This is a genomic window from Bradyrhizobium sp. 134 (assembly GCF_023074155.1).
GTDB lineage: Bacteria > Pseudomonadota > Alphaproteobacteria > Rhizobiales > Xanthobacteraceae > Bradyrhizobium.
This window is the reverse complement of the sequence record NZ_JADPKX010000001.1, coordinates 57,672-99,373: the sequence shown is the minus strand read 5'-3', so window position 1 is coordinate 99,373 and position 41,702 is coordinate 57,672. Positions and strand designations below refer to the sequence as shown.

Sequence of the window (41,702 nt, the reverse complement as noted above, 5' to 3'; positions counted from 1 at the left end):
CCGCTTTCGGCCAATTCGGTCGAGATAAGCGGACACAACCTGATCGACTACCGAATGACGGAGGCGCGGAAGATTAGTCCGGGCCATCACCTGAGCGGCATCTCCGCTTCGCACCGCCGAAACTAGGCCCAGGACCGAAACGAAGGCTGATCCGGCGTAGATGAAGAGGCAGATCAGGAACGCCGCCAGGATGCCAATGAGCCACCTCATGGAGCGGCAATCATGGTTCAAGGGGATTGTTCCAAGATGCGATCAGCAAGGGCCTCTGACGCCTCTTACGCGGCTGTTAGCCGAGAAGTTTAATCATGTTATCGTTGGAGGTCGGCAATGCATAAAATGATCGCTGTGGCCGCAATGAGCGCTGGCTTCTCACTTGCAGCGTGTGGGAGAGACCCAGGGCCTAAAGGAGATCCAGGCGCGCAAGGTCCAGCCGGCCCGCAGGGAGCCCAAGGCATAAGGAGTGCCTGGACCACAAGGCCCCGCCGGCGCGCAGGGGCCTCAAGGCCCGCAGGGTCCGGCGAAAAGGGAGACAAGGGTGATCCGGCGACGGTCAACATCCGAGCGGTTCAGGCCGACGGCGCAGTCAATTGCGATAGCAGCGAAGCACTAGTTTCCGTGTTCTGCCCGAGTGGCGGTGCCGCGGACGGGGCGAAGTGCGTGACCTCTCCAACGCTTGGGCTTTGCATGAAAAAGTGAGTAGCCGTTCCCGGACATGGGCCTTTTGCTGCGAAGCGCGAGGAGCGCTGCACAAAGACGCAGACGTATCGGCCGCCTCTAGAATCGCACTATGCTGACTCAGCCAAACCTTACGGGGAAAGCAGGGAATGGTTAGGCCCGGCGCATTTCCGGGCTAGGACGCGTCGGGCCGCGACTCCGCAATCGCGCACAACTACGGAAGGCACGTGGCAATAGCGAGAACGATGTCGGCGCCGAAATCTCCCGAATACACCGAAATCAGAAATCCCGCGGCCAGAGCAGCTACAATCACTTTGAGTGTCAGCATTTGACATCTCCACTTAAGTCGCGAGAACCAATGTGGGCTCGGTCTGTTTCCGGGCTGCTTCGCGGGGTTCAGCAGACAGTTTCATTCACTGAGTTGTTATCCCGGGCGTGCCGCGGTCCAGCCTAGCGGCCCTCAAGCCAACAAGCCCCTGCCGGTGCACTCGACCAGGGCTGCGCAGGTGGATTGCGCGAGGCTCAGATGTGAGGTGTCGCCCCAAGACCCTGCGAAAGCTAATTCACATACTGAAATGCAGCGGCCTGAAAAATGCGGCACCGTCCACACTCTAACGTTGGCAGTCTACGGAAGCCCCCTTCCCACGGAGCCAGCCAGCGTGCGAGTCGCGGCCCTCCAACAGGACCGCGCCCGCGTGCCAACTCGCGGCCCGCGCAGGTGTGGCTTGGCACTGAGTTGTTCGCGCTGATCAAAAGTCCATGCGCTGTCATGTCTTCACGCTCGACGACTGGGGCACAACACTGGAAGTGCAAGAGATTGAGTGCGTTGGCCCGGGAGATGCTCTTCAGCTAGGCTCAGTTGCCGCGTTAAAAGATCGGGTCGAAGTTTGGTGCGGTTCCCGGCGGCTCGCTTGTTATGAGCCGGATCGCAGTCGAGTGAGGCCGCTGCTGCGTCTGAGCGAACTCTTGACGGTGGCCGAGGGCCGCGTTCTCAAAGGCGAGCAACACATCGCCCACCAGGAAAAGCTGATCGCTCGGCTCAAGCGCGAGGGACGCGAGCTCACACTTGCGTTTTCCATTTTGGACACATTGATCGAAGTCCAAAAAGGCTTACTCACAGGGAGCTGGCAAAACGGTCGAGCCAGAGATCTCGACCTGTTGCCGCCAGCGACGATCACCGTCGGACGCCCCGTCTACCTTCTAAGCCCATGCGTGACTCGTCAATCGCAGTGGCACGAACCGCCCGGACTAGCGGCCGACTTCCCGCTGTTGGAGGTGATTGTTCGTCCACAGGGATGCGTGCCGCTTCAGTTTTCGTTGCGCCAAGATCACCCCAATGCGGTGCTCGCTCGGCTGGACACTTCCCCGGCGCATGTCCCGGCGGCTGGCGGCACCTGCGAGACGTTAGCGCCCCTGTGCTATCTCACGTGCATTTTCTCGACGATCGCATAGAGCAGCATGAAAATCGGCAAGAAGACGAAGAACCAAACGGCCTCCGGTTCGTGCCGGGAAAATTCGCGGTTGGGATCTGTTTCAGTGCCGAACGGGACAGGTGGCACAGGCGGCTTTGGACGCCTGCGTTTTACCGCTCGGCTTAGCAGCCGTCGAATCGCTGGTTCGTCCGACGGCGGATCGCTTGCGCGTCGGCTCTGGTTCGTCACGACTTTAGACCGCGAACATCAGCGGGTATTTGCGGACCAGTTCGAGGTCAACATAGCCGGCGGCATTGATCCACTCGTGGGGACAGTAAACGAGCGAGCCGGGGTCGAGCTCCAGGCCATCCCGTTTTATTGCCTCGCCCGTCCCCAGTCGGCCGGCCCATTGTCTCCGTCCGTTTGGATCAGGGCGCATCGCGTCGAACACGGCGGTGTCGTTCTTCGTCATGGCAATTCCAGAGGTGTTGAAACCAATCTTTACGAAATGACCTTACTAGACGCGGGTGTTCTCGCCGACAAGTGACATTCGCTTTTGCAGTTGCTCACCTCAAGCCCGCATAGGTCGTGCTGAGCGTCTTCCCTGACTTCGCGCGGTCCCTCAGTTCGGCTGTTGCTCTTCTTCGTTCTCTCGATGCTGAACTCCTGAGCATCGTTGCCCTTCGCTACGCGTTAGCTTAGCGGCGAGCATGGTCGCGCTCCTGATCGACACGCCCGCTCAATTAATAAATCGAACAGCAAGCATGAGCCGGTCGCGCTGGATTGGCGGCGTGGCTCGGTGGTAACATGACGTGTCCTGGACGAAGCCGGTGCCTGCTTCGCCTTCAATCATGATTTCGTTCTCTACGCCAAATTGCTTATGCACGCTCGCTTCGCTTGCAGACGCCGAGCCGAAGAGCATACGAAGGGGCTTGCGCTTGTGTGAGCGCTTCATCATGACATGCGCGCCAGAGTTACGGTCGGTATCGGTTATATAGAAGTTTGCGTACACGAAATTGTATCCATCGACGTCATAATGGTAGTCGAGAACGTTTTGATGCCTCAGCCGTCGGCGCTCCTCCTCGGAAAAATCGGACGCGAAGCTCCAGCCGAGAATCGTCAATACTTTATGCGGTTCGTGCCCCAGATAAGTTCCCACGATGGCTCGGAGGACGGGGTCATCGACGATGGCCTGCACAGCAGGACAGCGGGTCGGGTTGCTAATGCCAGCGATTGGCGCGGATCTCCCGTCGGGAGCTTTGCCTCGGATGACGTCCGAATATCGAAACGTCGGGCCATCCGGATCGTAATTGGTGTGGAGCGGCTCCTTGCGTGCAAAGGTGTCAATTTCATTTACTATATGCGCGGGGAGGTTCAAACCTATGAACACCGCCTCTTCGGAGATGGTCGAAGCAATCTGATCGACATTCTGGTCGGGAAACAATGTAGAGCTTCCGTTCTGTTGCACGGAAACCCGACGATCCATCAGTCGTCTTGCGCCACCATAGACCGAACGGACCGTCCAGAATCGGCCCAGGGCGTATTGAATGTCACCTTTGACAATTCTCGCTGCTATCCCACGGAGATTCACGTCGGCCTCCCTGTCTTTAATTATCGCTCTAATTGATAGCACCACCGACTATCAGTGCTTTGCCCGGTGGAAGGGGGAACGCTCACAATGAACTGGCGAGCGGTGCAAAGGAGCGGCTAAGAGGCTGCAGTTTCCGTTAGTTCAGGATCATTTACCTTCAGGCGCGTGGCAGGCCCCGAGTAAGGAGCTGCGGGCGAGCCTTCTTCAGATCGGTCGCCACTTTTATCCTCTCTCTCAAAACGAGGATTTCGGAATATTCCTTTTTGGATCTCTGGCGGGGTGCGAACTGCTTCAAGTTGCTGGCGGTCAGTTTCAATATCGCGGCAATATGCCTACTCTGGATGTGCTGCATGGCAACTAAATCCGCTGTTGAAAGTGCGGCGTCGCTGGAAATAAACAGCCAACAATGCTGTCTTTTTTTTGCAGCGCATCACTGCCAGGCTGGGCGGGTCGCCGCGTTTGGCGATCTAGGTGCCGCAGCATCTCGCTCGAGTTCTCCAGGACAACAAGGCTCCGCGGCAGCATCTCTTTGTCCTAAGATCTTCCACCTGCATCCGCATGAGTTGGCGGCGTATCAATAGAATGCGACGGCGATACGTTTTTCTTTACGCCAGACGACTGAACAGCGACGTGGGTCACCGTCCGGAATGACAGTCAGCGCGAATTCGTCGGGAATCTTTTCATTTCCTGCAATATCAAGGGCGGCACCGTATACAGAGATGCTGCGGATCAAGCAGTTTGCTTTTGAACGGCCGAAGCTGATCGAGCCGGACTTTGGGATGCGTGTCGAATGAGAACTGTTCTGCTCCATTGTTTTTCTCCGAGAAAAGGGTTCGCTCCGCAGAGCGCAAAGTCGATTGTCGTCGCACCTACTGTCTCTAAACGTGTTCGTCAGAATCTCGCGAGCCGATCCAGCCGGCGTGGCTTAAATAAATACCATATTAAATGGACCGCTGCATTAAATAAGTTTGGTAAATAGAATTAAATGAGTAAATTCAATTGAAATTAGGGGCCTTGGGTCGTGGGAATTAGCCCATAGGGAGAATTGGAGGGCTGATAAATAATTGTACGCCAGACCGAAAGTCGTCCGATGATACGGAAGTAGAGTTCAGATTTCAGACGATTGCCCAGATAGAGCAGGACATCGCTGCGATATGCACGGGGCTGGGAGGCGCTTTCGGGGTCTGAGGCCAGTTAGGCTAACGGGCCAACCGGTGGCGGCGAGCGCGCAGGGAGGGCAAGTGGTGCGATCTTTCGTCAGGCTCGCCCCGTTCACGGCGTCGAACGCGGCGCGACGGAGGATGTGTCAAGCGTAATGGAGGCACACCGCGGGCGCTTCGCTCAGCTTCTTCGACCAGATCTCGAAGATCTGCCAACTCTGAGAGCTGAGAAGTGAGTTCGCTAAGTCGTTCGGCGTAACGGATTGCGCGAGAGCCTCGCATAAATGTCCTCCCCAGCACAAAAAAAGCACTATCAGGTGGCCTCAGAGCAAATAGCGCGAGTAGTAAAAGTAGAAGACTACATCGGCAAATAGCGGATTTCAACACCTCAGGCTTAATGGCCTCAGGACTGCGTCCACTCCCTGGCCAGCCCGTCAATGATCTTGACCTATTTGTCGAAAGCTTGGTTGGGCGTTCGGAGTCAAAAAGGGGCATGGGTGTATAAGCCAGCGTAGAAGTTGCACCAACCTTTCAAGTTGCACTAAGCTCATCCGATTAGATCCGAATTGTTTTTGTGGAGTAGCGTCATGTCGAGTGCGATTGAGTTGATTGTGGACGGCTATGCGAGACTGAAAGACCGCCAGTCGCTTGAGGAGCTGAGGGTGCACCGCCGGCGCCTTGCCGGAGACCTGAAAGCCTGGGCGGGCTTTGACTGCAGGTTGTCGATTGCGCAGATCGAGCAGGACATCGAGGCCATCGAGGCGGGCCTGGAGACGTTGTCGGGGCCGGTCGGCGGTTAAGCTAAGGCGCCAATCCGATGGCGGCGAGTGCGCAAGGAGCCAAGTGCTGCGATCTTTCATCATGGCTGCCCTCGCACTGGTCTGGGGATCCTCGTCCGCGCTCAGCCTGACGTCGGAGGAGATCATCGCTAAGCTTCGCGCCGCCGGCTATTCGCACATCCAGGAACTACCAGCCGGAAAGATAAAGACCTACAAGGCCGTCAAGGAAGGCACCGCGCGCTCGCTAATCGTCGACAGCACCGGCCACATCGCAGAGGTGGCGAGATAGCTAAACGGGCAGACGAAGCCAGACGTCTTTACTGGACAGTGTGCCGGTTGGCGTCGCAATCTCCATATCGACGACGCGAAACGAGCCATGACTTTCGTAAACGTAGCGAAGATGCCAGACCGGGCCGGGTTCCGGCGAGATGGCGAGATCGTCCAAGGCAGACGCGACGTATCGAACGGCATCGCGTCGCTCAACCGAGGCGGAGAACATCGCCTCTATCAGCGCGGCCAGGCTCATGCCGCCGACCAGCATGGCTCGTGCCGTTTCGTCGCCGTAAGTAAGCCGGAGCGCGGTCACGACTGCCGCAATAGCGTCGGGGTTCTTCAGAGCCACGGTAGATCCGCTTCGCCCAGCAAAACCATAATGCGGATTCCGCCCTTTTCGTGCAACCGGCATCGATTCGCGGTCAACTATCTCAATGGCTAAATGCCCAGAGCGAGCCGCTCCTGCGAAGCTCGATCAGCGGATCAGACGGGAAAGCTGCGGCTGGAGACGCTTGAGCCGTTCTCACGGTCCTCCGACTCTGAGGCGCCAACGACAGGGCGTACCTTGAGGGGCGCTCGCGAAGGACGCAGCGGGAGGTTAAATCGCTGCGGCCCACGCGTCGTCAAATGACGCCGGGTAAAAACACCAAGTGAAATATGCAGCCAGCCCCGGTAACAAAAATTCTGCCGCACTTTGTCTGTTTTGCAAACACAATTCGGTGGAACCGAAATACATCTAGCGGGCATTCTGTTCCGGGGGCGGAACAATTCTGGTTTTCTACCGCTGCGAAGGGAGGGGGCGCTGCACAGAGACCCAGTCAATCTAGCCGGTGGGGACCCGGCTACTGGAATTACGCCGATAGGACCACTGCGGACGCAAGAGTTGCCTTGAGTCCTCAGCCCCTCGCTGAAATTAAGCTTTCCGGCGGGTTCTTTTTGACTGTGCGGGATTGAGCGCGTTCACATCCATAATGTTGATGGAGACGAGCGTGATCAGTTGGCTGTTAGTCATCATAATCGCGGCCAGCGTTGCGGTCCTGATAGCTCACGCGATTGACGCCATCCGCTCCTGAAGACGAGCGCACCGGCGGAAAGTGGCACCCAATCTGATGACAATTTGAAGAACGGAGCATCAGTCAGCTTGCTTGTAACGATCCGAAGTGGAGATACGGTTCTAGACTGATAAGGATTGTCGCCAAACATTACCAGTCGTGCACGGCGGTTCACTTGGACCCATCTCGCGCGACTGCCGCGGAATGCCCGGCCGCTTCGACGCCCCCGCCGGGATTGTCCGGTCCGGGCCAACCCGGCACAGCAGCAACTCGGACGTCGGGGGGAGTTGTTCGTCTTCAATGCGAGCCAACGGTCAACCTTTCGGCCCTTCCGGCAACTTAGGGCGCATCAGGAAGCATGCGCTCGCGCACGTTCGCGGGCTTCGCGCCGGCGCTGGCGACATTCGCGTAGGCGCTTCGCTCGCTCCAAGGGCTGCGGCAACCCTAGCACCGGCGCGGCAGCCGCTTCTATTGCGACCTTCTCAACCATAGGGTCTTCGCTTCGGCGCGCCTCCATGGACTCGAGCACGGCTCGCCCTTTGACCGTGATCATCCAGCCGCCATTTTGACGCTCAACGAGGCCGTCCGAAAAGATGTCCAGTCCGGGCACGCGCGCGGCCAGTCGCTTGGTGCGCTCGGCCCACTCCGGGCCGCTAGTGGCGAGGATCGCCACATGGCGGTTCAGGTCCGCCACCAAAGCGAACCTGTCCGGGTAGCTCACCAAGATCTTCAACACCGTCACCTGCAAGTTCAACCCGCACCTCGCCCGATCAAGGCTACGTCGTCGGCGCTTGTGTCAGGGCTTTTCGGCCGGTCTGCCGCAGCTTGTCCGGTGTCGTTCGCCGGTCTTTGCGGCTTCGAGGATCTTGCAGACCAAACTGGGTGCCGCAGGTGGATCCACAATCCCTGAAACGGAAGTCTGCGCGACCGCAAAGAGCCGTGCACGTGCCTGCGGCCATCATAACGCGCGGCTATCGACTTCATGGCGCGAGGTCATTTCCCATTCGCCGCGGGCAATCCCATGCTGACGAGCGTGAGCGGCAACTTTCGCCGCCACACACCCGAAGACAAGGGTCCACAATTAGGAGGGTACAAATGTCAGTGAAGCAGCCGGTTCTCACGCCGCCCCAAGGCGGTGAGACGGTGACCTCGACTGGGGCTCAAGCGTCGAGACGAAAGTGGAGAGCAGCCAGACCGGAGGCGAATATGGCACTGTCCTTCGGACAGTGCGCGCGGGGGAGGAGCCGCCGCTGCACACCCACTCGCGCGAGAACGAGCTGCTCTACGTTGTGCAGGGGCAGCTAATCGCGCGCGTCGGCGATGCCCGCGTCGACGTGGGGCCCGGCGCCTACGCGGCTCTTCCCCGCGGTGTGCCGCATACAATCGAGGTGGTCGGCGGTCAAGCGACCCTGCTGCTCAGCTTCGTGCTGGGTGGGCTGGAGCGCTTCTTGGTCCCCCGCAAAGGCGAGCAGCTCGATCCGGCCGCTTTCGGCCTAACGTTCCCGTAGGGCGGGGACCGGGTGCGCGGCGCTGGCGGCCGTGCGCCCGCTCGGGCCTGACTACAGACTGCGCGCGACTCTCGTACGACGCTTTTAATGGTCGTACGTCGCACGCCGTGCGACGAGGCGGATAATTAGGACCGAAGCCCATCCACTACTTTAACACGAGCCCTACCGGTCTGCGTTCACTCTTCATGCCTTCCTTCCGCACCTGCAATTCAAGCCTGTCGATGCCGGAATCGGCGCGAGCCGCATTGCGGGCGCGGTAGTGCTTCACGATGGTCTGCGCACTTCGGTTTGAATGCCCAGTGATGTCGCAGATCGTCAGCAAGTCGCAGCCTGCCCGATCGAGCAGCATGACGCAGCTATCACGTAAGTCCTGGTCCTTCTTTTGGTCGAGTTCGCCGGCTCCGTGACGAACATCAGCGTGGGCAAGGCTTCAGACGCCATGCTGCCTCATCGCTATTGCTGTCGCGTGCGGCCTGTGCACCCAGCTAGTCCGCTAATGCACGCTTGCGCCCATCGACCGCTCGAGCATGCTGCGCCTTATTCCCCTTCATCGAGAAGAAAAGGGGCAAACAGCCTATCGATATTTTCAATCAGTTCGGCGTTTAGTCGCTCTGCGCGGATAACTGACTGGCGCCCGTTGTCGCGCGCGAGAAAGCCGAAGATAGCAACGGCCCGGGCGGTAGACACCTAAATGCGAAATGCGCAGCCCCTTGCTCAAGCCTCACCACGCGAGGATGGTGAAGTTCACTCCCTTCAGGGCAGTCGAGCTGCACAGCCTCTACGCTCGTTCGCTAACGCAGGTTAAATCGGGTTCCAGTCACTCCTCGGGGGTTCGCTCCCCCGCGGCTCGCCGTCGCTGCGATTGAGTGCTCGGAGGCGACTGCAATGCAGGTACAGCCGAGGCGCGTCGCTCCGCCTCTTGGACTTTAAGCCGCAGATCTTCCAGATCTGACAGTTGACAAACGAGGTCGTTCAACCGTTGGACAAGAAGGATCGAGCTATAACCCTGCATCAACGCCCTCCTGAGTCTGCAGCTATCCAGACAGCAAAAGGACCCCAGCCTCAGGGCGGTGAAGCTGGGGCTATCGATCTGCCTTGGTGAAGGCAGCCGCCCCTTGGGAGGGCACGGGAAAACTCGGCAATCAGTAAGTCGTTCCAAGCCGAACAAAAATGAGCCTAGCCTTGGGACAATGGGGAAAGCTGGGGCCCGACTGCATCGCCCACTTGGGGAGAGCAATCGGGAAAACGCGGTAATTGGCGAGCCCGTACCAACCGCGGTGCCTCCGAAAACGTTAGCGGCCTCTGTCGTCCTTGCCGTTGGGGCTGCCATCGCCGCCGCCGTTACCCCACGGCTCGCTTTTTGCTCGCCTCCATAAGCGCGTGCGCCGGCGAGTGGGTCGCTCAATAGGCAGTGTCGACCGATCGAAAGCGCAGCCGGACGGCTGTAAATTAGATTGAAAGTCCGTATTTAATATAGTTTAATATCGAAATTAAATTGCGACGATTTTCAGGGTTTTGGGATCATGCCTCATTCTCCGTCCATCGTGCCTCATCCATATCCACGTGACGTCTATCTTGTGCTCGAGGATTATGGAGGTGGGCTCGGACGTGCCTGGAGCGAAACCTCCGAAGACGACACTGGTCGAGCGACGCTGATGCGCCAAATAATGGAAGGTCAATACAAGCACCCTGCTCGGATCGTAGTCTTCAACACGGTTGAGGGATGGTCGCGTGATGTAACCGTAGAGATCGCAGATGAACTGCGCCGCTGCTTTGTCGAGTTCGATGACATTGCGTCAGCCGCGTTGGAATTCATCGAGAGAGTTGGAAGGAGTTGATTGTGGTGCCCGCCCGTACCTTAGTTTGCGCTAATCTCACCAGCTTATCAGACATGAGGATGCTGCGGCAGCACGAACGAACAAGCTACCTCGGCGAGGCGTGAGACGAGCCTGGTGGGGTATACGGCCAGCCCGTTTATTATGTTTGATTGTGTTTGGAGCTGCCATGTCGGTGGGTTGGGATCGCGCTGTTGAATGGGACGGAAAGGTCCTCACGGGTTGGGTGGTCGTAAATGGCGTGGCCACCAAAGTGACTGCGGACCGAGCGACGATCCATGCCCGAGCTGCAGGGTTTAGCGATGCGCTTAGCTGGGAGATTAAGCGCTTTCGGACGGAAATCTTTGAAAAGCTGATGCCATTCTTCGTTCGTCAGAATACCTGATGGTAAGCTATGACCTTGCGTGTTCGGGATTTTTCCGCAGTGATGGACAACGTCGGACGCTTTCCTCATCTGCGAGATGACGAGCGTGGTACAGCGCAGCCGGGAAAGAGTTCGTTTTTCGGTGCCCGAAGTGAACACGGGGACACGCCCCTCCAATCCGTCGTTCGCAAAATCGCTGAAGAAATCGGCATAACGATCCACTCGGAGAATATCGCAGTGTCTGAAAAGGCGTGTATTTCCTTTGCGCGCGGCATAAACGGATCCGCGCCGGATACCGCGGAAAGTGAGCCGTTGATCGTTGAGGCCGAGGAGGTGGGCGGCATTCGAGACAACTCACGTCTCTTGCGGCCTTCGTGCTCCACCGTTTCCTGGCCTCCCGAATGACTGATGGCTGCAAGCGGGTTCTTTTTCTTTGTACAGGCAACTATTACCGCAGCCGGTTTGCGGAGGAACTATTCAATCACCTTGCTGAACAAGAGGAATTGCCTTGGCGAGCATTCTCCAGGGGTGCTGCCGAAAGGGGGGCGCCGGAGAACACGGGATCCATCTCCCGCTTTGCGCTCGAGGCGTTGCAAGCACTGGGAATTAGCCCGAGCAGGGCTGATGAACTTCCGCAGCCGTGCACCTTAGCTGACTGTCGGCAAGCAGATATCGTCATAGGATTGAAAGAGGCGGAGCATCGATCGATGGTCGAACGCCGCTTTCCGGCCCTCGCGGATCGGGTCCTATATTGGCAAGTGGACGATCTCGACGTCGCCGAGCCCGGCGATGCCCTGCCACACCTCGAGCTAATGGTCGCGAACCTGATCGCTATGTTGCGAACGGACGACCTGCGGTCCTAAAGGCCCGTTGGCGAGCCGGAGGTAGGAACGGTAGGAGACGCGGGGCAGCCTCCGCTCGATGGCGAGTCGTCAAGGTCCACGTTGATAGTCGTCAGGATGTAGCCGAAGGGTGAGCGCAAGGCATTCAGTTCCTCGACCTCGACCTCCATCCGTATTCCCCATGCGGAATCGTTGCGGTGATCTCGACGTCATTGCCGGCCGACACGCGCCACGCTGCCACCCCGAAGCACAAGGTCAGCGTCAGGGCGAGGGCAAGCAGAAGCATAGAGACGAAATGGCTCACGCGCGTGTACCCGCAAATCCGAAACCCCTTGAGAGCGTGCACAGAGGCCCGATTCGTAAAATGCAGACGATCTGACCCATCGGCTGTTTTCCCCATCCTTACACGGGGCCAAAAGCGCTCACGATCCCGATCGTGATCGACACGAGCGCGACCACCACCCACAGAGCGGGCGAGCTGGAGGACAGGCCAACGACCAGTATCAAAACACCGATACCCACGAGGGCCGCTGAGATTGCGTAGGCGACTGCCTTTTCCATCTGTCGATCCACGACAACAAGGGATCGGTCGCACAAGCAGGACTCGAGGCAAATCGAAACGTTCCTTTCTCGATTTAATTCGGTTTCAAATTCCATTTAATTATGTTTTTGCGACTTAATTTCGCCAAATTAAAAGGCGCTTTCTGCGCACTGGGGCAGGGCTATTAACCCGGAGTCCTGCATGTTCAATCGAGTAGTCGTAGCTTTAGTGCTCGTTTTTACGACATCCATTTCTTCTGAAGCGCGCCCCTTGCGCGCCGCTTCGCCACCAGAATGCAACGTGATTATGCCGTGCGACTTTTCATCTTCGCTGGTGCAGGCGCAGAGATACACGAGACCGGCACCGCGCCTGCAGCGAAGTGCCGTTGCTAGCCTACGGATGTCTGTGGCCAGCTCAGGGGCCTTAACTAGTGAGATCGTCAGCGGTCGTCCGGCCGGTTGCCCTCGCTCGTTCTGCGGATGTGGTGCGGCGATACGAGTGTTTGGTCGGGTAGTACCGGAACTGAACCTCGCAGCCAATTGGCTGCGCTTTCCCCGCACCTCGCCAGCACCGGGAATGGTTGCCGCGCGACGTGGACACGTCTTCGTCCTTGAACAGCACATCGCCGGTGACATCTGGAAGGCGTACGATGCCAACTCAGGTGGGCACGCAACGCGAATTCACCCGCGCTCCCTGCGAGGGTACACCATCGTCAACCCTCATGCGGCCTAGGGCCATCGCGCAGCGTTCCCACTAGATTTTTCTCGCCACGTTCCGGAGCATTCGGCTCGCGGCTTCCGCCCAAAAACAGGGCCGCAGCGGTTTTCGCCGCGGCCCTGAAGTGGCAACTTGATTCTGCGCCGGCTTGTTCTCGCAGTTTGTCCCGAACACCGAGGTTGATAGGTCCGCCATCATGGAAAGCTTCAATGCAGCCAAGGCGTTCGATGACGATCATTGGTGTTCACTTCAGAACGATAGAATTCGACGATGCGGTGCTTCATTGAGACCCGGACACGATAACCAGCGGATATCCACGCTCTCGCTTGAGGACCTGCTCTCTTCAGTGTGCTCCACCACGCAGTGAAGGTGTAGGCCGATCTCGGCAGAGGCTTCCCCAAGATCGCTTCAATTTCTGAAAAGGTCAGGCGGAGACTTTGACCGTTCTCCGTTCGGAGCCTTTCATGCAATGGCTGGTAAATCGACCTCGGCATGCGAGCACTATGTCGACAAAATGGGCCGGCTGCCCGGCATTAGAATAGCAGTCTGGTGCATATAGAGCGCGGAGGCAAAAGGCATTATCATTCTGGTCTGCAAGACCTCGCGGAGCCTGACGCAGCGATGTCTCTTCAGTGTTCCCTTAGCTCTAGGTCTCTCAGCAGCACGTGGAGAAAGTCGCTGGCGTGGTCATAGCGTTTACGACCATTCACGATCTTGCGGGTGCGCGGCTCCAGTGTGTTGGCGATGGCTTCCGCGCCGGGTAGATCAGCCTGGTGCGACCACTGCTGTAGCAGCCGATCCGGAATGTCTTGAGCGGATCCAAACAGCTTCAACACACAATATTTGCCATCGTGCTTGCGATCAGCTTTCACAGAAAAAGCGAATAACCCTCGAAAGGTATTACGGGAAACGGCAGGTTTTGCCATTAACATCCCCCAACGTAAAATCGACTCGCTTTAAGTCTAGAAATCTGACGCGTTAACAAAATAAAATCCAGCGGAATTTAATCGCTTGCCTTCGAAAAAGAGGTCATCAGAACTGACGTAAATCGAAGCACCGTCTGTCACAGCTCGCGCCGTCCTGCGTCTCCGATACCCTATGCTGCTACGGGACAGTCGACCTTAGCAGGCGGCCGGGTAGGACGGGCGGGCCAAGGGCTGCCCCGCAAAATTGCTACCAGACCTCGCAAGTGACTGAGACGACCGATGTTCGCTCAACCCTCTCCCGAAGTCGCTCTCGTGCGCATGATCAGATAGTCGGTCTGGCGCTGCCCGGTGAATAGCGCGCGATAGATCTGTCCCCGATCAAGGCCAGTTCAATTTGCATCGGCTGCGGCGACCCACTCGATCGGAATGGAGCGACCGCAGGCCGGCACCTAGCCGCTCGGTAGGCATTGTCTGGTCGCCATTTTATGGTTTGACGTAGGTCCATCCCTGCTCCTGCAACTGCATCACCCTAACGACGCCCGACCTCACCACTTGGGCTTGGGCAACGATCGGAATGTCTTTGTTTTCGGCCTTTTGCATTTTCTCTTGCGTGTTTCCACAGGCTTTGAATGATACTTCCGGCGTGCTCAGAGCCATTTCCTCAATTCGCGCTTTCACCGGCGACGTGTCATCGCGGAGCATATGGAGGCCGGGGCCGAAGGTAATCACCTCAACTTTCACCCCTTCACCAACCTCCTTGTAGTATTGCGCGACGTTGAGTGCATTGTTCAATGCAAGATTCATTGACGCGGAGTCGCTTGTGTTGACCTGAAGGATTAAGCGGTGCTCTTTCTTGGCAGCAGACGATGGCGCGATGCGCGCCAGCTCAAATTGTTTTGGCGTCGCGGCCCGCGCCGATGAATTCGCGTGCGTTCTGGCCGCGCCATATGTTGAGGCTGCAGGCAAACTAGGCTGTGCCGGGAGCAGGCGAGTCTCCTGTGCCGCGGAACTAGACAGCCCGACCAGGAGCGAGATGATTGTCGCGATCATCGCTGTGATAATCTTCGGAAATTTGGGCATTATGTTGTTTCTCCAAGCAAGCTGAGGTTCATGATCAATTGTTGGGCTTCGCGATCGCGCGTGGCCATTTGCATGTTGCCGCCAATTTTGCACGCACGCTCTCGATACCATCGAGAGCGAACACTGCACCGGCGCCGGTCCCCGTTCGGCGTGACACATGCACGGAAAGTGCGCTGTGGCCGGGGATCGATTGCAACAGGCGAACGACATCGCTTTCAAGCGCGACACCGCGCGCTGACGTGATTGTCGAGACCTGAAAAGGTAGATCATCATTGATGCGCAGGGAAAGGGTGTAATCCTCGCGGCGGCCCGAAAGGCCGGCTCCATCAAGCAACACTTCGGTCAGGCCGCCGCGACAGCGTATCGACAGGCTCATTGCTGCGTCGGAACTGCCCCCTTGAGATGGCAGTGTAGCCTTGATGATCGATGAATAATCAACTGGCGAGGTGGTCTCGCTGACGATCCACGCCCCGGCTCCATTTGCGGACCGATCAGAGACGCGAACCGGCGCCATAGGGTCTTCGGCGCCTCGGGGCCGAGCGAGGTCATTTGCGATCGCGAGCGTCACGACGAGAGCGATCAGGGTGAACGTCATTGTGTCGCCTGGCTCGAACGCGGCAGACGATCGAGCCAGGCCTGCGCCGCGGGAAAACGCGTCAGGCCAGGGACCGTCGCCGCCAAGTTGATGGACTTCCATTTCGGATCGAAACCGGGCTCCTGCAGCTTGTTGATCCGCGAGAACAGGCGGTCGACAAAGCGCGCCACACGATGAAAGCGATTGGATTTGGTCGGCCAATTGAAAGCGACCAGCACGGTCGGAACGGCAATAGTTGTCACGCGTTCCCCCTGCCTGATCAAGTTCGGGTAATCAGCTGCGTCCAGCCAAGATGGCAGATAATAATCTTCAAACTTGCTCTCGTAGGGGACCGGCAAGAACTTGAAGCCGGCATCCCAGCGACCACGTATGAATGCATCCACCGGCTTTGATGTTATGAAAACGACGGCGGCCAGCTCACCCCTGCGCATTTGTTCCATCGCAACCTGATGTGGGATGAATGCCTTATCGACCTCGATCCCCAGCCGGCTGAAGATCAGCGGGCCCGAATAAGCTGCGGCGGTACCTTGGGTGTTGAAATTGACCTTCTTTCCGACCAGATCACTCAAGCTCTGAATTTCGGGCCTGACGAATACGTGCAGTTCAGATGGAAACAGGTTGAGCACATAGGTGATCCGTCGCTGGATGTCCGGCACTTGGCTCTTGTACTCGTCAAGTGCGTCGGAATTGATGATTGCTGCATCAATGCCCCGCAAATACAGCAGCGAATTGACGTTTTCGGTTGCGCCACGGGTCACGATGGGCAGCACGTGGAGGTCCGTTCCATCATCGGCCACCCGCGCCATTTCCGCGGCAAGCCGAATGGGAGCTCCTTCCAGCAGACCTCCGGCAATTCCAACAGTCCAATCGTTCATGGCCGCAATTTCCGCCCTTGCATGATCCGCACGTGCCCGCGGAGTCTGCTGGGCAATTGCTGGGCAACAGCCCATGATCAGAAGCGGAGCGGCTATCACGATGAGGAGAAACCAAGAGCGTATTCCAATCAGCTGCTTCATCGATCCGGCTCCCCTGGGAACGTCTATTCTGTTTTGTCCGCTGCGCTCTTCACTCCGACACGTAAGTTTAAGTTCGATCTGACTAGTCGATACAGCGCACGACCATTTGTCTGCACCGATGGTGCTAACGACCAAGTGCGTCGAATCGCTCCCTTGCCTCCTTGACCCCTCCGGCTGCTGCTCTGGCGTAAAGCTCTCGCGCCTTGGACGTGTCGCCGCGCGTTCCGCTCGAGCCCCATTTTGCAAGCAGGCTCGGATCATACGTTTCGGCGAGGGCGAAACTCGCCGGTGCGCTCCCTAATTCAGCAGCACGCTCCAGGACAACTCGTGCCGCGCCAATGTCGCCTTGTCGAAGCAATCCGGTTGCGCGAGCGATCAATCGCACGAGCTCGGCGGCGTTTTCGTTCCCGAGAACCGGGGATGGCGCCTTAGGCTCAGCTGCTGTGACCACGAGCTCTCGCGCGATCTGCGCGGGCGGAGCCTGCGGCGATCCCAGCAGCAGTGTTCGGAGCAGCTCCCTTGTTGGTGAATTGCCGGCTCCGCCTTCACCCGATACCCCGGCGGGTAGCCACGGTCCGACATTCGGGCGTGCTGCGGCAAGTTCTTGCTCATGTCGGCCGGATTGGTTGCATTCTCGCCGGAGCTGCTTTTTCAACTGTTCGGCTCGATCATCGTTTGCCGCGGCTTGCGCTTCATACGCGAACAGCTTGGAACGCGCCAACGAGAGCTCTTGCGCCAGCGCATCTGCTCTTTCGTGCTCTTCCCTCAATGAGAGCTTCAGTTTGGCCGAGGTATTCTCCGCCGTTCGGTTCGCCTGCGCCGTCTCTTCGATTGCCTTCGCGATCTGCTGGGATCGGTTGTCGAGCTCGATTCGCGTCGTCGCGAGCGTCTCATCCAGCTGTTTGGTACGATCGTGCTCCTGTCGGAGGCTTGCCTGTAGCTGAGCCTCCGCTGCCTCTTTTGCACTGATCTCTGCGGCTTGTCTGGTTACCTCTGCCGACTGGGTCTCCAGGTCGTGATGAGCGGCTGTCAGATTCTGCTCCAGCCGGTTTGCCCGATCTTTCTCCCGCTCGACAGCTTGTTGCAGGTCTCTCGGATCACTCTGTGCCCGGCGTTCGGGTTCGCGACCCTCGGGGCCGATTTCGCGGCTTAGCCGTGCCTGCACTTCGAAATCGTTGCGCGCCTTGACAAGTTCCTGTTCCAGACGCTGCGTATGCAAGCGCTCCTCCCGGAGCGATTTCTGCAGCTTATCGGTTTCATTCTCGGTGGCCTCCGCAATGCTGGTCCATTGCTCGCGTGCATGCTGCAACAGCCCCAGCACGGTATCCTGCTCCCGTCGGCATGTTCGAAGGTCAGCAGCAAGGGCCTGTATCCTCTCCTGTTCTGCGGCGAGCACTTGCCGCGATCGCTCGGTATTGCTGATTGTGGCTTGTGCGAGCTTCAGGGGGGGCGTATCGGCAGATGGTTTCAGCCGCGCCGCGCGCCACCCTCCCGAGCCGGTCGCGCCGCGCAGGTGCGTCGCCATGACATGGGCGTCGCTCGCCGGCCGATTTGGCTGCTGCGCGAGAACGGGTATGGTCAATGCCGATATTACCGTCAGGACAGTCGGTGCAACCCACGCCGACCTTGTTGCGCAGGTGAGCGCACAGCTACGAACACAATCCGAGGCAATCCACACGTCTGCGCGAACGGGCGATCCAAGGCCCGGCGCTGCCTGCATCGGCGCTTGTGCCCACATCCGCGACATTAATGCGTCAATCCGTTTCCCAATTGCAATTATCGATAGGCAAAATAAACTATATTATAATTTATTCAATGATTTATATCGCAATTTAATTTCGGCCGATGCGGCCGGTCGCTTGAGAAGGAGATCGTCCAATGCTCCACCGAATCCCTTCGCTGATCGTTGCGATTATCACGAGCGTATCTGTGCTGGCCCTGGCCCAAGCAGGCGGCGCAGTGGCGGGCTCCGCGGGTGCCGGCACTGGGACGGGCACGGGCAGCGCCAACACTGGCGGGTCAGCTCCGTCCGGCATGGGTACAAATGCGAGCAGCGCCAACCCTGGTCCATCGGCGCCTCCAGGAATGGGGACACGAGACGTTGGTACCGGTGCAAACCTGAACCGCACCAGTCAAACCAACAGCCCGGACGTTCAACCCGCCACATCGAAGTCGCGGGCGGCGGCGCAGGCCAAAAGAAATGCCGGCGCTGGCCACGCTCAAAATGGTCTGCCGATCGGAGCTATTGGCACCGGCACGAGCAACGAGGAGCAGATGATCGTTGGGCCGTCACCTAACCGAAAAATACCGGCAGCGAAGGTCGACGGAAATATCGCTGGAGCAGTTGGTAGGGGCTCCGGCCTTTCGGACCAGGTGAGCCGGCCGCGCGCCGCACGAGCTGGGGAAAAAGTGCTGGACGCCAAAGTGCTAGTCCAACGGCGAACGACAGTTTCGCATAAGCGTATTCCCGACCCAGAAAACAGAACTCGGTAGTCTGAGCGGACCGAGCCGGGCAGCTGAGCGCGCTTTGTCGGCCCTGCTCAGGTCTGCGCGCCGCCAGACGAAGGCAGGGCTTGCTTCTCCATGGGGCGCCTTGAAGAGGACTGACGCCCGGCACACGGCCGAGCGGGATTTGGGCTAGGCGAGAGCATTCACGCGGTTATGCGAGCGCTCGATTCCGCGGCCTTCGGATCATGTCCGATCGGTCGGAGCGAGGAGCCAGCCGTGCATCGTTCGAAATGCTCGCGAAGCATGTCATTAGCCAAGTGCTCCCAGAACTCAGCTTCGGCGAGAAGCTTCCAGCTTCGATCAGGATGATGCGCAGAAGTCTGTCGGCACAGCGACGCCATCGCGCGCAAGCGGCGTACGGTCTCCATCCACTCCTCCCATTTAGTTTTCCCTCACCTTATTTTCTGTTTTAGGTCATATTAATTATGATTATACCAGATAACCAAATTTGCCTTCCATGGTGCGCCTACCGAGACGATTGACGCGAACGACTTTCGCTTTGCTTTCAAATTGTCTTTCGGATGAAGCGCTGCTTCATAAAACTAAAAACAGACAAAAAGTCAGGCTTAAACCAACTCAGGTGCGGACATGATCCGCAGCATGCCGCTCGTGGATGATCTCGGTCAAAGCCGGAAAGGGATCCAAGTGCAGCACTTTTCCTAGCACAGAGCCTTCACTCGCATCGGCCTGCCTTGAAACTCCGCTGCGCGCACGCCTCATTGGAGAGCGATCGGGCGGCTTGGAGCTTTGTATCGGAGGCTTCAGGGTCGATCCGTGGAACGATCGTCTTCGAGTTCGCTGAAATTGCGCGCGCCGCTCGCCATCATTGAATCCGCGTGCGGCAACTCGTCCCAAACCGGGGCCTACGCATCCGTGGCGCCGGCCTTAATCTCGCTCTTTCTCCGAGGCTTCGCCCTTCCGCCCTTCGCACTTGCTCTCGTAGCCTCTGCAATTGGGCAAGCAGGCTAACGAGCTCCATCGCCGTTTGACGCAGAACAGCCAAGCGGCTGCAAGCCCCACTACTCACTACAATACCCCCCAACAGGCCCTTGCAGGATCAGCGATCGGAAGCGTTAGTTTGCGCCGACCTGCCGGTGTGACGCTTAACTTACGGTTCATGCGGGCGTCAGTTCGCTTTACGACGATAGACCAAAATATTTCGCATCCCTCCCGTAAGCCCTGGCAGAAGCCGCCAAGACAGGAATCTGGATGAACGCTGCGCCATGATTGAGCGCATCCAGTCCGTACCAAGACTAGTTCCCAGCCGGTGCGGCAGCCATGCCGCAACAGGTCAACTCCGCACGCGCGGCGTCAAATGAGGCGGTTGGCCCAAATTCGTGTAATGCTAGTTAGTTCGGCTCCGCGTCTGTACCGAAGCCCGCTACGCATCAGAACAGCGGCGCTTCCTCGAATATCTCCCTGGGCCGCACGACCGGCTCATCGACCCAGGCCTCGCGAGCGAACCAGTTGTGATTGGCGCGACAGACCGGGCAACGAGTATTGCCATAAAACACAACGCTCCGCAGGAAAGCCTCACGGTCCGACCTAATACCAGTAGGAATCGCGCGACCGGTTTGCGGACATTTGACCATGATCATTCCCATGCGAGCCTCCCTAGGAAATTATTCGTTGTCGAAACAAAAGGGAACCGGCCGGCTGGAGTGCGTCGTCATCTCGGTGTGGGTTACTTGGGGGGGCATCGCACACTGGGAGTGCTTGTTCGAGCAGGGCGGATTGCTCGTGACGACGTTTTTCCAACCGGCCGGATCGCTGCTTGAGCGATTCCTTTGACGCCGCCGCTCTTTGGCTCGGCAGCGCGGGCGTTAATTATTCGTCTCTCGAAAGCTCCTGGGGCGCCACTGAAAATGGGCCAATCTGAGCGGGTGGGAGTTTTGCGCGCGCTATGCCGCTCGCGACGAAGACGAAGACGATCATGTCGCCCGTGATGGGCAAATTGGCTAATTCGATCACCGGTTTCACTCCACTCTCGTCAGCGAAATATTCTTCGTTAGGATTTAATCCTGCAAATTAAGCCTTGCGCTGTCGGTCTGGTTTGCGACGCTCGTAAGGTTTTATTTTTGCTGTCCTGCACGCAGGAGGCCAAGATCATCGCGGCGTTTTCTGCGACGCTGTTCTCGGTCGGCTGTTATTTCCACGCAGGGCCCGCTTCTTGGTATTTGAATGGTTGCATCCGGTTCAAACATGAAATAAATATTGATTATATTGAGATCATATAAATCTCGTTGTTAATTGTTGTCAATGACGTAAGCTGTTTTCGTCATTTTTTTGGTCGGAGGAGACGATGCGGGAATCAGTCAAGAAGAAGCGCAACTCCACCTCGGCTGCGAAGCAGTTGGCTCAAATGCGCGAGAAACTAGCGAGCATCAGCGAGAGGGAGCGCGTTCTACGAGAGCGGAGTGCTGCTCGCGAACTTTACCGCTATCTGCTGGACTCTCACCGGTTGACCGCGCCGGCGACCTTTCTCGGAGGACAAGTGTTGAATATTTCTCCATCTGGGGTGAACGAGGGTGGTCAGCTGGCGGCGTGACCCGAGGCCGTAGGGTCATTCGAAACGAATCCCAGTCAGGCGATGTGCATCCGCACTGAAGGTGAATTTGCGCCGCTGTAGCACGGCGATCAAGCCGAGTTTCCTCGGCAACTGCAGCTCGTTTGAACGCGCCGCGGACAGGACATTGCAGGATCAGGATGTTGTCGCCGTCGCGTCGACACGACGGAGAAACAGATATCGTCGCTATCGGGCATAGCCATGCTGGAAAAAACATCGGCAGAGGTGGTGTTGAGACCCGCCGCGGGTGCCGTCTTCGCGCTGCTGGACGGTCGACCAGTGCTTTTCAGCGAGACAGGGCAGAAGATCTATGAGTTGGACCAGGTAGGGGCGTTCATTTGGTGCAAGTTGGCACAAGGCGCTTTTTTGGAAGAGGTCCATCAGGAACTTGGGCAGCTAGGCATTGGCGCGCGCGCAGCGCGCGAGTTCACATGGCAGGCAATGAACGTCTGGATCGATCGAGGGTTGCTCGATCTCGACTGGCGAATGTCGGCCGATTGCGCCTTCTCAACAGTTCTTGCTCAGCGCAGGATCAGCGTCCGGGCTGCAAATCGGGGCCTCTTACAACGGTTGATTTCGCTGTTTTGTATTACGAACGACAGCGGCGAGGAGGAGGATATTGCGATCGAGACAATGATGCTCGGCGATCGGGTATTTTTCCGCGGGAATGACGCGAGCATCCATAGATGTGAGGCCGCAGCTCTGGCCCCTACAATCAAAGCTCACATCACCGAGCGACTTATCCGAAGCAATCAATGGGCTTTCGCGCTCCACGCCGCTTCTCTTGTCAAGTGCGGCAAGGGCTTGCTGCTGTGCGGCCAACCGGGAGCCGGCAAGTCGACTCTGGCGCTAGAACTGGTAGACGCTGGATTTCAGTATGCCGGCGATGACGTTGCGCTGATTGGGGCTGACGGAACGATCTGCGGCATCCCATTTGCCCTCACCCTCAAGCAGGGATCGTGGCGGCTGCTATCCCGACTGTATGGCGACTGGAACGACGTGACGCACCGCCGGTCCGATGGCGCCGAAGTGCGGTATCTGCCGATTCCCGATGCGCACAATGGGAGCCTCTCTGCCAACTGGATCATCTTTCTGAACCGGGTTGCAAGCGGCCCCGTCGAACTGACCCCCCTGGATCAGCTTGATTCGATCAAGCGGCTCATTGAGGGCGCTTTTGCCGCAGACGGGAAGCTGTCGCAGTCCGGCTTTTTCGCTTTGAAGCGGATTGTTGCGGGCGCACGATCGTTCCAACTTATCTATTCGGAATCGGCGCAGGCTCGACAGCTGCTGATGGACTTGTGCAATGACAAGGCATAGTGCGGCACTGACAAGCCTATGCAACTGCTTGCGAGGCTTGCCGCCCGTCGAAGTGAAGTGGACCTCCGTCATCGGGCTCGCAAACCAGACGTTGACGACGCCTGCGCTCATTGACTTCGTCGATCAATTTGCATCGGTGTTGCCAGAGGACGTGTGCACCTATATTCGCCAGATCCATCGCCGAAACGTGCTGCGCAACGATCGGTTGGCCGGTCAATTGGAAGAGGCCGTCATTGCGATGAACGGCCAGGGAGTTACGCCGGTGTTGCTCAAGGGTGCGGCAACGCTAGCCACAGCACCTGTCGAGCGGCGAGGAGTTCGGCTGATGTGTGATCTGGATATTATGGTCATGCCGGACGAAGCTGAAAGTGCAGTCACCGCTCTGCGCGCGATTGGCTATCAAATTCATGAGCGGACCCTTCCCAACAGCAAGAGATGGTATGTCGAGTTGAACCGGCCCCGGGATGTCGGAACCATTGATCTGCAGCAGGGCGCTTTAGACCCGGCGTACCTTGACCGTGGCCCGGGAAATGCTCTGAACCATTGCGTCCCTGCGCGCTTTGGGCGGGGAAGCGCGTATGTTCCCACGCCCACCTACCGAGCGCTTATGTTGATCATCCACGATCAGTTTCAAGACTTTGGCTATTGGCTCGGTGACCTCGATCTGCGACATCTTCTTGAATTGCGAGATCTGAACAGTTCCGTCGGGGGCATCGATTGGAGTGAGCTTACCTCTCATGTCTCGAGCGGATTGATGAAGAACGCAGTCGAAACCCAGCTACTTGCTCTCGCTGCGCTGCTTGGAGTCGAGGTCCCGCACTCGATGCGGTGCCGACTGATTCCTCGTCTGCAGTTCAAGCGACAATTGATCCAAGCACGCTTTCCGGCCACACGTGTGCCATTCCTCGCAATGACGGTCTTGGACCTCAGAAATTACCGGAGGAGGATGACCTCTGGCTACGCGCAAGCCGGCTTGCGCGGGCGTGGATTGTGGTCTGTGCCAAGAGGGTCCACTTTACAGTTTCTGTTGAGCGCGACCACGACGGTTCGTGCCGGAAAAGTCTAAGGCCAGTAACGGTCACACGAGCGCCTTCGGGGGGATTGGAGATTCCTCAACGGAAGGGAGTTTTCCATCAGCCGCCTCCAGAGCGCGCATCAGGTGGCAGATTTTCGGAATCCTCAGGGCCCAACATTTGTGCAGTTGCGCAGTGCTAGGAATGCCCTTGACCACCCGCATTCCGATCAGACGACTCGTCGTTCTCGCGAATCCTGAACTCTTCGAGCGTGTGCCCCGATTGGAGCGCGGCAACTAGCCAGCGAGGCTGTTTACCACGTCCCGACCAAGTCTCTGTCGGGCGGAGTGGATTGAAGTATTTTGGCACGACTTTCGGGTATTTGCGGCGCGGCGGCTCGCTCGTTCCGGCGTTGGCGGCCCGTCTTTCAGCTTCACCGAATTGATCCGGCTGGTTGAGTTGCGCAAGACGTTTTTCGAGCTCTCGCTTCTCGACTGTGATCTTTTCGGCAAGTATCTTTGTCAGCTCTTCGTGAAGGAGCCAGAGTTCCTCAAAGTCCATGGCTTCGAGATCTTGCCGACGCATAGCATTCTCGTCACCGTTCGACTGGCGCCTGATCCATCTGTCATCCTCGGCTTACGAGCACATCATTGCCCGAACGCCCAAAACAAACGATGGACCAAAGCCAGTGCTTCAAATCGACGCTACAATAAATAAAATGATATATTATTTAATAATTATTTACTAGGGTTATTTTATTAAATGGGGGCTTGGCAGCCCAATGACTTGCTGCAAAGCAAGAAAGGGGAGTATCTCAATCGAGTTCCTCCCGGCGTCTTCAACTCGGGGCATCCTTCCCCGGCTGCACCCGGATATTCGGGACCTGAAGCTCAAATCGCGGTCAGGCAGCTAGCGCTGAGGGACATTGAGTTCGTTGGCGCTGGCGCATATTCGAAGGCCGCAATATCGAGATTGCCCAGAACAAAGGACAGCGTACGGCAACCTATTCATCGAGAACATTGCGTCGCGATGACGCGTAGGGCGCTTGATGTGATCCCGTCATATCAGTTCGCTTGAATGGTTCCACGGTTGCCCGCAGGACGTGTGAAATTCACCCCTCCGAGATTAAATTATGAGGATAGCCTATTGTTTTGGCTTGATTGACTGTTGCGGCGCAGTTATCTGGAATGCGGATTTAAGTACGGTTCCATACATTTTGTTGGGTAAATCGAGTTCACCATCTTGATTAATGTCCATCTGGGACATATCAAGTTTGGCGCAACTACAGGATGCGCGCATGCCAGCTAAGAAACTCGAATTAGACTCAATGTCCCTTGACGATCTCTGGTCGCTTCATGAGGAAATTAGCGGGATCCTATCGGATCGGATTAAGGCAGAAAAGCACGAATTGGAGAAGCGCCTGGCGGTTCTCGGGGGCGGGACGGCCGTTTTGGCGGATTCAAGCGGGTCCGGCGTGTCTCCTGCCGCCAAAGCGAGACGCAAATATCCGCGGGTGCTGCCGAAATACCGGAACCCCCAGACGTCAGAGACCTGGTCGGGGCGTGGCAAGCGGCCCCGGTGGTTGGTTGCTGCTATGAAGTCTGGCCGGAGAATTGAGGACTTTCGCATAGGGGATGCAAGTCCGAAGCTTCGTCAGCGCGCATAACCTAATCTGCATTGATCGACGGGATGGTTGCGGTCAAGTGGCCGGCGCGGCGCCGTGATCCTGTGCGCCTAGTAGGCGTTGCGTCCCCGCAGCACTTCGATGGGAGTTTGCAGCAGGATTACGAGATCAAGCCGAAGGCTCCAGTTGTCGATGTACCACAGATCGTATTGTACGCGTGTTTCGACCGTGATGGATGTGGGGGTTGGACCACGGCAGCCATGGACTTGGGCCCATCCGGTCAATCCTGGCCTGACCCTGCGGCGCAAGGCGTAGTTCCGCACGAGCTTGTCGAATTCTCCGTCGTGAGCCAAGGCATGAGGACGGGGACCGACCAGCGACATGCTGCCGTCGAGAACATTTAGCAGCTGTGGCAGTTCGTCGAAGCTTGTCCGACGCAGCCATTTGCCGACGCGGGTGACGCGTCGGTCTAGGCGATGGGCCTGAAGGATCGCGGGCCCGTCCTCGAGCACATGCATCGTCCGGAATTTGCTGATCAGGAAGATCCGGCCATTAAAACCACAGCGTTGCTGTCGAAAGAATATGGGGCCGGGCGAGTCCAGCTTGATTGCAAGTGCGGCCAGCACAAGCAGCGGGGCAAGTATCGTCAAGGCGAGCGCGGCGCCGAAAAGGTCAATGATTCGTTTGGTCGCACAGTCCAGCTGCGTAAGCGGACCACGCTGGAGTTCAACACAAACCGCACTTCCAAGGCTTCGCGTGGGATGTCGAAGCAATTCGGATGTCGTACCGACCGGCACGAACACAACGGGTAGCGGCAAGACCCGCAAATCGGCAACGAAGGCCCGGAGTTCGGGCCATCGTTCCGGGTTCGCTTCCACAACCACCTCGTCGAGCTCGGAGCTGCGAATGTAGTCAATCACGCGAGCCGTGAGCCGCCTTCGACAGGCAGGACTGAAGCCGATTGGGGGCAAGCTGAACCGGCCTCGGACGCAATAACCATGCATCGCGAGCGTTTCAGACAGTCCGGCGTTTTTCGATTGCGGCTGGTCGCTAACCAGAATAATGTTTGTGCTGGCGAATTTTCTGCCGCTCAGGCCCCTCCCGAGAAGCGCTCTCACTCCCCACCGCTCGGCCATCAGCAAGCCGAGGCCCAGGACCGCGAAAAGTGTGCCCGCTTGGTGAGAAGAGCCCGGACCAATTGCAAAGCCGTACACGGCCCATATCAAGAGCAACAATGACGTCCATGCAATCCAGAGGGCGCGCATCTGACTTCGCAGGACGAGAAGCTCAGCTGGCCGATAAAGGCCGTGGGTCTTCAAGAGGCAAACCAGACATGCTGCGCTGACGAGCGCCAGGCCAAGTGCGTTGCTTAAGTCGCCTGCAGCCCACCCATTCTGAGCTTGGCACAGCCACATCGAAACGACGCTCGCAAAAACAATGGTCGCAACATCCGCACAGGGCGCCACGTATTCGATCGAGTCGTACCGGAGGGGCCATTTGTGCTGGCGGGAAAGTGACGGCCCGGGACTGACACGATCCGTAACCTCCCGATCGGGGAAATGTCGGTTCACGAAATTCATTGTCAGGACACCTGCGGTTAATATTTAATATATTATTAATTAATCCGATCTTTCAAGAGAAAAGTACTCGTTTGGCTATTTAATATGTCGCACTGCTCGGAGATCTATCGAGACCCCTGTCGGGAATTCCGCGCGCGCATGCTGTCGAGGTACGACGGATCCAGCTCCGAAATCAGGTTCTCGAGATAGACCTTCCCGTCGGCTGAGGCTAACCGGTATGCAGCCACAAGCGCCGGCCTGAGGGCAGGCCGATGCGTAACGATGAAACTGACATCGCGCTTGATCAAGTCACGGAATTCAAGCTCCCATACCACAGCGTCTGTGGCGAACGCGACGGATAGCCGTAACGGAAGCAGATCCAAATCATTCGGCGCGGTATAGTACGACATCTTGAGCATCGCTGCCGTCCCAGACCGGGTCAAATCGTGCTTCGATGCCGCCGCGAGCATGAGCCAAATGTCGCCGCGAAACGGCGAAGAGCGTAATGCACGGGCAAACGCATTCGAAGCCACCGGAAGAGCCGTCTTTTGCTCGTCTGCGGATAATGCCGGATCCCAGCTGGATCTCGATTCCCCTCGGATCCATAGGTCTTCACGTGCTGCCGCAACTGAAGCCGGTTTCGAGATCGCATTCGGCCATGCTGCGGTCAATACGCCTGTCGGCAAAGAAGAATGACCACCGAGATACCAGGCGGGCAAGACCATCCAAATTGCCTGCACGAGCAGTGTGATACCAAGAACCATCAGAGCAACGCGGGGCCAGGCGGTGACAAGAGCTGACGCGAATCTTGGACGAGATGCCGGAGCTGGACCGCCCATCCAATCTGAGTTCTCTTTCGATCCCGGGGATATGGCGTCACGGCCTGCGCCGGGGACGCTTTGACCGAACGCCAGTCCAAAAACCGCGGCGATCAAAAGTGATGCGCCCAAATCCAAAATTTCATGGTCGGCAAAGGCCAGTACCGTCAGTGTAATCGAAGCGCCAGCGCCCAAGGCTGGGTACTCGTAATCGTAAGCTCGCGACAGAGACCGCCTGATCAGAATACAAGCGCCGAGCATTGCTACAACCACGAGACTGCAAAGGAACGCCCACCCCATATCCACAACGATTGCGGCGGCGGCCGTTGGCCTTTCTCGCAGCGCACCGCTTCCGATGTCCCGATAAATCGGCAAAAGAACGGCCGAAGCGCCTGCACCGGATCCCGCCGGTCGGACGTCCTGTAGCATCCGTTCTGTCGCGATCTGGCTGCTCGTTGACAAAGCGATCGTCAGATCGGTGTTCGTCCTGAACGGAATGACCGTCACGCTGGCAATAAGAAATATTACGGCGGTTGCGAGAACGCCAGCGGTACCCCACAAACCGAAGAACCACCTGCGAATTGCGAAGACCGAGAGCAGGATTCCTGATCCGAGGAGCGCGGCAACGACGGCGGTCGAGTTGGTCCGAATGAGCAGCGCCGCCATGCAGACAGTCATTGCGATGATCGCGGCGGACAGAGCTGGGAGCGGGACTGGCCCAATTGTTCCTGGCCGACTGCGGCGCCGAAATTGATCGACTGCGCGTATTGCCGTCGCGCAGGAGAGCAAGAGGCCGAGCACTGCGACGGTTGAGCCATCGGGCCCGGCGACGCCAGCAGTTGCCTTAACGAACCACATAGCTGTGGTGATCGTGGCTATCAACAGCAGGATATGCAGGACTTGCGCTGCACGATATCGGTCAAGTGTGACGACGGCAGTGACAAGGGCAGCGGCGAGCACAGCGCAATACTGGGCGAACGAGAACATCGTCGCCCCGGTATCGACCGTGATTATTTCGGCGAGGGGTTCGTTCAAGGCCGCCGATGCAGTCGCCCAGATGGCATTGCCGAGCGTGCCCATAGGCATCGGCACTGCCTGTGACGCCATCCAGAGCGCCGGAGTCGCAAGCACAACGCCCAGACCAGGCCGGAGCAGCTTGGCGAGCCCGAGGGAGGCGGATGATGGAACGATCGCAACGACCAGCGCAGCCGTTGCAAGTACGAACGACGCCAATATCCTGATTTGCAGGCTTTCTGGCATTGCGAGCGTCGCGATGATCGCCACTAACTCGGCTAACATGACAAGCCGGATAATCATGTAAACACCATCTTGTGGTGCGGCCACTCCGCTGATCCGCTAGCCGGAGAACGTGGAGCCGCTACGAGACAGCCTTAAGACCCGGAAAGGCCATAACGGATGTAGTGGCTATCATGATAGTAGTAGCTCCGATGTCCGTCATATCGAGCCATGGCCTTGGTATCCGTTTTGCTGAGAACCGCCCCAATCAGCGATTCGTGAATGTTGGGTGCCGTGTGCAATGCGTGCTGCACGACATCTATTTTGGTCCGGCCCCATTCAACAACGAGAATGTAGCAGTCTATTAGAGATGAAGTGGCTCGGACATCAACTAGGGGGGTCAGGGGAGGAAGGTCGACGATGACGTAGTCATAGTCAGCTCGCAAACGGTCGAACAACTTGCTTATCGCGTCGGCGCAAAGAATTTCGCTGGTGTGAAGCAGAGGTCCCCGCCGCACGGCGGGTAGAAATGCAAGATTGGTTGTCGGATCCCGCCAAATTGCGTCCGCGAGGGAGCGGCTGCCGTTTGCAACTTCGATGATTCCGGCGAGGGCTTTGGGCGCAAAGATAGCAGATAGCGAGGGATTCCTGAGGTCGCAATCGACGATGATGGCTTTCTTGCCCGTGTGCCCGATCAATTGCGCGAGCGAGGCAGCAATCGTGGTCTTGCCCTCATTCGGTAGGGCCGAGGTAATCCCGATGACCTGGGAGGAGATTTTTGCCGGATTGTGGTCGATGGCTAGCTTGATGGAGCGAATTGCCTCGGTATATCGAGAAAGCGGCATCCCGACCACGGTCCGATGAACTGCGGTCGGCGACGAAACTATCCGTTGCTGAACATCATCATCGGTTTGCTGGAGGCGAACTGATGGCTTCGGGGATTTGCGGGCCGGTAGCAATGGGACCGAAGAAATGCAAGGCAATTCCAGCACGGTTTCCACTTGTGAAGAGGTACGAAAGACGCGGTCCATGACGTCTCTGAGCAGCGCCAAGCCGATGCCCAGCGCGAGACCGCCGAGGATCCCGAGCGTCAGCACCAACCTTGTCTTAGGCTTGCTCTTGCTCGGCGGCGGCGAAGCAGGAAAAACGACCCGCGTTTCCGAGATCGGGAATGTCTCCTGCTGTGCAGAGCCCATGTAACGCTGCAGGAAAGTCTCGTGCAAGCTCCGCAAGCCCTTTGCTCGGCTCTCCAGATCCTTGATAGTCAGCTCAGCAGAATTGACTGAACGGGACTGAGAGACGGCCTTGGCCAGCTGCTTTTCGATTTCTTCCTGCCGCTGTTTGGCGAACTCGAATTCGCTTCGGCTGACTTCGGCAAGTCTCTTGACCTCGTCGAAGATGGAGGCGCGAAATTCCCGGATGCGGTTACGGACACTGACAACCGCCAGGTGGTCGCGACCGACCCTGGCTGTCAACTCGGCCTCTCGCCGCGTGAGTTCCAGATATTGTTGGCGGAGCCCCGTAATGATCTGACTGTTTGTCGCATCGGCCCCGATAGCATCCAGATTGATCATCGGGGGCGGCTTTTGCGGATCGGAGGTAAGGAGAGATTCATACCGAGCCAACTTGGCCGTGGCCTCAGAGGTCTGAGCGCGTGCGGCAGCCAGTCGATTGTTGATTTCTGTGATCTGCCGCTCGTCGATGGGCTTTCCGTCCAAAGACACGATATTGTTCTGGGCCTTGTAGACATCGACGGCACGTTGCGCAGCGAGGGCTTGGTCACCGAGATCGCGCAGCCTCTCCTGCAGCCAGCTTGTTGCCCTGCGATTGGCATCGAATTTTGCATTGAGCTGGTCCGCAACATAGGTATTGGCTACCGCGTTGACGATCTCCGCGGCTCGGGCTGCGTTGCTCGAACTGAAATTGATTTCAATGACGTTGCTGAACCCGACACGTCCTGTTGAAAGCCGACTCAGAAATGCGTCTACCAGAGCGTCCGATGGTTCGCCCTTCGTATCGGGCGGGTTATCTTTCCTCGATCCAGTCGGTGCCCATGACCGAATTCGTTGCCAGAGCGACTGTAGAGATAGCCCTGACGCACTAAAGTCCGGATCGTCAGCCAGTTTCAACTGGTCGATGACCGCGACCGCAGTGGCCTTTGATCTCAGGAGCTGAAGCTGGGTCTCGATTTGATTGAGATCGAAAGCCGTCTCGGCGAGCAGTGATTGCTGCTGGACAAATAGGGGCCTTGGATTAGCCAACAGGATCTGAACCTGCGCCGTATAGGTTGGAGTCACCAAACGGAGATAGAGCATGCTGGCCGCAGTTGCGAGTGTAGCAGTGACAAGGATTACGAGATATTGGCGTCGTAGAAGCCCGATGCCGTAATTGATGACGTCGCTGATTCCTCCGCCGTCTGCCTGAGCGGGTTGAGCCAGGTTCACCGGCAGCCGCAGTCTATCCGTGTGTTGAAGATTGTTCTGGAGCATCACGTACCTGTCCGACGGTGGGGTCACGTTGGGGCCGCCCGCCCGTAGACCAACGTTCAGGCAGGACGTCCGGGCGCTGGGAGATTATATACATTAAAAAAATCTGCTTGCCAAATTAAATGAATCCTATATTAATTAAGTTGAGATATAAATAAGGACGAGGCAGTCGCTCCGGCGCGGTGCCGACAAAACAGACGATATTTCCGTAGCTTGCGGCGACCGTATTTGGATCGAAAATAATGTAAGCGTTCAGAGGCGGATTGGCGGACGGAGAAATTAATTCTATCGATGATTATGGTCCGCTGCTTGAAACCCGATTGAAATTAAGGACCGGCAGGAGGTGCCTAATGCTGGAACTGCGATCCTTGGCTATCCCCGATGTCAAAGTAATTCGAGCAGATCGCATTTCCGACGGCCGCGGCTACTTCTGTGAGACCTTTCAGCGCTCGGCTTTTGCTGCGAAGGGAATCTTGCATGACTTCGTTCAGGATAATCAGTCCAGCTCAGATCGGATCGGCACGGTGCGCGGCTTGCATTTCCAGCGACCGCCTTTCGCCCAGGCCAAACTCATACGGGTGTTGAATGGGGCCATTCTCGATATTGCCGTTGATCTCCGACGTTCATCGCCCGACTTTGGCAAGCACATCGCCATCCAGTTGGATAGCGAAAGCGGTGAGCAGGTGTTCATTCCGAAGGGATTCGCGCATGGTTTCTGTACGCTGCAGCCCAAGACCGTGGTCTTGTACAAGGTCGATCAGGTCTACGCCCCGAGCCATGACGGCGGCGTCTATTGGGCTGATCCCGCACTAGCGATCAAGTGGCCCGTCACACCGTCAGAGGCTCAGATATCGCCAAAGGACCAGATTTTGCCTACGCTCAACCAGCTTGCTTGCATTTTCGAATAGTGGAGATGAGTAGAATGCGTATCCTAGTGACCGGCGGAGCGGGCTTCATCGGTTCTGCTGTGTGTCGCCGTTTGGTGCTGCAGACCAGTGCCGCTGTGGTCAACATCGATAAGTTGACATACGCAGCCGACCTGACTTCGCTGACGAGCATCGAGGGGCTGGGGTCTTATGCATTCCTGCAGTCCGACATCTGCGATCGAGACGCTATGGATCTCGCGTTCGCCGACTACGAGCCGGATGCGATCATACACCTGGCCGCCGAAAGCCACGTCGACCGTTCGATCACCGGGCCCGAGGCCTTCGTCAGCACCAATATAGTTGGTACCTACACGCTGTTGGAGGCGGCCAGGACCTACTACGAACGTCTGCCGCTTCCGCGGCGCAAGCAGTTCCGCTTCATCCACGTATCGACCGACGAAGTCTACGGGTCATTGGGCCCGGAGGACTTGTTTCGCGAGGACACGCCCTACAGGCCGAGTTCGCCATATTCGGCGAGCAAGGCGGCCTCGGACCACCTCGCACTCGCGTGGTTTCGAACCTACGGTCTTCCGGTCATCGTATCGAATTGTTCGAACAACTACGGGCCGTACCAGTTCCCGGAAAAGCTCATCCCGCTGACGGTCATCAATGCGCTCGACCGGAAGCCGCTACCGGTCTATGGCGACGGCAGAAATATTCGCGACTGGCTTCATGTCGATGATCATGCCGCTGGCTTGATAAGACTTCTGTACGAAGGAAGACCGGGCGAGAAGTACAATTTCGGCGGAGATGGCCAGCGATCCAACCTGGAGGTGGTCACCCGGATTTGTGACGTGGTGGATCGGCTATCCCCGGGCGCGGGAGCGAGACGATCTCTCATTAGGTTCGTGCCGGATCGTCCAGGACATGATGCGCGCTATGCGATCGACGCGTCGAAGGCACATCGCGAACTAGGCTGGGAACCGACGAGAACCTTCGAACAGGGCTTGGCCGAAACAGTCGGATGGTATCTCGACAATCGTGCATGGTGGCAGCGTGCTCGCTGCGGTGTCTATGACGGCTCGCGTCTGGGTCTGCTCGCTGCTCAACATTGAGGTGAAGATGACAGATCGACCCATCCTCATTGCCGGGCGGAATGGTCAGTTGGCAATGTGTCTTCGTGATCTCGCTGCGATGCGCGGTCTGCCCGCGGTGGCTCTCGGGCATCGAGAACTCGATCTGGAGAACCGCGAAGGGATCGATAAGCTCATCGCGTCGATCGCGCCGTCTGCAATCATCAATACGGCCGCTTATACGGCTGTTGATCGGGCCGAATCTGAAGCGGCGAAAGTGTTCAGCATCAACCGCGATGGTGCGGCAACGCTGGCAAATGTCGCTTGGCAGATGAATGTTCCACTCATCCATCTCTCGACCGACTATGTGTTCGACGGCGCAAAACCGGATGCGTACGACGAAAGCGACATTCCCGCGCCGTTAAATGTCTACGGCGCGTCGAAGCTTGCCGGCGAAGCTGCTGTATTGGCCGCGCACCCGCTCGCGACCGTGATCAGATGCTCGTGGCTTTACAGCCTCTATAGCTGCAACTTCGTTCGAACGATGTTGCGGTTATGCGAGACGCAGCCCATCGTAAGGGTTGTCCGAGACCAGCACGGAAATCCGACCTACGCATACGACCTCGCGGAGGCTATCCTTCAGATCGCAGAACGGTCAGTAACAGTCGATCGCAGGGCAGCAGCCGGCATCTTTCATCTCGCCGGGCAGGGCGAGACAAGCTGGCACGACTTTGCGAAGGCAATCTTCGACGAGATTTCCCGTCGTGGAGCGCGGGTTCCGGCGCTCGAGGCGATCACGACGGAAGAGTTTCCGACCGCTGCGCGTCGACCCCGAAACTCGCGCCTGGATTCATCCAAGGCCGAACGCGTGTTCGGGATTCGATTGCCGCCTTGGCGCCATTCACTCGAAGCCTGTCTCGACCAGCTAGTCGGAGAAGGAGAAACCGATGTTGAAGGGAATCGTGCTGGCTGGCGGCAGCGGAACGCGCCTCTATCCGATCACGCGCGTGGTCAGCAAGCAGTTGCTCCCGATCTATGACAAGCCGATGATCTACTATCCCCTGTCGACGCTGATGTTGGCAGGGATCCGCGAAATTCTGATTATCACCACGCCTTCAGACCGGTGTCAGTTCGAGCTGTTGCTGGGGGACGGCAGCCAGTGGGGCATTCGGCTCACCTACGCGGAGCAAACCCGTCCCGCCGGTCTCGCGGACGCCTTCATTGTTGGTGCCGATTTCATCGGAAGCGATCGTGTGGCGATGGTGCTTGGTGACAACATTTTCTTCGGCGATGGCCTGAGCGAACTGCTTGCCAGGGCGGCAGGACGTGAGGAAGGCGCAACAGTTTTTGCTTATCACGTGCGGGACCCAGAACGTTACGGCGTCGTCGCGTTTGATGAGGCGGACCGCCCAGTATCGATCGAGGAGAAACCCAGACGGCCAGCTTCGAATTGGGCAATCACCGGGCTGTATTTCTTCGATAATCGCGTTGTCCGCTACGCTCGTCGCGTCGAGCCATCGTCGCGCGGAGAGCTCGAGATTACCGATCTTCAGATGCGCTACCTTGCGGCCAAAACGCTACATGTCGAGCGCATGGGGCGGGGGTTCGCCTGGCTGGATACCGGCACGGTTGAGTCGCTCATCGATGCCGGGACGTTCGTGCAGACCCTGGAAAAGCGGCAGGGAATGAAGATCGCCTGTCTCGAGGAGGTCGCCTTCAGACTCGGCTTCATCAATCGTGATCAACTTCTCGCGCTGGCGCAACCGTTGGAGAAGAGCGGCTACGGCAAATATCTGAACGAAATCACTCGGCTACCGCATTTCGTTTCGCACTAAATGCACCTCAGTCCATATTTGGAGTTATGTTAAATCTGTTCGTATTGAATTGACGGGCAGTTTAAAATAGAATTAAAATATATATTGTCGATTTATTTAATCGGTATAGCCATGCTGGTTCAAAAGGCGAGCGTCTTCGGTCGGGGAGCCCGGGCCGTTTTTCCAGGGGAAGATATTCCCGCCTTTTGGCGAGAAGCCTCGTTCGGGAATGCATTCGATGGCTCCGATCCGCCCGGCCGGTGGGATCCGCCGTTTGCTAATTTGCCAAGTGACGCCACTTTCTTCCCGCAGTCGTCTCGGGCCAGTCCGGGCGACCCGCCGGACCCACGCTGCGTTGTGCCCCGCCTCTTCGCGGCATGTTCCCAGTCGCGACTGTCTGCTCTGCTGTCTTCGACGTCTTTGACGAGCCGCCATCTGGGTTTGGTCCCGACGTTCCCATCTGTGGCAGACGAAGGGACGCCGCCGACATCATCATCGGTTTCGACACCGGGCACCACTCACTGGACCAATTCGAGGGACGGAGTCTGGAACGTCGCTACGAACTGGAGCGCCGGCGTCCCGGGCATTGACTCTGCCTTCCTCGATGCGGCGGGAGCGTATGTCGGCACCAGCACGGCCCGCGTTGATATCGAGAGCCTGGTCGTTGATGCCGGCGCGACGCTTTCGTTCGGTGCCGGGTCGCCCTTTATCGTCGAAGACGATGCAGTGAACAATGGGACTGTCGACGCTGGGGCATTCCTTGGCAATCGCATTTCTGCGGGGGACTTCAAGGGTCACGTCAGCGGCACGGAATCTTTCGAAATTTCAGACAAGGCGATCCTGGAGATCGGAGGTTCGGTTTCCGGGCAATTCTTGAATGGATCGTTCTCTGGCATAACCGTGTCGTTCGATACGGGGGTTGGCACTCTTGTCCTCGACCAGTCGGCCAAGTTCCAGGGGTTGATTGCCGGTTCGTCGCCGGGGGCACCGCTTTCGCCAGAGAACTTCATCGACTTGAGGGATCTGCCCTTCACATCGTCGATGTCGGCGACTGTCCATTATGACAACAGCTCGAATATCAGCGTGGTCGATTTCAGCAATGGTGCGGCCAATGTCACCTTGCTGTTCTCGGGGATGGACTCGAATTGGAATTTTAGAAGCGACGGGCAGGGAGGCACCATTGTCTCCGATCCACCCACAAATCCCATCGTACTGGAAAACCAGAAGCCAGGTACGCCGAAAAGTGTCTGGCAGATCCAGCCGGGCGGCAATTCGCATCTTACCCAGGGATTTGCGACAGCAATCAGCGCCAATGTCGGCGGGACGGTCCAATTCAAGATCAACAACCTGACCGGCAATCCGAACTATCGCGTCGATGTTTACCGGCTGGGCTATTACGGCGGTGATGGTGCCAGAATGGTTACGAGCCTGCAGCATCAGGCCGCAGCTTCCGTCGTCCAACCCGCTCCATTGACGGACCCATCTAGGGGCCTAGTAGATGCCGGCAATTGGAGCGTGACCGACTCCTGGAGCGTGCCAACCGATGCGGTCTCGGGCGTCTACATCGCCAACGTCGTCAACGGCACCGAAACTTTCCAGATCCCGTTCATCATAAGGAACGACGCTTCGCACAGCGACATCGTCCTCCAGACAAGTGATGAAGACTGGCAAGCCTACAACGGCTGGGGAGGGGCCAACCTTTATTTCGGGAACGGCCCGGGCGTCAACGGATCAGCCTTCGCGGTCAGTTACAATCGCCCCCTCGTAACGCGTGACGGCGAGGGAACCTTTTCCGAGGGGGGAGACTCCCCGTTCACGGCCGAGTTTGCGGCCATTCAGTGGCTGGAGCAAAACGGGTACGATGTCTCCTACATTTCTGGAATCGACGCTGCGACAAACGGCTCGTTGTTGCTGAACCATAAGATCTTCATGGACGCGGGGCATGACGAGTATTGGACCGAAGCTCAGCGCGCGAACGTAGAGGCCGCAGCGCATGCTGGCGTGAACCTTGCGTTTCTCACAGGCAACGAGATCTTCTGGAAAACAAGGTTGGCGCCCAGCATCGACGGGAGCGGATCAGCCAACCGCACACTCATCAGCTACAAGGATACGCATGCAAATGCGTTGATTGATCCGACAGGACGGGCGACCGGCAATTTCGCTGATCCGCGGTTCGGTCCGGCTCTTCCCGCGAATGAGTTGACCGGTACATTGTTCGCAGTCAACGCGTTTCGGTATGACACGATCACGATACCGTATCCGATGACCCAATTGCGTTTCTGGCGCAATACAGCTGTCGGGCAAACGGCTCCCGGGCAGACCGCCTCGCTCGTACCGGGCCTATTAGGCGTCGAATGGGACGTCGCACCCGACAACGGATTCCGCCCAGCCGGATTGGTCAATGTCTCATCTTCAACAGTGCAGGTGAATGGACAGTATCTTCTTGATTATGGCAACACGTTCGCAAATGGCACAGCGACCCACAATCTCGTAGTGCATCGGGATCCCGTTAGTGGTGCACTGATATTCTCGGCCGGTTCAATCAACTGGTCGTGGGGGCTTGCTAGCGACCACGACGGGCCGGCGACTCCGGTGGATCCCAATGTACAGCAGGCGATGGTCAATCTGTTCGCCGACATGCGGGTTCAGCCGGGGACGCTGCAAGCGAGCTTGACGATCGCGACCCAATCGACAGACGCTACAGCGCCGACCTCCGGCATCACGAATCTCTCGGCTGCCACCGTTGCCGAGGGGCAATCGATCACAGTGACGGGGACGGCCACTGACGCGGGTGGAAAGATTGCCGGAGTCGAGGTTTCCACCGATGGTGGCGCAACCTGGCATCCCGCCACCAGCAACGTCGGTGCGGCGAACGCGACGTGGTCATACACGTTCGTCACAGGCGCTCAGGGAACATACAATCTCAAGACCAGGGCGGTAGACGATAGCCTGAACCTGGAAACACCTGCTGCAGGTGTTACTTACACCGTCAATCCGTCTTCCAACCTGACACTCTTCAGCATTGCCGATACGCCCATGGTGATCTCGAACGACGATTCCGGCTCAGTTGAGCTTGGTGTCAAATTCGTCCCCACCGTGTCGGGCAAGATCACCGGCATTCGTTTCTACAAAGCGTCTGAGAACATTGGCGCTCACATCGGTGATCTCTGGACCAAAAACGGCACCCTGCTTGGGAGCGCCACCTTCACCAACGAAACGGCGAGCGGCTGGCAGCAGGTTAATTTCGCCACGCCTATCAGTGTGAACGCTGGCGTGACGTATGTTGCTTCCTATCACACGAACACCGGCCACTATTCCTCAACTGATTTCTACTTCATCAACTATGGAGGCCTTACGAAGGGGGCGCTCACTGCGCCTGGCAGCAGCCTCAACGGCGTCTTTGCCTATGGCAGTGGCCCGATCTTCCCCGACGACGTTTCCTCTACAAAGGCCGCAAATTACTGGGTCGACGTCGTTTTCTCTGATTCCGGCACGACGTCACCACAAGCTAACGGGGACAGCGGCTTCACGGTTAGTCAAAATGGTGTGCTGAACATTCCGGCATCAACGCTGCTCGCGAACGACACCAACCCGTCCGGATTGGCTTTCTCACTCAGTGGCGTCAGTAATCCGGTCAATGGAAGCGTAGGCTACAACTCGCAAAATCAGACCGTGACTTTTGCCCCTGCCAATGGTTATGCCGGGACAGCGGGTTTCACCTATACGATCACGGACACGAGCGGGCAAAGCGGGTCCGGCCAGGTATCGCTCAACGTCAGTTATCCAGTCTCTGCGCAGAGTCTGTTCGGCACCGATGATGCGCCAGGGGCCCCCAATTCCGGCGATACCAGCCCCGTCGAAGTTGGAGTCAAGTTTACCTCATCCGTGAATGGGACAATAACCGGCCTGCGCTTCTACAAGGGATCTTTGAATACCGGTCCCCATGTTGCGGATCTCTGGAGCTCGACCGGTACCCTGCTTGCGACTGCCACGTTCACGAACGAGACAGCCAGCGGCTGGCAGCAGGTCAACTTCTCCACTCCTGTGGCCATCACGGCAGGCACCACCTACGTCGCGTCCTACCACACGAACGGTAATTATTCCGGTACGCAGAACTATTTCGCGGCGTCGCTTACCAACGGCCAGCTAACGGCTCCGGCTAGCGGCAATGGTGTCTATGGCTACGGATCCGGAAGCATTTTCCCGACCAGCACCTACAAAGCTTCCAACTACTGGGTCGACATCGTGTTCAGCGGATCCTCGACCACCAACAATACACCGCCAACCGCGGTTGCTGACGTCGGTGACGCCACCGAGAAGGGCGGCGTGAACAACAGCACCGGTGGCACGGCGGCCACCGGCAACGTGCTGACCAACGATACCGATCCCGATGCGAACGATACCAAGACGGTCACCGCCTTCAGCTTCGGCTCGACCAGTGGTGCACTCGGTTCAGCGCTCTCTGGAGCGCATGGCAGCCTGGTGCTCAATGCCTCGGGCACCTTCACGTACACGGTTAGCGAGACGGATCCGGCCGTGCAGGCCTTGCGGCTCTCGACCAACACGCTCGCCGACGTGTTCAATTACACGATGCGCGACACCGCCGGCGCCACGTCATCGACAACGCTCACCGTTACCATTCATGGGGCCAACGACGCACCAGTGCTGGCCGTCCAGACCGGCGATCAGACCGCGACAGTCGGCACGTCATTCTCCTTAACGCTGCCTGCGGGCACCTTCACCGACGTCGATTCCGGGGATTCGCTGGCCTACATGGCGACCGCCGCCGATGGCACGGCACTTCCCGCATGGCTGAACTTCGATGCCTCGACTCGGACCTTCAGCGGGACACCAACGTCCAACAGTGCTGGCACCCTCAGCGTCAAGACATCTGTCACCGATTTCGGCGGTCTGTCAGCCAGCGAGACGTTCAATCTCGCGGTGACGACAGCGTCCTCATCCGTGAGCCTGTTCTCGAGCTCGGACACGCCGGCAATCCTTTCGGATTCCGATCCGTCGCAAGTTAACCTCGGCGTGCAATTCGCGTCGTCCGTGGCAGGCACGATCACCGGCCTCAAATACTACAAGAGCGCAAATGACCCTGGGACCCATACGGGCTCGTTGTGGAGCAGCACCGGTACGCTGCTGGCGAGCGCGACCTTCGCCAACGAGGGTAGCAGTGGCTGGCAGACCGTCACGTTCAGCAATCCCGTGTCGATCGCGGCTGGCACCACCTACGTCGCGAGCTTTCACAGCAACGGCCATTATGCTGCCACCGCCAACTACTTCACCACCGCTCGCACCAGCGGTCCACTCACGGCTCCTGCCAACATCAATGGCGTCTACACTTACGGAACAAGCAATCTGTTCCCGACCAGCACCTACAAAGCCGCCAACTACTGGGTCGACATCGTGTTCAGCGGATCCTCGACCACCAACAATACACCGCCAACCGCGGTTGCTGACGTCGGTGACGCCACCGAGAAGGGCGGCGTGAACAACAGCACCGGTGGCACGGCGGCCACCGGCAACGTGCTGACCAACGATACCGATCCCGATGCGAACGATACCAAGACGGTCACCGCCTTCAGCTTCGGCTCGACCAGTGGTGCACTCGGTTCAGCGCTCTCTGGAGCGCATGGCAGCCTGGTGCTCAATGCCTCGGGCACCTTCACGTACACGGTTAGCGAGACGGATCCGGCCGTGCAGGCCTTGCGGCTCTCGACCAACACGCTCGCCGACGTGTTCAATTACACGATGCGCGACACCGCCGGCGCCACGTCATCGACAACGCTCACCGTTACCATTCATGGGGCCAACGACGCACCAGTGCTGGCCGTCCAGACCGGCGATCAGACCGCGACAGTCGGCACGTCATTCTCCTTAACGCTGCCTGCGGGCACCTTCACCGACGTCGATTCCGGGGATTCGCTGGCCTACATGGCGACCGCCGCCGACGGCACGGCACTTCCCGCATGGCTGAACTTCGATGCCTCGACTCGGACCTTCAGCGGGACACCAACGTCCAACAGTGCTGGCACCCTCAGCGTCAAGACATCTGTCACCGATTTCGGCGGTCTGTCAGCCAGCGAGACGTTCAATCTCGCGGTGACGACAGCGCCCTCAGGCGTGAGCCTGTTCTCGAACTCGGACACGCCGGCCATTCTGTCGAATTCCGATACGTCGCAAGTCAACCTTGGTGTGCAATTCACCTCCTCCGTGGCAGGCTCGATCACTGGCATCAAGTACTACAAGAGTGCAAATGACACCGGTACTCATACGGGCTTGTTGTGGAGCAGCACCGGCACGCTACTGGCGAGCGCGACTTTCACCAACGAGGGCAGCAGTGGCTGGCAGACCGTCACGTTCAGCAATCCCGTGTCGATCGCGGCTGGCATCCCCTACGTCGCGAGCTTTCACAGCAACGGCCACTATGCCTCCAGCACCAGCTACTTC

36 protein-coding genes (1 of these 36 only partly in view) are annotated in these 41,702 nt (G+C 57.9%); 14 read left to right on the top strand and 22 right to left on the bottom strand.

Annotation, left to right across the window (positions count from 1 at the left end; genetic code table 11):
* A partial coding sequence (locus tag IVA75_RS00420) for a DUF2939 domain-containing protein (RefSeq protein WP_247282800.1) occupies window positions 1–210 on the bottom strand: 210 nt, incomplete at its 3' end.
* Window positions 211–1,434: 1,224 nt separating this feature from the next.
* On the opposite strand from IVA75_RS00420, the gene IVA75_RS00410 reads away from it, so the two are divergent.
* Window positions 1,435–2,127 carry a hypothetical protein gene (locus IVA75_RS00410; protein WP_247282801.1) on the top strand — a complete coding sequence of 231 codons (693 nt, stop codon included), beginning with the start codon at window positions 1,435–1,437 and terminating at the stop codon, window positions 2,125–2,127.
* 213 nt (window positions 2,128–2,340) lie between these two features.
* Here the strand turns inward: IVA75_RS00410 and IVA75_RS00405 are convergent, their stop codons facing one another.
* From IVA75_RS00405 to IVA75_RS00390, 4 genes are all read right to left on the bottom strand, one after another.
* Window positions 2,341–2,559: a hypothetical protein gene (locus tag IVA75_RS00405; protein WP_247282802.1), complete on the bottom strand. Its 219-nt coding sequence runs from the start codon at window positions 2,557–2,559 to the stop codon at window positions 2,341–2,343.
* Between the two features lie 267 nt (window positions 2,560–2,826).
* On the bottom strand, window positions 2,827–3,678 hold the full coding sequence (locus IVA75_RS00400; protein WP_247282803.1) for a hypothetical protein: 852 nt from the start codon (window positions 3,676–3,678) through the stop codon (window positions 2,827–2,829).
* 157 nt (window positions 3,679–3,835) lie between these two features.
* Window positions 3,836–4,030, bottom strand: a complete 195-nt coding sequence (locus IVA75_RS00395) for a hypothetical protein (RefSeq protein WP_247282804.1) — start codon at window positions 4,028–4,030, stop codon at window positions 3,836–3,838.
* Between the two features lie 222 nt (window positions 4,031–4,252).
* Window positions 4,253–4,489, bottom strand: a complete 237-nt coding sequence (locus IVA75_RS00390) for a PilZ domain-containing protein (RefSeq protein ID WP_247282422.1) — start codon at window positions 4,487–4,489, stop codon at window positions 4,253–4,255.
* Between the two features lie 936 nt (window positions 4,490–5,425).
* On the opposite strand from IVA75_RS00390, the gene IVA75_RS00385 reads away from it, so the two are divergent.
* Window positions 5,426–5,638, top strand: a complete 213-nt coding sequence (locus tag IVA75_RS00385) for a hypothetical protein (protein WP_247282805.1) — start codon at window positions 5,426–5,428, stop codon at window positions 5,636–5,638.
* Window positions 5,639–5,699: 61 nt separating this feature from the next.
* A complete protein-coding gene (locus IVA75_RS00380; RefSeq protein ID WP_247282806.1) occupies window positions 5,700–5,906 on the top strand; it encodes a hypothetical protein in 207 nt (68 codons plus the stop codon).
* Here IVA75_RS00380 and IVA75_RS00375 read toward each other — a convergent pair whose 3' ends face one another.
* Both IVA75_RS00375 and IVA75_RS00370 read right to left on the bottom strand, forming a co-directional pair.
* Window positions 5,907–6,239 carry a hypothetical protein gene (locus IVA75_RS00375; RefSeq protein WP_247282807.1) on the bottom strand — a complete coding sequence of 111 codons (333 nt, stop codon included), beginning with the start codon at window positions 6,237–6,239 and terminating at the stop codon, window positions 5,907–5,909.
* A 1,052-nt stretch (window positions 6,240–7,291) separates the two neighbouring features.
* Window positions 7,292–7,696: a hypothetical protein gene (locus IVA75_RS00370; protein ID WP_247282808.1), complete on the bottom strand. Its 405-nt coding sequence runs from the start codon at window positions 7,694–7,696 to the stop codon at window positions 7,292–7,294.
* Window positions 7,697–8,120: 424 nt separating this feature from the next.
* On the opposite strand from IVA75_RS00370, the gene IVA75_RS00365 reads away from it, so the two are divergent.
* Complete coding sequence (locus IVA75_RS00365) at window positions 8,121–8,450, top strand: cupin domain-containing protein (protein WP_247282809.1); 330 nt, start codon at window positions 8,121–8,123, stop codon at window positions 8,448–8,450.
* A gap of 145 nt (window positions 8,451–8,595) precedes the next feature.
* Here the strand turns inward: IVA75_RS00365 and IVA75_RS00360 are convergent, their stop codons facing one another.
* The gene (locus IVA75_RS00360; protein WP_247282810.1) at window positions 8,596–8,799 is read right to left on the bottom strand and encodes a hypothetical protein; all 204 of its coding nucleotides are present in this window, start codon (window positions 8,797–8,799) and stop codon (window positions 8,596–8,598) included.
* A gap of 1,628 nt (window positions 8,800–10,427) precedes the next feature.
* The gene (locus IVA75_RS00355; RefSeq protein ID WP_247282811.1) at window positions 10,428–10,871 is read right to left on the bottom strand and encodes a hypothetical protein; all 444 of its coding nucleotides are present in this window, start codon (window positions 10,869–10,871) and stop codon (window positions 10,428–10,430) included.
* 179 nt (window positions 10,872–11,050) lie between these two features.
* Here IVA75_RS00355 and IVA75_RS00350 point away from each other — a divergent pair, with 179 nt between their 5' ends.
* The gene (locus IVA75_RS00350; RefSeq protein WP_247282812.1) at window positions 11,051–11,512 is read left to right on the top strand and encodes a low molecular weight phosphatase family protein; all 462 of its coding nucleotides are present in this window, start codon (window positions 11,051–11,053) and stop codon (window positions 11,510–11,512) included.
* 381 nt (window positions 11,513–11,893) lie between these two features.
* Here IVA75_RS00350 and IVA75_RS00345 read toward each other — a convergent pair whose 3' ends face one another.
* The 9 genes from IVA75_RS00345 to IVA75_RS00300 all read right to left on the bottom strand — a co-directional run bounded on the left by IVA75_RS00345 (window position 11,894) and on the right by IVA75_RS00300 (window position 20,854).
* Window positions 11,894–12,052 carry a hypothetical protein gene (locus IVA75_RS00345; RefSeq protein ID WP_247282813.1) on the bottom strand — a complete coding sequence of 53 codons (159 nt, stop codon included), beginning with the start codon at window positions 12,050–12,052 and terminating at the stop codon, window positions 11,894–11,896.
* Window positions 12,053–12,744: 692 nt separating this feature from the next.
* The gene (locus IVA75_RS00335; RefSeq protein ID WP_247282815.1) at window positions 12,745–12,987 is read right to left on the bottom strand and encodes a hypothetical protein; all 243 of its coding nucleotides are present in this window, start codon (window positions 12,985–12,987) and stop codon (window positions 12,745–12,747) included.
* Window positions 12,988–13,378: 391 nt separating this feature from the next.
* Window positions 13,379–13,675 (bottom strand): hypothetical protein, encoded by a 297-nt coding sequence (locus IVA75_RS00330; RefSeq protein ID WP_247282816.1) that lies wholly within the window; start codon window positions 13,673–13,675, stop codon window positions 13,379–13,381.
* A 483-nt stretch (window positions 13,676–14,158) separates the two neighbouring features.
* Entirely contained in the window at window positions 14,159–14,755 is a 597-nt protein-coding gene (locus IVA75_RS00325; protein ID WP_247282817.1) for a DsrE family protein, read from the bottom strand.
* A gap of 34 nt (window positions 14,756–14,789) precedes the next feature.
* Window positions 14,790–15,350: a hypothetical protein gene (locus IVA75_RS00320; RefSeq protein WP_247282818.1), complete on the bottom strand. Its 561-nt coding sequence runs from the start codon at window positions 15,348–15,350 to the stop codon at window positions 14,790–14,792.
* Window positions 15,347–16,366, bottom strand: coding sequence for a TAXI family TRAP transporter solute-binding subunit (locus tag IVA75_RS00315; protein WP_247282819.1), 1,020 nt, complete (start codon window positions 16,364–16,366; stop codon window positions 15,347–15,349). The genes IVA75_RS00320 and IVA75_RS00315 overlap by 4 nt, the downstream gene beginning before the upstream one ends.
* 124 nt (window positions 16,367–16,490) lie before the next feature.
* Window positions 16,491–17,891, bottom strand: a complete 1,401-nt coding sequence (locus IVA75_RS00310) for a hypothetical protein (RefSeq protein ID WP_247282820.1) — start codon at window positions 17,889–17,891, stop codon at window positions 16,491–16,493.
* A 2,371-nt stretch (window positions 17,892–20,262) separates the two neighbouring features.
* On the bottom strand, window positions 20,263–20,478 hold the full coding sequence (locus tag IVA75_RS00305; RefSeq protein ID WP_247282821.1) for a hypothetical protein: 216 nt from the start codon (window positions 20,476–20,478) through the stop codon (window positions 20,263–20,265).
* Window positions 20,479–20,701: 223 nt separating this feature from the next.
* Window positions 20,702–20,854 (bottom strand): hypothetical protein, encoded by a 153-nt coding sequence (locus IVA75_RS00300; RefSeq protein WP_247282822.1) that lies wholly within the window; start codon window positions 20,852–20,854, stop codon window positions 20,702–20,704.
* 322 nt (window positions 20,855–21,176) lie between these two features.
* On the opposite strand from IVA75_RS00300, the gene IVA75_RS00295 reads away from it, so the two are divergent.
* From IVA75_RS00295 to IVA75_RS00285, 3 genes are all read left to right on the top strand, one after another.
* Window positions 21,177–21,422 (top strand): hypothetical protein, encoded by a 246-nt coding sequence (locus tag IVA75_RS00295; protein ID WP_247282823.1) that lies wholly within the window; start codon window positions 21,177–21,179, stop codon window positions 21,420–21,422.
* Window positions 21,423–21,641: 219 nt separating this feature from the next.
* Window positions 21,642–22,757, top strand: coding sequence for a serine/threonine protein kinase (locus tag IVA75_RS00290; RefSeq protein WP_247282824.1), 1,116 nt, complete (start codon window positions 21,642–21,644; stop codon window positions 22,755–22,757).
* Window positions 22,744–23,823, top strand: a complete 1,080-nt coding sequence (locus IVA75_RS00285; protein ID WP_247358357.1) for a nucleotidyltransferase family protein — start codon at window positions 22,744–22,746, stop codon at window positions 23,821–23,823. Before IVA75_RS00290 ends, IVA75_RS00285 begins: the two co-directional genes overlap by 14 nt.
* Before the next feature lie 145 nt (window positions 23,824–23,968).
* Here the strand turns inward: IVA75_RS00285 and IVA75_RS00280 are convergent, their stop codons facing one another.
* Window positions 23,969–24,355, bottom strand: coding sequence for an H-NS histone family protein (locus IVA75_RS00280; RefSeq protein WP_247282826.1), 387 nt, complete (start codon window positions 24,353–24,355; stop codon window positions 23,969–23,971).
* 712 nt (window positions 24,356–25,067) lie between these two features.
* Between IVA75_RS00280 and IVA75_RS00275 the strand changes: the two genes are divergently transcribed.
* A complete protein-coding gene (locus tag IVA75_RS00275) occupies window positions 25,068–25,436 on the top strand; it encodes an H-NS histone family protein (protein ID WP_247282827.1) in 369 nt (122 codons plus the stop codon).
* 68 nt (window positions 25,437–25,504) lie between these two features.
* Here the strand turns inward: IVA75_RS00275 and IVA75_RS00270 are convergent, their stop codons facing one another.
* The 3 genes from IVA75_RS00270 to IVA75_RS00260 all read right to left on the bottom strand — a co-directional run bounded on the left by IVA75_RS00270 (window position 25,505) and on the right by IVA75_RS00260 (window position 31,496).
* Entirely contained in the window at window positions 25,505–26,974 is a 1,470-nt protein-coding gene (locus tag IVA75_RS00270) for an exopolysaccharide biosynthesis polyprenyl glycosylphosphotransferase (RefSeq protein WP_247282828.1), read from the bottom strand.
* Between the two features lie 104 nt (window positions 26,975–27,078).
* Complete coding sequence (locus IVA75_RS00265) at window positions 27,079–29,115, bottom strand: hypothetical protein (RefSeq protein WP_247282829.1); 2,037 nt, start codon at window positions 29,113–29,115, stop codon at window positions 27,079–27,081.
* A gap of 47 nt (window positions 29,116–29,162) precedes the next feature.
* Window positions 29,163–31,496 (bottom strand): AAA family ATPase, encoded by a 2,334-nt coding sequence (locus tag IVA75_RS00260; RefSeq protein ID WP_247282883.1) that lies wholly within the window; start codon window positions 31,494–31,496, stop codon window positions 29,163–29,165.
* 347 nt (window positions 31,497–31,843) lie between these two features.
* Between IVA75_RS00260 and rfbC the strand changes: the two genes are divergently transcribed.
* From rfbC to IVA75_RS00235, 5 genes are all read left to right on the top strand, one after another.
* Window positions 31,844–32,401 (top strand): dTDP-4-dehydrorhamnose 3,5-epimerase, encoded by a 558-nt coding sequence (gene rfbC / locus IVA75_RS00255; protein ID WP_247282830.1) that lies wholly within the window; start codon window positions 31,844–31,846, stop codon window positions 32,399–32,401.
* A gap of 14 nt (window positions 32,402–32,415) precedes the next feature.
* Window positions 32,416–33,474: a dTDP-glucose 4,6-dehydratase gene (gene rfbB / locus IVA75_RS00250; protein ID WP_247282831.1), complete on the top strand. Its 1,059-nt coding sequence runs from the start codon at window positions 32,416–32,418 to the stop codon at window positions 33,472–33,474.
* Complete coding sequence (gene rfbD / locus IVA75_RS00245) at window positions 33,434–34,471, top strand: dTDP-4-dehydrorhamnose reductase (RefSeq protein WP_247358353.1); 1,038 nt, start codon at window positions 33,434–33,436, stop codon at window positions 34,469–34,471. Before rfbB ends, rfbD begins: the two co-directional genes overlap by 41 nt.
* Complete coding sequence (gene rfbA, locus IVA75_RS00240) at window positions 34,380–35,267, top strand: glucose-1-phosphate thymidylyltransferase RfbA (protein WP_247282833.1); 888 nt, start codon at window positions 34,380–34,382, stop codon at window positions 35,265–35,267. Before rfbD ends, rfbA begins: the two co-directional genes overlap by 92 nt.
* A 441-nt stretch (window positions 35,268–35,708) precedes the next feature.
* Window positions 35,709–41,702, top strand: the 5' portion of a protein-coding gene (locus IVA75_RS00235; RefSeq protein WP_247282834.1) for a DUF4082 domain-containing protein. 945 nt of this gene lie beyond the right edge of the window; 5,994 of the gene's 6,939 nt are visible here — the first part of the coding sequence; the start codon lies at window positions 35,709–35,711; the stop codon falls past the right edge of the window.

Excerpts from the sequence above, each read along its gene's own strand:
- IVA75_RS00310 (WP_247282820.1), bottom strand. The coding sequence starts at position 17,891 with ATGGCGACGCACCTGCGCGGCGCGACCGGCTCGGGAGGGTGGCGCGCG.
- IVA75_RS00390 (WP_247282422.1), bottom strand. The coding sequence starts at position 4,489 with ATGGAGCAGAACAGTTCTCATTCGACACGCATCCCAAAGTCCGGCTCG.
- IVA75_RS00270 (WP_247282828.1), bottom strand. The coding sequence starts at position 26,974 with ATGAATTTCGTGAACCGACATTTCCCCGATCGGGAGGTTACGGATCGT.
- IVA75_RS00335 (WP_247282815.1), bottom strand. The coding sequence starts at position 12,987 with ATGATCGTCATCGAACGCCTTGGCTGCATTGAAGCTTTCCATGATGGC.
- IVA75_RS00320 (WP_247282818.1), bottom strand. The coding sequence starts at position 15,350 with ATGACGTTCACCCTGATCGCTCTCGTCGTGACGCTCGCGATCGCAAAT.
- IVA75_RS00295 (WP_247282823.1), top strand. The coding sequence starts at position 21,177 with ATGCGGGAATCAGTCAAGAAGAAGCGCAACTCCACCTCGGCTGCGAAG.
- IVA75_RS00345 (WP_247282813.1), bottom strand. The coding sequence starts at position 12,052 with ATGGAAAAGGCAGTCGCCTACGCAATCTCAGCGGCCCTCGTGGGTATC.
- IVA75_RS00305 (WP_247282821.1), bottom strand. The coding sequence starts at position 20,478 with ATGGGAATGATCATGGTCAAATGTCCGCAAACCGGTCGCGCGATTCCT.
- rfbB (WP_247282831.1), top strand. The coding sequence starts at position 32,416 with ATGCGTATCCTAGTGACCGGCGGAGCGGGCTTCATCGGTTCTGCTGTG.
- IVA75_RS00280 (WP_247282826.1), bottom strand. The coding sequence starts at position 24,355 with ATGCGTCGGCAAGATCTCGAAGCCATGGACTTTGAGGAACTCTGGCTC.
- IVA75_RS00260 (WP_247282883.1), bottom strand. The coding sequence starts at position 31,496 with ATGCTCCAGAACAATCTTCAACACACGGATAGACTGCGGCTGCCGGTG.
- IVA75_RS00350 (WP_247282812.1), top strand. The coding sequence starts at position 11,051 with ATGACTGATGGCTGCAAGCGGGTTCTTTTTCTTTGTACAGGCAACTAT.
- IVA75_RS00275 (WP_247282827.1), top strand. The coding sequence starts at position 25,068 with ATGCCAGCTAAGAAACTCGAATTAGACTCAATGTCCCTTGACGATCTC.
- IVA75_RS00395 (WP_247282804.1), bottom strand. The coding sequence starts at position 4,030 with ATGCAGCACATCCAGAGTAGGCATATTGCCGCGATATTGAAACTGACC.
- IVA75_RS00330 (WP_247282816.1), bottom strand. The coding sequence starts at position 13,675 with ATGGCAAAACCTGCCGTTTCCCGTAATACCTTTCGAGGGTTATTCGCT.
- IVA75_RS00360 (WP_247282810.1), bottom strand. The coding sequence starts at position 8,799 with ATGCTGCTCGATCGGGCAGGCTGCGACTTGCTGACGATCTGCGACATC.
- IVA75_RS00385 (WP_247282805.1), top strand. The coding sequence starts at position 5,426 with ATGTCGAGTGCGATTGAGTTGATTGTGGACGGCTATGCGAGACTGAAA.
- rfbC (WP_247282830.1), top strand. The coding sequence starts at position 31,844 with ATGCTGGAACTGCGATCCTTGGCTATCCCCGATGTCAAAGTAATTCGA.
- IVA75_RS00290 (WP_247282824.1), top strand. The coding sequence starts at position 21,642 with ATGCTGGAAAAAACATCGGCAGAGGTGGTGTTGAGACCCGCCGCGGGT.
- rfbA (WP_247282833.1), top strand. The coding sequence starts at position 34,380 with ATGTTGAAGGGAATCGTGCTGGCTGGCGGCAGCGGAACGCGCCTCTAT.
- rfbD (WP_247358353.1), top strand. The coding sequence starts at position 33,434 with ATGACGGCTCGCGTCTGGGTCTGCTCGCTGCTCAACATTGAGGTGAAG.
- IVA75_RS00405 (WP_247282802.1), bottom strand. The coding sequence starts at position 2,559 with ATGACGAAGAACGACACCGCCGTGTTCGACGCGATGCGCCCTGATCCA.
- IVA75_RS00315 (WP_247282819.1), bottom strand. The coding sequence starts at position 16,366 with ATGAAGCAGCTGATTGGAATACGCTCTTGGTTTCTCCTCATCGTGATA.
- IVA75_RS00380 (WP_247282806.1), top strand. The coding sequence starts at position 5,700 with ATGGCTGCCCTCGCACTGGTCTGGGGATCCTCGTCCGCGCTCAGCCTG.
- IVA75_RS00285 (WP_247358357.1), top strand. The coding sequence starts at position 22,744 with ATGACAAGGCATAGTGCGGCACTGACAAGCCTATGCAACTGCTTGCGA.
- IVA75_RS00410 (WP_247282801.1), top strand. The coding sequence starts at position 1,435 with ATGCGCTGTCATGTCTTCACGCTCGACGACTGGGGCACAACACTGGAA.
- IVA75_RS00325 (WP_247282817.1), bottom strand. The coding sequence starts at position 14,755 with ATGCCCAAATTTCCGAAGATTATCACAGCGATGATCGCGACAATCATC.